The following is a 56,679-nucleotide window of genomic DNA, read 5'->3' as shown; positions in this document are numbered from 1 at the left end:
GGGCGAGCGAGGCGGCGTACCGGACGAGGCCGAGGCCGGGTGCGGGCCGGCCGGGCTTGGTCGGGGTGGGCCAGCAGGGGCCGGTGCAGAAGTAGTCCACGCCGGGCTCGGTGACGGCGGCGTCGACCTCGGCCTCGGCGTGCGTGGAGCGGCCGACGATCACGTCCTGGCCGATGATCGCGCGGGCGGCGGGCACCGGCAGGTCGCCCTGGCCCAGATGCAGCACGCCGGAGCCGATGGCATGGGCGACGTCGGCCCGGTCGTTGACCGCGAGGAGCCTGCCGTGCCGCTTGCAGGCGTCGGCGAGGACCGCGAGGTGTTCGAGCTCCTCGGCCGCCTCCATCCCCTTGTCGCGGAGCTGGACGATGTCCACCCCGCCGGAGAGGACGGCGTCGAGGAACTCGGGGAGGTCCCCCTGGCGCCTGCGGGCGTCCGTGCACAGATAGAGCCGGGCATCGGACAGCGGCGCGCGAGGCGTGGACATGGCGAGTTCCCCCGGGAGAGCGATGACGTTCGGTGAGCGGTGCGGAAGTGGTGCGGGCCGCACCGTGCGGCCCGCACCACCTGTACGGCTGTCGGTCAGACGGCGAGCGCCTGGGCGCGGCGCTTCACCTCCGTGCCGCGATTCTCACTCAGCGCCTGCGCGGGCGTGCCCGGCAGGCTCGGGTCGGGAGTGAAGAGCCATTCCAGCATCTCCTTGTCGGAGTAGCCGTCGTCCCTCAGGAGCGTCAGGGTCCCGGTAAGACCCTTGACCACCTTGTCACCGTCGATGAAGGCGGCAGGCACCTGGAGTGCCCGGTTCTCACCACGTCGTACGGCGATCAGCTGGCCCTCCTTGACCAGCTGCCGCACACGCGTCACCTCGATATCGAACATTTCGGCGATATCGGGAAGGTAGAGCCAGGCAGGGACGAGAGCATCGATCTTTGCGTCAATCTCGGTCACGGGACAAGCCTGCCATCCCGGACTGACAGCCGATACCCGGACTCAGCCCTTCAGGGCCTCGCGCGGCGCGGCAGTGGCGCCGGCGGCCGGCCGCGAGCCGGCCACGGGCGGCCGTCGGGGAGGGCGAGTGCCGGGCTCCGGTGTCCGTTTCGGTGCAGGCCCCGTCGGCCGACCGGACGGCACCGGCGGTGCGGGCTCCTACTGCCGGGCCGCCGACTTCAGCGGTACGGACGCGTCACCGGCCCGCTCCGGATCGAGCCGGGTGCCCGCCTCGATGAGCTTGCGCCCCTGGATCAGGTCGCGCGGCCGGCCTACGGCGAGCACCGCGACCAGGACGCCGTCGCGCAGCCAGCACACCGACCAGGCGGGGCCGGCCGGATCGCCGCGCCACAGCAGGGTGTCCGCGCCGTCGTGGTGACCCGCGTACTGGACGAACCGGCCGAACTGCTCGGACCAGAAGTACGGCACGGGGTCATAGGCGGGCGACTCCGCCCCGTCCCCGCCGGCCGCGCCGATGATCTGGGCGGCAGCGGTCCGGGGCCCCTGGAGGGCATTGTCCCAGTGGTGGACCAGCAGACGCACCCCGTAGCGCGCGGACGGGAACGAGGCACAGTCGCCGACGGCGTACACGTCGGGCAGCGAGGTGCGCAGCGCCGCGTCGGCGGTCACCGATCCGTCGGGCCCGAGCCCGACGCCGGAGCCGGCCAGCCAGCCGGTGGCGGGCCGTGCGCCGATCCCGACGACGACCGCGTCGGCCGGGAGCGTGCGCCCGTCCGCCAGGACCACGCCGCCGGGCTCGACGCGGGCCACCCGCGCCCCGGTGAGGAGTGCGGCGCCGCTCTCCGCGTACCAGGCGGCCATCGGAGCGGCGACCTCGGCGGGCAGGGCGCCCGCGAGGGGGCGTTCGGCGGCCTCGACGACGGTGACCTCGCAGCCCGCGGCGCGGGCCGCGGTGGCGAACTCGGCGCCGATCCAGCCCGCGCCGACGACCACCACGGTGTGCCGCGCCTCCAGGACGGGCCGCAGCCGCGCCGCGTCGTCCAGGGTGCGCAGCAGATGGACGCCCGGCACGCCCCCGGAACCCGGCAGCACGACGGGTTCGGCGCCGGTGGCGATGACGAGGACGTCGTAGGGGACGGGCCCCGCGGAGGTGTCCAGCTCGTGGTCTGCGGCGCGCAGGCCGGTGACCTCGTGGCCCAGCCGCAGCGCGATGCCCAGTGCCTCGAAGTCGATGTCGAAGGCGGATTCCTCGGCCTTGCCGAGCAGTACCGCCTTGGACAGCGGGGGACGGTCGTAGGGCTGATGGGGTTCGGCTCCGATCAGGGTGACGGCGCCGGTGAAGCCCTGCTCCCGCAGGGCCACCGCCGTCTGCACGCCCGCCATGCCCGCGCCGACGACGACCACCCGCCGCCCCGCCCGCTCCGACTGCCGCTCCGGCCGCTCTGCCCGCTGCTGCTCGTTCACCCGTCCACCTTAATCATCTGACGAACCGTCAGGAAAGAGGTCCGCCGCCGTGCTCGCACCCACCGCCCTCCCGGGACCCTCCGCGGGACGGGGTCTAGGGTGGCCCACGTAAAGCACTCGCGGGAGCCCGGACGCACCGGGCTGAGAGGGAGGCTGGACGGCCTTCGACCGTACGAACCTGATCCGGGTCATGCCGGCGAAGGGAGGGGCTGGATGCCCATGCGCACCCACCGCGCGAGCGGGTCCGACGTCCTCGTCATCGGGGGCGGCATCATCGGCCTGGTGACCGCCTGGCGGTCCGCGCAGCGCGGCCTGGCCACCGCGGTCGTCGATCCCGGTCCCGGCGGCGGGGCCGCCCGGGTCGCGGCCGGGATGCTGGCCGCCGTCACCGAACTGCACTACGGCGAAGAGCTGCTGCTGGGTCTCAACGTCGACTCCGCCGCGCGCTATCCGGCGTTCGCGGCCGAGCTGGAGGCCGCGAGCGGACAGGACATCGGCTACCGCGCCTGCGGCACCCTGGCCGTCGCGCTGGACACCGACGACCGCGCCCATCTGCGGGAACTGCACGAGCTCCAGCGCCGGTCGGGGCTGGAGACCGAATGGCTCACCGGCCGTGAGTGCCGGCGCCTGGAGCCGATGCTCGCGCCGGGCGTACGCGGCGGACTGCGGGTCGACGGCGACCACCAGGTCGACCCGCGCCGGCTGGCCGCCGCGCTGCTGACGGCGTGCGAGCGGGCCGGGGTCGTCTTCCACCGCCACCGGGCCGAACGGCTCTCGGTGGTGCGGGACCGGGCCACCGGGGCCGTACTCACCGACGGTTCGGAGCCGACGGCCGATCAGGTGGTGCTCGCCGCCGGCAGCCTCAGCGGCCGGCTCGCGGGGGTGCCGGACCACGTCCTGCCGCCCGTCCGCCCGGTCAAGGGCCAGGTGCTGCGGCTGACCGTACCCACCGCGTACGCCCCCTTCCTCAGCCGCACCGTGCGGGCCGTGGTCCGGGGCAGCCACGTCTACCTCGTGCCGCGCGAGAACGGCGAGCTGGTGATCGGCGCCACCAGCGAGGAAATGGGCTGGGACACCACCGTCACGGCGGGCGGGGTGTACGAGCTGCTGCGCGACGCCCACGAGCTGGTGCCCGGCATCACCGAGCTGCCGCTCACCGAGACCCTGGCCGGTCTGCGCCCCGCCTCCCCCGACAACGCCCCGCTGCTCGGCCGCACCGCGCTGCCCGGCCTCCACCTCGCCACCGGCCACCACCGCAACGGGGTGCTGCTCACTCCGGTCACCGGTGACGCCATGGCGCAGCTGCTGGCCGGCGGCGAGCTGCCCGAGGTGGCCCGCCCCTTCTCCCCCGGCCGTTTCGCGGCCGCCACCCCCGTACGACAGGAGCAGCCCGCATGACCGCACCCCTCGCCCTCTCCGTGTCCGTGAACGGCGAGGCCGTCGCCGTCGCCGCGGGCACCACCCTGGACGCCCTGGTGGCGACCCTGACCGAGGCGCCCTCGGGTGTCGCGGCCGCGCTGAACGAGACCGTCGTGCCGCGCGGCCGGTGGTCCGCCGCGGTGCTCGCCGACGGCGACCGGGTCGAGGTCCTGACCGCGGTCCAGGGAGGCTGACCGTGCCCGACGACCTCTTCGCCCTGGGGGGCGCCGTCCTCGGTTCCCGGCTGATCATGGGAACGGGCGGGGCGCCCAGCCTCGATGTGCTGGAACGCTCACTGATCGCCTCCGGCACCGAGCTGACCACCGTCGCGATGCGCCGCCTCGACCCGACCGTGCGGGGCTCCGTGCTCTGCGTACTGGAGCGGCTCGCCGTCCGCGTCCTGCCGAACACTGCGGGCTGCTTCACGGCGGGCGAGGCCGTGCTCACCGCCCGGCTGGCCCGCGAGGCGCTCGGCACCGACTGGGTCAAGCTGGAGGTGGTGGCCGACGAGCGGACCCTGCTGCCCGACCCGGTCGAACTGCTGGACGCCGCGGAGATCCTGGTGGACGACGGTTTCACCGTGCTGCCGTACACCAATGACGATCCGGTGCTGGCCCGGAAGCTGGAGGACGTGGGGTGCGCGGCGGTCATGCCGCTCGGCTCCCCCATCGGCTCGGGGCTGGGCATCCGCAATCCGCACAACTTCCAGCTGATCGTCGAGCAGGCCCGGGTCCCGGTGATCCTGGACGCGGGCGCCGGGACGGCTTCGGACGCGGCGCTCGCCATGGAGCTGGGGTGCGCGGCCGTGATGCTCGCCTCGGCGGTGACCCGGGCCCAGGAGCCCGAGCTGATGGCCGCCGCGATGCGTCACGCGGTGGAGGGCGGGCGGCTGGCGTACCGCGCGGGGCGGATACCGCGCCGGCACTTCGCCGAGGCGTCGTCGCCGGTGGCGGGGCTGGCGGCGCTGGACCCGGAACGCCCGGCGTTCTGACACCGGGTACCGCGGCTCCGGCGGCGGTGGATCGCGTGTCCCTGTCACGGCTCGGCTGCAGTACGACCCCAGGATCGCCCCGGCCCGTCGGTCGTGTCCGCGGCGGCTCGTAGACTCCCTGCGTGGATACGACCCTCCAGGACCCTCTCGTCGGGCAGCTGCTCGACGGCCGCTACCGCGTCGATGCCCGCATCGCCGTGGGCGGCATGGCCACGGTCTACCGGGCCATGGACACCCGCCTCGACCGGGTGCTCGCCCTCAAGGTGATGCACCCGGCGCTCGCGGCCGACGCCTCGTTCGTCGAGCGCTTCATCCGCGAGGCCAAGTCGGTGGCGGGGCTCGCGCACCCCAATGTGGTCGGGGTCTTCGACCAGGGGGCCCAGGGGCAGTACGTATACCTGGCCATGGAGTACGTCGCGGGCTGCACGCTGCGCGATGTGCTGCGCGAGCGCGGCGCACTGCAGCCGCGGGCCGCGCTGGACATCCTGGAGCCGGTGCTCGCCGCGCTCGGTGCCGCGCACCGGGCGGGCTTCGTACACCGTGACATGAAGCCGGAGAACGTACTCATAGGCGACGACGGCCGGGTCAAGGTCGCCGACTTCGGCCTGGTACGGGCCGTGGGCACGGTCACCAACACCACCGGGTCCGTCCTGGGCACCGTCTCCTATCTCGCCCCCGAGCAGATCGAGCGCGGCACCGCGGACACCCGCGCCGATGTCTACGCGTGCGGGGTGGTGCTGTACGAGATGCTCACCGGCGCCAAGCCGCACACCGGTGACTCCCCCGCCCAGGTCATCTACCAGCATCTGAACGAGGACGTCCCGGCTCCCTCGGCCCTCGTCCCGGGGCTCGCACCCGAGCTCGACGAGCTGGTGGCGAGCGCCACCGCGCGTGACCCCGAGGTCCGGCCGTTCGACGCGGTGGCCCTGCTCGCCGAGTCCCGACAGGCCCGCGCCGGCCTCACCGACGCCCAGCTGGACGCCGTACCGCCGCAGGCCCTGGCAGAGGTGCGCGACGCCGCCGAGGACCGCACGAGCGTGATTCCGCGGGTGCTGCCGCCCGGCCAGGGAACCGCCCACCACACCAGCCGGCTGGAGATGTCCCCGCCGCTGCCGCCGGACCGGCGGGCCGGGCTCCTCGGCGGGCCGCGGCGCGGCATCGTCGCCGCGGTCGTCGCCGTGCTGCTGGTCCTGGGGATCGGCGGCGGCGTCTGGTACATCAACTCCGGACAGTTCACCCACGTCCCCTCGGTGCTCGGCCAGAGCGAGCAGGCGGCCAAGGGACGGCTGTCGGACGCCGGCCTCGAACTGAAGGGCGTCGAGCGCGCCTACAGCGACACCGTCGACCGCGGCAAGGTGATCAACAGCGACCCGAAGTCGGCCGCCCGGATCCGGGGCAACGGCTCGGTGACACTCGTCGTCTCGCGCGGGCCCGAGATCGTGGAGGTGCCCGATGTCGAGGGCATCACGCTGGCCGAGGCCAGGCGGAAGCTGACGAAGGCGGGCCTGGTGCCCGGCATGACCACCAAGGAGTTCAGCGAGGACGCGGCGGCCGGTGAGGTGGTGCGGACGGATCCCGGGGCGGGCACCGAGCGCCACGCGGACAGCGCGGTCGCGATCGTGGTGTCCAAGGGCAGCCCGGTCGACGTCCCCGACGTCACCGGCCTCTCCGTCGAGGACGCCACCGACGCGCTGGACGAGGAGGGACTGAAGGCCAAGGTGCTGCCCGGCCGGGTGAACTCCCCCCAGGACGCGGGCGACATCGCCGAGCAGTCACCGGCCGAGGGCCAGGAGGCCGCCGAGGGCGACACCGTCACGCTGACGGTCTCCAAGGGCCCGCAGATGATCGATGTCCCGGACGTCACCGGAAAGAACGTCGACGACGCCCGCAGCGAGCTGGAGGACGCGGGCTTCGAGGTCAAGGTCGACCGCCCGTTCCTCTCCTTCAGCGACACGGTCGCGAGCCAGTCCGTCGACGGCGGCGACCGCGCCCCAGAGGGCAGCACCATCACCATCAAGACCAAGGGACTCTAGATCCGTATGCGCAACCCTGTCGGCGGCCATGTACCGGTGGCCGGCGGCCTCGCCAGGGCCGGCCTCCCGTACGCCCGCGAGATGGGCGCGGAGGCCGTCCAGGTCTTCGTCGCCAATCCGCGCGGCTGGGCGACCTCGCCCGGAAACCCGGCGCAGGACGAGCAGTTCCGCGCCGAGTGCGCCGCCGAGTCCGTGCCGGCGTACGTCCACGCCCCGTACCTGATCAATTTCGGCTCGCACACCGCGGCGACCGTCGAGAAGTCCGTGACCTCGCTGCGCCACTCCCTGCGCCGCGCCCGCGAGATCGGCGCCCTGGGCGTCGTGGTGCACACCGGCTCGGCGACCAACGGCCGGCCCCGCGAGGAGGCGCTGGCCCAGGTGCGCACCCATATGCGGCCTCTGCTGGACGAGCTGACGCACGACGACGACCCGTTCCTGCTGCTGGAGTCCACCGCCGGCCAGGGGTTCTCGCTCTGCTCGCGGACCTGGGACTTCGGCCCGTACTTCGACGCGCTCGACGCCCATCCGAAGCTCGGCATCTGCCTCGACACGTGCCACATCTTCGCGGCGGGACACGATCTGGCCGGTCCCGGCGGGATGGCGCAGACGCTGGACCTGCTGGTGGAGACGGTCGGCGAGGGCCGGCTGAAGCTGATCCACGCCAATGACTCCAAGGACGTGGCCGGAGCCCACAAGGACCGGCACGAGAACATCGGCGCGGGCCGCATCGGCGCGGAGCCGTTCCGGGAGCTGTTCTCCCATCCGGCCACCGAGGGCGTACCGCTGATCATCGAGACACCGGGCGGCAAGGAGGGCCACGCGGCGGACGTGGCCCGGCTGAAGGAGCTGCGCGGCCGGAGCTGATCGGGTCCTCCCTGGCGGAATACCCCAGGGGGGTATACGGTTCCTGTAGTCGACACGAACCGCTATCCGGCATTGGGGATCGACATGCAGGAGCACACGGAGCACGCACACCACGCGGGGCACACGGGGCACGTCCGGTGGGCGACGGCGGCCCAGGCCACCCTGCACTGCCTCACCGGATGCGCCATCGGTGAGGTGCTCGGCATGGTGATCGGCACGGCGTTGGGCTGGGGCAACCTGCCGACGATGGTCCTCGCGATCGCCCTGGCGTTCTTCTTCGGCTACACGCTGACCCTGCGGTCCATCCGGAAGGCCGGCGTCGACTTCCGTACGGCGTTCCGCGTCGCCCTCGCCGCCGACACGCTCTCCATCGCGGTGATGGAGCTGATCGACAACGGGCTGATCGCCCTGTGGCCCGGCGCGATGGACGCGACACTCGCGGACGCGCTGTTCTGGGGGACGCTCACCCTTTCGCTGGCCGTGGCCTTCATCGTCACCACACCGGTCAACAAGTGGCTGATCGGCCGCGGCAAGGGCCATGCCGTGGTGCACCAGTACCACCACTGAGGCGGCCCGGGGACCGGCAGGGGCCGGGGGTCAGAGCTCGGGGCCGTCCCCCGGCTCCTCCTGGTAGGAGTAGCGCTGTTCCTTCCACGGATCGCCGACGTTGTGATAGCCGCGCTCCTCCCAGAAGCCGCGGCGGTCGGCGGTCATGTACTCGACACCCCGGACCCACTTGGGGCCCTTCCAGGCGTACAGCTGCGGAACCACGAGCCGGAGCGGGAAGCCGTGTTCGGCGGTGAGCAGCTCACCGTCCTTGTGGGTGGCGAACAGGGCCCGCTCGGCGGTGAAGTCCTCGATCCTGAGGTTCGAGCTGAATCCGTACTCGGCCCAGACCATCACATGGGTGACATGGGGCGCGGGCGGCGCGAGCGCCACGACGTCGCGGACGAGCACCCCGCCCCACTCCGCGCCGAGCATGCTGAATTTCGTCACGCAGTGCAGATCGGCGACGACGGAGGAAAACGGCAGCGCCGAGAATTCCTGATGGTTCCAGCAGTGCTTGTCGCCGTCCGCCGTGGCACCGAAAACCCGGAATTCCCAGCGGTCGGGTTTGAACTTCGGCACCGGCCCGTAATGGGTGACCGGCCAGCCGCGCTGCAGTCGCTGTCCCGGCGGAAGCTCCGACTGCTCTGATGCGCGGTTTTCCCGGCTTTCCGGCTGACCCATGCCTCCATGGTGACAGACAGGCAGGGGTGGTCATGACCAGCACAGGGGCGTTTCGGGCAAACACTACTAAGCATGTACTTACTGGACGGCCACCGGGTGCGATGCGAAGATGCGGCCAACTTGCCCAGTTCACCGGTTGGAAGGAGCCTCTGCGATGCAGGGCGACCCCGAGGTCCTTGAGTTCCTGAACGAACAGCTGACCGCCGAATTGACTGCCATCAATCAGTATTTCCTGCATGCCAAGATGCAGGACAACTTCGGCTGGACGAAGCTCGCGAAGTACACCCGCTCCGAGTCGTTCGACGAGATGAAGCACGCCGAGATCCTGACCGACCGGATTCTCTTCCTCGAGGGACTGCCGAACTACCAGCGGCTCTTCCACGTACGCGTGGGCCAGACGGTCACCGAGATGTTCCAGGCGGACCGCCAGGTAGAGGTGGAGGCGATCGACCGCCTCAAGCGGGGCATCGAGCTGATGCGCGGCAAGGGCGACATCACGTCCGCGAACATCTTCGAGTCGATCCTGGCCGACGAGGAGCACCACATCGACTATCTCGACACCCAGCTGGAACTGGTCGAGAAGCTCGGTGAGCCGCTCTACATCGCGCAGCTGATCGAGCAGCCGGACAGTTGACCGGCACGGGGCACACCGGGCTCGTATCCGTGGCCCGCCACGCTCAGGCGGCTTCGGGGAACCCGGCCGCCGGTGGGAGAGCGGAGCCGGTACCGGGGGCGACACCTGGTTCCGGAGCGGTGCCGGGCGGCTGCTTCTGGCCGAGCAGTTCACGGCGCGGACAGGCGCCGCGGCCGAGCATCGCCTGGATGGTGCGGACGCAGCCACCGCAGTCGGTCCCCGCCTTGCAGGCGGAGGCTATCTGGCGGGGCGTACAGGCGCCGGCTTCCGCATGCTTCTTGACCTGCTGCTCCGTAACGCCGAAGCACGAGCAGACGTACACGCGGTTTCACCTCCCGGCGGGATGGGTCGTGGCGGCCGCCCCGATAATCGGTGAGGCTAACCTAACCTTACCCGCCGCTCAAGAGCGGTAGAAGCCCCGGAACGCCCAGTGGGGCACGGATCACATCGATCCGTGCCCCACAGTCGTACGCGCGCTACCAGCGGTGATGCCTACTGATCCCGGTACATCTCGGCGACCAGGAACGCGAGGTCCAGCGACTGGCTGCGGTTGAGCCGCGGGTCGCAGGCCGTCTCGTAACGCTGGTGCAGATCGTCCACGAAGATCTCGTGGCCGCCGCCGACGCACTCGGTGACGTCGTCACCGGTGAGCTCGACGTGGATGCCGCCCGGGTGGGTGCCGAGGCCCTTGTGCACCTCGAAGAAGCCCTTGACCTCGTCCAGGACGTCGTCGAAGCGGCGGGTCTTGTGGCCGGACGCGGCCTCGAAGGTGTTGCCGTGCATCGGGTCGGTGACCCAGGCGACGGTGGCACCGGAGGCGGTGACCTTCTCGACCAGCTCGGGGAGCTTGTCGCGGACCTTGTCGGCGCCCATCCGGACGATGAAGGTCAGCCGGCCGGGCTCGCGCTCGGGGTCGAGGCGGTCGATGTAGCCGAGCGCCTCGTCGACGGTGGTCGTCGGGCCGAGCTTGATGCCGATGGGGTTGCGGATCTTCGAGGCGAACTCGATGTGCGCGCCGTCCATCTGGCGGGTGCGCTCACCGATCCACACCATGTGACCCGAGGTGTCGTACAGCTCGCCGGTGCGCGAGTCGGTACGGGTCAGCGCCGACTCGTAGTCCAGCAGCAGGCCCTCGTGCGAGGCGTAGAACTCGACGGCCTTGAACTCGGCCGGGTCCGTGCCGCACGCCTTCATGAAGTTCAGCGCGCTGTCGATCTCGCGGGCCAGGGCCTCGTAGCGCTGGCCGGACGGGGACGACTTCACGAAGTCCTGGTTCCAGGCGTGCACCTGGCGCAGGTCGGCGTAACCGCCGGTGGTGAAGGCGCGGACGAGGTTCAGCGTGGAAGCGGACGCGTGGTACATCTGCTTCAGCCGGTCCGGGTCCGGGACGCGCTCGGCCTCGGTGAAGGCGAAGCCGTTGACGGAGTCGCCGCGGTAGGTCGGCAGGGTCACGCCGTCGCGGGTCTCGGTCGACTTGGAGCGGGGCTTGGAGTACTGGCCGGCGATCCGGCCCACCTTGACGACGGGCACGGAGGCCGCGTAGGTGAGGACGGCGCTCATCTGGAGCAGCGTCTTCAGCTTGGCGCGGATGTGCTCGGCCGACACGGCGTCGAAGGCCTCGGCGCAGTCACCGCCCTGAAGCAGGAACGCCTCGCCCTTGGCGACGGCTCCCATGCGGGCGCGCAGCTGGTCGCACTCGCCCGCGAAGACGAGCGGCGGATACGACGCGAGGTCCGCGAGTACATCGCGCAGCGCCTCGGAGTCGGGGTACTCGGGCTGCTGCGCCGCGGGAAGGTCTCGCCAGGTGTTGCCACCGGCGACGGAGGTATTGGCGTTCACGGTCACGGGTCCCACATTACGGGGTCGTGTCGACTGCTTTTCCTGGTGCTCAGTCACTGAGACGGACGGCGCGGCGCGGTCAGTGACGAGGGGCACAGCCGGGCTGCTAGCCTCACGCTTTTCGGACTCGGACAAGTGGACAGCTGGGGGTGGGGATTTGAAGCGGAACCATCGCAGGGATCTCAAGAAGAGAAGAGTGCTCTACGGGGTGGGGGCAGCGGTCGTGGCGACCGCGACGATCGGCACGGTCGCCATGGCGTCGCAGGACACCGTGACGGGCGACGGCAAGCCGGTCCCGGCGGCCGCCGCGCTGCAGACGCAGTTCAAGGACGCGGCGCGCGAGTTCGACGTACCGCAGAGCGTGCTGATGGCGGTCTCGTACCGCCAGACGCTGTGGGAGAGCCACGACGGCGAGCCGAGCACCAGCGGCGCGTACAACGTCATGGGGCTCACCCGGGTGACGCCGAAGGACGTCGTCCAGCCGGCCGGCAAGGAGCGCCTCGCGCACCTCGACATGAGCGGCAGCCCCGAGATCTCGCGCAAGTTCGACGCCGCCGAGGCGCTGCGGAACCTGCCCGGGGAAGCCGTCGCCACCGACGACCCGCGGCTCCACACCCTGGACAAGGCCGCCGGTCTCATCGACGCCGGCACCGACGCGGTCCGCGACAGCACCGAGCAGAGCATTCGTGCGGGCGCGGCGCTGCTGGCCGAGTACCAGCGGCAGGCGACCGGATCGCTGCCGGACAGCCCGGGTGAGTGGTACCCCGCGGTGGCCCGTTTCAGCCAGTCGACGGACACGAAGGGCGCCGATCTCTTCGCCGAGCGGGTCTTCGACTCGATCAGGACGGGTGAGCGGCAGCTCACCACGGAGGGCCAGCAGGTCACGCTGCCCGCCGACCCCTCCGTCGAACCGGTCAAGCCGTCGAAGGTTCCGCTCGCGCCCGCCGCCACGGGCACGGCCACGACGAAGGCCGCGGCCGCCACGCCGGAGTGCCCGTCCGGCCTGAACTGCAACTTCGTCCCGGCCGAGGACCCGAAGACCGGCACGCGGAACTACAGCCTGGCCGACCGGCCCGCGGGCGGGTTCGGCATCCGCCAGATCGTGATCCACGACACCGAGGGCAGCTACCAGGGCTCGGTCGACACGTTCCAGAACTCCGCGAACGGTGTCAGCACGCACTACCTGGTCCGCGCCTCGGACGGCCTGGTCACCCAGATGGTCGAGAACAAGAACCTGGCGTGGCACGCGGGCAACTGGTCGCTCAACATGCACTCCATCGGCGTGGAGCACGAGGGCTACGCCATCAAGGCGGGTACCTGGTACACCGAGCCGCAGTACGAGTCCTCCGCGGCCCTGGTGAAGTACCTCGCGGCCAAGTACGACATCCCGCTGGACCGTGAGCACGTCATCGGCCACGACGAGGTGCCCGGAGCGCTGGACGCCAATGTCGCCCCGATGCACTGGGACGCGGGCCCGTTCTGGGACTGGAACCACTACATGTCGCTGATGGGCGCCCCGACCGGTGCCAGTGGCGCGGGCGGCCCGGTCAAGGCCGGCCAGGTGGTCCGGGTGGTGCCCCCGTTCACCACGGCCAACCAGCCGGAGCTGACGTACAACGGCAGCGCCGTCGCCAAGCGGCCGGCGAACTTCGGCTACCTCTACACCTCGCCCTCGACGACGTCGGCCAGGATCACCGACCCGTACATCCCGAACGTGAAGGCCACGGACGGCCCGAACTGGGGCAACAAGGTCGTCGCGGGCGGCGAGTACGTCGTGGCCGAGGCCCGGAACGACTGGACGGCGATCTGGTACGGCGGGCAGAAGGCGTGGTTCTCCAACCCGGGCGGGCAGTTCACCGCCCGCGTCGCCGGCACCGCCCCGACCGTGCTGAAGGCGAAGGCCGGATCCACGCCACGGCTCTACGGCCGTTCGTTCCCCGAGGCCTCGGCCTACGACGGGACCGGCGCCACCGCGCCGACGGACAGCCCCGACTACCTGTCGAAGTACAAGCTGCCCAGCGGGCAGGCGTACGTGAAGGCCGGGGACGAGGTCCAGGGCGACGACTACTTCGGCTCCTCGCAGACCCGCGTCGTGGGCACCGAGCTGTACACCCCGGTCCGCTACAACCACCGCATCGCCTGGGTGAAGTCGAGCGACGTCCAGCAGGCGAGCGCCACCGTCCCGGATGCCGGGACGGACCGCTACAACATGATCGGCCGGGACAGCAAGGGCGACGTCTGGCAGTACCAGGGCACCGGCAGCGCCACGTCCCCGTACTACAAGCGCTACCTCATGGGCTACGGCTGGCAGAACTACACCGCCATCACCGCGATGACCGCGATGCGTGCCGACGGCACGGGTGACATCACGGCCCGCGACAAGGACGGCGTGCTCTGGTACTACCGGGGCAGCGGCAACCCGGACAAGCCGTACCTGGCACGCCTCAAGGTCGGCAGCGGCTGGAACCAGTACGACGGCATCTGGGGCATGCGCGACCTGGACGGGGACGGCAAGGCGGACATGATCGCCCGCAACGGCTCCGGGGTGATCTATTTCTACAAGGGAACGGGTGACCCGGCGAAGCCCTTCGCGCCCAAGGCGCAGATCGGCACCGGCTGGCAGATCTACGACGCCCTCGTCTCCACCGGCGATCTGAACGGTGACGGCAAGGCCGACTTCGTGGCGCGGGACAAGTCCGGGGTGCTCTGGATCTACACGGGTACCGGCAGCGCCGCCGCACCGTATGCCAAGCGGGTGCAGATCGGTTCCGGCTGGGGCGCCTACAAGCTGATGCTGGGTCCGAGCGACCTCGACCGGGACGGCATCGGGGACCTGGTCGGTGTGAACGGATCAGGAGTGCTCTGGTACTACAAGGGCACCGGCAACGCGGCCGAGCCCTTCGCCGCCAAGGCGCAGGTCGGCACCGGCTGGCAGATCTACGACTCGCTGTTCTGAGACCCGCGGTTGCGGGCCGGGCCGAGTCGACCGGACAGGAGGCCCGTTCCATCCATCGGGTGGGGCGGGCCTCCTCGTGCCCGGTCGTGGGTTATGGTTCGGGCATGTTCGCGCACTCGACCCGTAACTGGTGGTGGACCGCTCATCCGGCGGCCCACTGACTGCGCGTACCAGAAAGACGCAGAGGCCGCCCGAGGGGCGGCCTTTTCCGTTTCCACGGGCCGTTCCTCCCAGCTGATTCCACTGGAAGGAACACTCCGCATGACACCGCATCCGGCACCGCACACGCTCGTCGAGAGACTTCTGGACGAGGACTGCCCGCCCTTCGCCCTGCTCCGCAGGCGTACCCCCGGCCATGACCACGACACCGTCGAGGTGCTGATCGGCGAGGTGCGGGAGGTGGACCGGCTCGCGGACCTCCCGGTCGGTGAGCGGCCCTCGCTCGCCATGGTGCCGTTCCGCCAGATCGCCGAGCGCGGTTTCGACGTACGGGACGACGGGACGCCGCTGGCCGTACTGGTCGCGGACGAGACGTACACGCTGCCGCTCGACGCGGCGCTGGAGCTGCTCCCCGCGCACGAGGTACGGGTCCAGGACGGCGCGTTCGATGTCGCCGACGAGGAGTACGCGGGGACCGTCCGACGGGTCGTCGAGGACGAGATCGGCCGGGGCGAGGGCGCGAACTTCGTCATCCGGCGGACCTTCCGGGGCGAGATCCCGGGGTTCGGGAGGGCGGACGCGCTGGCGCTGTTCCGGCGGCTGCTGGCGGGTGAGCGGGGCGCGTACTGGACGTTCGTCGTGCACACGGGGGACAGGGCGCTGGTCGGCGCCAGCCCCGAGGTGCACGTGCGGATGTCCGGCGGGACCGTCGTGATGAATCCGATCAGCGGTACCTACCGCTACCCCGCCGAAGGGCCGTCCGCCGAGGGTCTGCTGGCCTTCCTCGGCGACCGCAAGGAGACCGAGGAGCTCTCCATGGTGGTCGACGAGGAACTCAAGATGATGTGCACGGTGGGCGACATGGGCGGGGTGGTGATCGGCCCCCGGCTCAAGGAGATGGCCCATCTCGCGCACACGGAGTACGAGTTGCGCGGGCGCTCCTCGCTGGATGTGCGCGAGGTGCTGAAGGAGACCATGTTCGCGGCGACGGTCACCGGCTCCCCCGTGCAGAACGCCTGCCGGGTCATCGAGCGGTACGAGCCCGGCGGGCGCGGCTACTACGCGGGGGCGCTGGCCCTGCTGCGGCAGGGACCCGACGGGGCGCAGACACTGGACTCACCGATCCTGATCCGGACCGCCGACATCTCGGCGGGCGGGCAGCTCCGGGTGCCGGTCGGGGCGACGCTGGTGCGCCACTCCGATCCGGAGAGCGAGGTCGCGGAGACCCATGCCAAGGCGGCCGGGGTGCTGACCGCGCTCGGCGTGCTGCCTGGCCGGCCGAGGACCGGGGGCGCGCTGCCGCGACTGGCCGGGGACCCGCGGGTGCGGGCGGCTCTGGACGCCAGGCGGGACGGGCTCGCGCCGTTCTGGCTGCGGATGCAGGAGCGCACCGACGAGCTGTCCGGCCATGCGCTGGTGATCGACGGCGAGGACACGTTCACCGCGATGCTGGGGCATCTGCTGCGCGCCTCGGGTCTCGACGTGTCGGTGCGCCACTACGACGAGCCGGGGCTGCGCGAGGCCGTACGGGCGCACGAGGGGCCGGTGGTGCTGGGCCCCGGGCCGGGGAATCCGGGCGATCCCGACGACCCGAAGATGCGGCTGCTGCGGGAGCTGGCGGCGGAGCTGGTCCGGGACCACCGGCACGGGCTCCTTGGGGTGTGCCTGGGCCATGAGCTGATCGCGGCGGAACTGGGTCTTGAGATCGTCCGCAAGGCGGTGCCGTACCAGGGTGCGCAGACCGGGATCGAGCTGTTCGGGCGGCCGGAGACGGTCGGCTTCTACAACAGTTTCACCGCGCGCTGCGACGACGCCGTGGTCAGCGAGCTGGCGGCGCACGGCATCGAGGCGAGCGTGGACGGGGCGACCGGGGAGCTGCACGCGCTGCGCGGGGACGGTTTCGCCTCGGTGCAGTTCCACCCGGAGTCGGTGCTGACGCTGCGCGGGGCGGCGATCGTGGGCGAACTGCTGGCGGGGCTGCCGGTGCGCGGCTGAGCCGGCCGCCCGGGTCCGCCGGAATCAGGACCCGGGCGGTGCCGGGACCAGGACGTTGTCGCTGCGGCGGCGGGCCAGGTAGTCGTCGACGTTCCGGACGGTGGCCTCGATGATCTGGCCCACCGCGTCCTCGGTGTAGTACGCCTGGTGCGAGGTGACGATGACGTTCGGGAAGGTGACGAGACGGGCCAGGGTGTCGTCGTCGATGCCCTCCAGGGACTTGTCGAGGAAGAAGAGCCCGGCCTCGGCCTCGTACACGTCGAGGCCGACGCCGAGGAACCGGCCGGCCCGCAGCTCCCCGACCAGGGCGGTGGTGTCGACGAGTCCGCCGCGGCTGGAGTTGATCAGGATCGCGTCGTCCTTCATCCGGGCCAGGGCGCCCTTGCCGATGACGTGGTGGGTCGAGGGCAGCAGCGGGACGTGCAGGCTGATCAGGTCGGACTCGGCGAGGAGCTGCTCCTTGTCGACGTAGCGCATGCCCAGTTCGACGCAGGCCGGGTTCTCCGCGACGTCCCAGCCGAGCAGATTCATGCCGAAGCCGTGGGCGATCCGGGTGAAGGCCTCGCCGATCTTTCCGGTGCCGACGACGCCGGCGGTGCGGCCGTGCATGTCCCGGCCGAGGAGCCCGTCGAGGCGGAAGTCGAAGTCGCGGGTGCGGCTCGCGGCCCGGATGACACGGCGGTTGACCGCCATGGCGAGGGTCCAGGCGAATTCGGCGACGGAATAGGGCGAGTAGTACGAGACCCGGGCGACGCGCATGGCGAGGCGCTCGGCGACGTCCAGGTCGATGTTGTTGAAGCCGGTGGAGCGCTGGGCGATCATCTGCGTGCCGCCGGCCGCCAGGGTCTGCAGGACGCCGCTGCCCAGGTCGGCGTTGACGCTGGTGGAGATGATCTCGTAGCCGGCCGCGATGGGCGCGGTGTCCCGGTTCAGGAAGACGTCCAGGCAGCGGACCTCGTGCTTCCCGGCGAAGGCTTTCTCGATCAGCGGCTTCTCGTCGGACTGCACGCCGAAGGCCAGGATCTCCACTGCGTCTCCCGTGACTGGTGCGGGCGGGGTGCCGGGTCCGTACGCACGGGGGTGCGGGCGGACCCGGCCGGTCCGGTCGTCGCGAATATAACGACCTGGTGTGCGATCGGGAGCCCGCTCCCTATCGTGCACCAGGTCGTAAGGCCGGGACGCCCGGCACGCCGCCCGGATCTCAGCCGAAGAAGACCCCCACCTCCGCGTAGAGCGCCGGGTCGACCGTCTTGAGCCGGGCGGTCGCCTCCGCGATCGGCACCCGCACGATGTCCGTGCCGTTCAGGGCGACCATCTTCCCGAAGTCGCCGTCGTGCACGGCTTCGATGGCGTGCAGGCCGAACCGGGTGGCCAGCCAGCGGTCGAAGGCGCTGGGCGTGCCGCCGCGCTGGACGTGGCCCAGGACGGTGGTCCTGGCCTCGTTGCCGGTGCGGCGCTCGATCTCCTTGGCCAGCCATTCGCCGACCCCGGAGAGACGGACATGGCCGAAGGAGTCCTGCGACCCGTCCTTGAGGACCATCTCGCCCTGCGCGGGCATGGCCCCCTCGGCGACCACCACGATCGGGGCGTAGCTCGCCCGGAACCGGGAGGTCACCCAGGCGCAGACCTGGTCGACGTCGAAGCGCTGCTCCGGGATGAGGATGACGTTGGCGCCGCCCGCCAGTCCCGAGTGGAGCGCGATCCACCCGGCGTGGCGGCCCATCACCTCGACGACGAGGACCCGCATATGGGACTCGGCCGTGGTGTGGAGCCGGTCGATGGCCTCGGTCGCGATGCCGACGGCCGTGTCGAAACCGAAGGTGTAGTCGGTGGCGGACAGGTCGTTGTCGATGGTCTTGGGAACGCCGACGCAGTGGATGCCGTGTTCGTCGGACAGGGTCGCCGCCACCCCGAGGGTGTCCTCGCCGCCGATCGTGACGAGTGCGTCGACCTCGTACCTGTCGAGGTTGTCCCGGATCCGGCGGACGCCGTGGTCCGCCTTGAGCGGGTTGGTGCGTGAGGAACCGAGGATGGTGCCGCCGCGTGGCAGGATGCCGCGCACCGCCGGGATGGAGAGCGGGACCGTCACACCCTCGAGCGGTCCGCGCCAGCCGTCCCGGAATCCGATGAAGTCGTAGTCGTACTCCTGCACGCCCTTGCGGACTATGGCGCGGATGACCGCGTTGAGCCCGGGGCAGTCGCCGCCCCCGGTCAGTACTCCGACCCGCATGAAAGCATCCCTTCGCCGAAGTGAGCCCATGTGACACCCAGCCTAAGGGTGATCCAGGTCACTCCGGGAAGGGTCGGACGGTCAAATTCCGTGCAATATGCGGGAATTGATCTCAGATGTCGTCGAGTCCCCGCTCGATGGCGTACCGCACCAGCTCCACCCGGTTGTGCAGCTGGAGCTTGCCCAGGGTGTTCTGGACGTGGTTCTGGACCGTGCGGTGGGAGATGACCAGCCGTTCGGCGATCTGCTTGTACGAGAGTCCCTTGGCGACCAGCCGCAGCACCTCGGTCTCCCGTTCGGTGAGCTCCGGGGCCTTCGGCTCGTCGGACGCCACGGGTGCGGGTTCGGAGGCCAGCCTGCGGTACTCGCCGAGCACCAGCCCGGCGAGGCCGGGGGTGAAGACGGGATCGCCGGCCGCGGTGCTCCGGACCGCCTCGGTCAGCTCCTGGGTGCTCGCCGACTTGAGCAGATAGCCGGTGGCGCCGGACTTGACCGCCTCCAGCACGTCGGCGTGCTCGCCGCTCGCGGAGAGCACCAGGACCCGCAGCCCGGGGTGCGAGCCGACGAGCTCCTTGCAGACCTGGACGCCCGGCATCCCGGGCAGATTGAGGTCGAGGACGAGGACGTCGGGGCGGACGGCCCCGGCCCGGCGGACCGCCTGCGGGCCGTCGCCCGCGGTCGCCACCACGTCGAACCCGGACTCCGCGAGGTCGCGGGCGACGGCGTCGCGCCACATCGGGTGGTCGTCGACCACCATCACCCTGATGGGCAGCCGTTCTGCCGCCGCGCCCTGGTCGTGCTCCGCACTCATCGGACCGAACCCGCCTTCCCCCGTGAAATCTTCGGAACCTTCAATTCGACCTCGGTGCCCTGACCGGGCACCGAGATCAGCTCTGCCGTGCCGCCCAGTTCGGCCAGCCGGCCGCGTATCGACAGGGCGACGCCGAGGCGCCCCTCGCCCTCGGCCTGGGCGAGCCGTCCCTCCGGGATGCCCGGCCCGTCGTCCCGGACCGTGACGATCACCTCGTGCGGCCAGTCCTCGACCAGGATCCAGGCCTGGGCGTTCTCTCCCGCGTGCACCCGGACATTGTCCAGGGCGGCGCCGACCGCGGCCGCCAGCTCCGTCGCCGCCGCGGGCGCGAGCAGCACCGGGGCGCCGGGCTCCGCGAAGCTGACCCGGGAGCCGGCGTGCGGGGCGAGCAGGGCGCGCAGATCGGTCACGCCCGGCGCGCCGGGCTCGTCGTCGTCGGTCTCGACGGTCCGCACCACGGCGCCCTCGGCGGCGTCCTCGGAAACCCGGGTGGGCGGCACCAGGCCGCTGGAGACCAGGGTGCGCAGGGCGACCTCCTGCTCCCCGGCCATCCGGCCCAGCTCGGCGGCCTCGCCGCCGATCGCCGTACCGCGGCGCTGCACCATCGCCAGGACCTGGAGCACGCTGTCGTGGATGTCGCGGGCCAGCCGTTCCCGTTCCCGGGTGGCGGCCTCGATCTCCAGGGCACGGGCGAGGGTGCGCTCACTGGCGCGGGCCACCTCGACGACGTAACCGATCGCGATGGAGGCGACCCAGACCAGCAGGACGTTGTGCAGGGTGTCGCGGCTGGGTTCGGCGCGCTCGACGATGTTGGCGGCGGCGACGAAGCTGGAGGCGAAGGCCGCCCAGCGCCAGCCGCCCTTGATCGCGAAGGCCAGGACGGACCCCGCGGTCCAGATCGACGGCAGGGTCGGACCGTCGACGTGCTGGGCCTGGAAGTCGGCGAGCGGGGTGAGGAGGATGCCGGCGAGGGCGAGGGTGAGGTCGGCGCCGAGGAAGCGCTTGGTGCAGGCCACCGCGCCGGCGACCTTCGGCAGGGTGGCGAGCGTCCAGACGGCCATGACCGTCAGGAAGGCGATGGCCACCCACGGCCGGTCGTACTTGTCGCGCCCGAAGACGGCGAGCAGGATCGCGTAGAGCATCGTCAGAATGCGGTACGCGGTCAGCGCACGCCACAGCGGCTGCTCGACCGACATCCGCACGACCCGCACGCGCTTGGCCATCTTCTTCTCCCCCACCCCGGACGGACCGGCGCGCGCTCAGGCGCCGCCGCGGTCCTCGTCCGTACCCTGCTGCTCGTCCCGGCCGCCGGACGCGGCCTGCTTGGCGGCCTCCGAGCGCCGCTTCGCCTCCTCCGCGATCTGCTGCTTGGCGGCGGTCGCGTAGATGTCGACGTACTCCTGCCCGGAGAGCCTCATGATCTCGTACATCACCTCGTCGGTGACCGAGCGCAGGATGAAGCGGTCGCCCTCCATGCCGTGGTACCGGCTGAAGTCGAGCGGCTTGCCGATCCTGATCCCCGGGCGCATCAGCTTGGGCATCACCTGGCCGGGCGGCTGGATCTTCTCCGTGTCGATCATCGCGACGGGGATCACCGGCGCCCCGGTCGCGAGCGCCACCCGGGCGAGCCCGCCGGGCTTGCCCCGGTAGAGGCGGCCGTCGGGCGAGCGGGTGCCCTCCGGGTAGATGCCGAAGAGGCCGCCGCTCTCGATCACCTCGATGCCGGCCTTGATCGCCGCCTCGCCGGCGCCCCGGGCGCCGGAGCGGTCCACCGGGAGCTGGCCGACGCCCTTGAAGAAGGCGGCGGTCAGCTTGCCCTTGACGCCGGGCGCGGTGAAGTACTCGGCCTTGGCGATGAAGGTGACCTTGCGGTCCAGGACGGCGGGCAGGAAGAAGGAGTCGGAGAACGACAGATGGTTGCTCGCGAGGATCGCGGGTCCCTGCGCGGGAATGTTCTCCAGGCCCTCCACCCACGGCCTGAACGCGACCTTCAACGACCCGCCGATGGAGAACTTCATAGCGCCGTAGATCAACTCGGGTGCCTCCAGTGTGCTGTCCGGCAGACCTCAGGGCCTGCCCGGCGGCTCGCGGCCGGGGTCGCGACGTCCGGCACGGCGCCTCCCCCTGTCCGGCTGCGATCCCCCGGACAGACCCTAACCCGTGCCGCCGTCCGTGCTCCCGCCCGGCACGGACCGGGGTACCCGGCCGTTGCCGGTGACGGCCCTGGTCGGTGTCGGCCCGGTCGCGTACGGTGAAGTAATCCTTCCGCACTCCCCCTTTCGCTCCCCTCCGAGCCTCACGAACAGGAGACCCCGGTGCCGGTCCTTCCTGGAGCCGAGCCGTTCCGCCACGAGGGCGGAGAGGTCGGCGTCCTCCTCTGTCACGGATTCACCGGTTCCCCGCAGTCGCTGCGCCCCTGGGCCGACTACCTGGCCGAGCGCGGGCTCACGGTGTCGCTGCCGCTCCTCCCCGGGCACGGCACCCGCTGGCAGGACATGCAGGTGACCGGCTGGCAGGACTGGTACGCGGAGGTGGACCGGGAGCTGCGGTCGCTGCTGGAGCGGTGTTCCCAGGTCTTCGTCTTCGGTCTCTCCATGGGCGGAGCCCTCGCGCTGCGGCTCGCGGCGAAGCACGGTAACGCGGTCCGGGGGCTGGCGCTCGTCAACCCGGCCAACAAGGTGCACGGCCTCGCGGCGCACGCGCTGCCGGTCGCCCGCCATCTGGTGCCGACGACGAAGGGCCTGGCCGGCGACATCGCGCTGGAGGGTTCCGAAGAGGTCGGCTACGACCGGGTGCCGCTGCACGCGGCGCACTCGGTACGGAAGTTCTTCCGGCTGGTCGACGCCGAACTGCCCCAGGTGACCCAGCCGGTCCTGCTGCTGCACAGCCCGCAGGACCATGTCGTGCCGCCCGCCGACTCGGCCCGGATCCTGAGCCGGGTCTCCTCCACGGACGTCGAGGAGATCCTCCTGGAACAGAGCTACCACGTGGCGACGTTGGACCACGATGCGGAGCGGATCTTCGACGAGAGCTATTCGTTCATCGGCCGCCTCGCTCCGAGCGTCGGGAAGAAGGGGAGCACGTCCGGTGGCTGAGCACAACGCGGATCGCGCGGGCGGCGAGGAGGAGCGCGAGCCGCTCCCCGCCGAGGGAGCGGCCGTCCCCGATGACGGCGGCGCGCCCCCGTCGGAGGCCCCGGGCATCGCCCAGGGCGGCGACGGGGAGCGGCCGGTCGACGAGGAGGCCGTCTGGGAGGCGATCGTCGCGGGGTACGGCGACGAGCCGCCGGACCCGCCGGGCGCCAGGCCGTTCCGGTCCATCGAGGATGTCGCGCTGCTGGAGGACGGTCCGCTGACCGCCCTGGATCCGGACAAGGGCATCGGCAAGCGGCCGCCCAAGCCGCCGGAGAAGCCGCTCGGCAGCTCGGTGGTGTTCGCGCCCGGCGTCGGCAACGGCCCGCGCGACTACGAGCCGGCGGAGCCGGCCGCGGGTGACACGGACGACGGGGACGACGGCGGCGAGGGGCACTTCGTGCCGCCGGAGCCGCCACCGCTGCCGGAGGCCGACGTCACGGCGAAGTTCGCGTGGCTGGCGGTGATCGGCGGACCGGTCCTGCTGCTGCTCGCGGTGCTGCTCCAGTGGGAGATGACCTGGTGGCTGACGACGGTCTGCGTCGGCGGCTTCCTGGGCGGCTTCGTGACGCTGGTGGCGCGGATGGAGCACGACGACGAGGACGGCGACGACCCCGGCCGCGGCGCGGTGGTCTGAGCCGCCCTACGGCGTACCGGCCGCGGGCACCCGCAGCGCGGCCAGCACCGGCAGGTGGTCCGTCGCGGCCGGCAGGTCGCCCTCGGCCACGCCGGGCAGCCCGGCCGGGACACCGCAGCCGAGCACCTCGATGCCCCGGGTCGCGAAGACCGCGTCGATCCGCTTGCGCGGCTCGTGCGGCGGGAAGGTGTGCTCGCCGCCCCGCGGCCGTACGGTCCAGCAGTCCTGGAGCCGCCCGGCCAGCCGCCGGAACGCCTGCCCGCTCGGGACCTCGTTGAGGTCGCCGCCCACCACGGCGTGCTCGACCCCCATCGCGTCCAGCCGGTCGAGCAGCGCCTCCGCCTGGGCGAGGCGCTCCTCGCGCTGGAGGCTCAGATGGCAGCTCAGCACGCCGATCCGGGTGCCCGCGATCCGGACGACCGCGGTGGCGAAGCCCCTGCGGTGCAGTCCGGGGGTGAGCGGCAGCAGGACGTCCTCGGTGCGCTCCACCGTGGCGCGCAGCGAGCAGAGCAGCAGTGGTCCGGCCGCGGTGGCTCCGCCGCCGAGGATCACCAGATCGGTGGCGGCGGCGAGCCGGGCGGCGCGCTTGCGCCAGCGGAAGAAGCGCGGCGCCTCCTGGACGAGGACCAGATCGGGGGCGCAGCCGCGGATCACCCGGGCCAGCGCCGCACGGTCGTCGCGCATCGACCGGATGTTGTAGCTGAGCACTCTGATGACGGCCGAGCCGTCCTGCTCGGTACGGGATTCTGGCAGCGACATCATGGCCATGGCGCTCACGATACGACGGACGCCCGCCGCTCCCCGAGAGGGGCGCGACGGGCGTCCGTCATGTCCGTGGTACCTGGGTGGATCAGCCCTGCCGGGCCAGGTCCGCCGCGCCCACCAGCCCGGCCTTGCCGCCCAGTTGGGCCGCGAGAACCTGGGCGTGCGGACGCCACTCGCCGCCGATCAGCCAGCGCCGGAACGACTTGCGGATCGGGTCGAGGACCAGATCGCCCTCGTCCGAGACGCCGCCGCCGACGATGAAGGCGGACGGGTCGAAGAGCGAGGCGAGGTCGGCCAGTCCCGCGCCGGCCCAGCGGGCCAGCTCGCGGAACGAGTCGACGGCCACCGGGCAGCCCTGCCGGGCGGCCTCACTGATGTGCTTGCCCTCGATGCCCTCGACCGTGCCGTCGCCGAGCGACAGCAGGATCGTGGCGTTCTCGGGGGTGGCGTTGGCCCGCTGCTTCGCGTACCGGACGAGCGCCCGCCCGGAGGCGTACTGCTCCCAGCAGCCCTGGCTGCCGCAGCCGCAGAGCAGACCGTCCGGGACGACCCGGATGTGGCCGAACTCGGCGGCCACGCCGAAGCGTCCGCGGCGCAGCTTGTTGCCGATGATGATGCCGCCGCCGAGGCCGGTGCCGAGCGTGATGCAGATGACGTCCTCGTGGCCCTGGCCCGCGCCGAAGCGGTACTCGCCCCAGGCCGCCGCGTTGGCGTCGTTCTCGACGACCACGGGGAGGCCGACGCGCTGCTCGACCTTGTCCTTGAGCGGCTCGTGCCGCCAGTTGACGTTCGGTGCGAACAGCACCGTGGCACGCTTGTCGTCGACGTATCCTGCCGCGCCGATGCCGACCGCCTCGATCGCGTGCCCCTCGCTGGCACCGGACACCGCCGCCGCGATCGCGTCCACGATGCCTTCGGCCGTCGGCGGGGTCGGCACCTTGAAGGTTGAGAGGATGTGGCCCTCTTCGTCGACCACTCCAGCTGCGATCTTCGTGCCGCCGATATCGACGCCGATGGTGAGTCCCATGAATCCCTCAGTTTCGGTCGAGCCCCGCTGGGGCAACCGTACCCGAGGCCGGGCCCCGCCCTGTCGGCGCCGGTCAGTCCAGGTCGATCTGCTCGCCCGTGCCGGGCCCCTCGTCTCGGGGGTCGGTGGCGTCGTCCGCCTTCTTCTCGGTGCCCGCGGGGTCCCCCGCGCCCTGGGTCCAGCGGCGTTCCTGGCCCTCGACGGCCGAACGGTAGGCGGCGAGCAGTTCGCCGCCGGCCGCGGCGATGTGATCGAAAACGTCGGGGTTGCGCTCGATGACGGGTTCGACCGCGGACTTCGCCTGCTTGATGACCTGCTGGACCGCGCCCTGGGCCGCCATGCCGAAGAGCGGCGACTGGAGGGACGAGACCTTGTCGGCCACGGCGTCCATCAGCTTGCGCAGCTCCTCGGCCGCGGAGCCGGGCGGCGGACCGTACTCGGCACGGCGGCGGGCCTTCTCGGCGGCGAGATCCTCGGCGCAGGCCTGCGCCCACGCGTCGTCGTCGGCGGGACGATCGGTGGCTTCGCTCATGGCGGACTCCTGCGACGTGGGTGGCCGGCGGCCCGGCACACGGGACCCGTACCTACGACGGTACCCGAACGGGGGTAAGGCGTTCAGCTCGTCCTGGGCCACAGGTCCGCGTCGGGCGTGAACCGGACACGCAGCACGCCGTCGGTGAGCGAGGCGCCGGAGACGGTGCAGCGGCGCAGCGCGGACTCCAGGGGCACGATGCGGTGGAACGGGCCGACGGTGAGCAGGAGTTCGTTGCCGCGGCGGACCAGCTGGAGGTCCTTCTTGACCGCTCCGGGCAGCCGCAGGCACCAGATCAGTATTCCGTCCGGGCCGTCGCCACCCTCGGGACCGTCCGGCGCGCCGGACTCCTCGATCCACCAGGGGTTCTCGGCCCGGCCGGTCCCCCGGTCGGCCACGGCCACGGCCGGCGCGGCGTCCCCGCCGGTCAGGGCGGTCAGGTCGGCGGAGCCCTGCGGGTCACGGCCCAGGTGCGGCACCTCCACCGGCGGGGCCTCGGCGGCCCACTCCTCGCGCCAGTGGTCGAGGCACTTCTCCTGCTGTGCGGCGAGCGCCGCGAACCAGGGGTCCGGGGAGTGCCGGGGCAGCACCCGGTTGGCCACCAGGGCGTCGACACGCACTCCCTGGAGGGCGAGTCCGGTCCGGACGGTACGCAGCGCGTCCTCGGCGGACGGGCCCGGTTCGGCGACCAGCCGGAGCGTGGTGGCGCGGTCCTCGATGAGCGCCTGGACGGCGGCCAGTTCGGCGTCGCGCCGGGCAGCGGCCTCGTACAGCCAGTGTGCGGGCATGGGCACGCCGGCCAGCTGGGCGAGCATCGGGCGCAGGGCGCGGGCGGCCTGGCGCTCCTGGGGCACCAGCCGGCGCAGATAGCGGCGCAGCTGTTCGGGCAGGGCCAGCAGGGCGAGGGCTTCGCGCAGCGGCGGCAGGTCGACGACGAGGAGGTCGTAGCCGTGGCCGGACCAGTCGCCCTGTGCGGCGCGGTGCAGGCTGTGGAGCAGGGCGAGCTGGTCGCTGCCGGGGAGTTCGGTGAGCTCCTCGCCGTCCAGCTGGTTGCCGCCGAGCATGCCGAGTACGCCGGACAGCTGGTCCTGGAGGGCGAGGAGTTCGCTGCGGAAGTGCTCCGCGGAGTCGGTCCGGACGGACCACAGGGTGTCGGTGACCCGTGCGGGTTCGGTGGCGGAGGGGAAGCCGGGTATGGCGTCCGCCGAGATCAGCAGGGTGCGGGCGCCGCGCCGGGAGCCGGCCAGCGCGGTCGCCGCCGCGACGGTGGTACGGCCGGCGCCGCCGGGGCCGGTGACCAGGACCGTACGCACCGGGTCAGGCCTTCGGGACGGATTCGACGCGCTTCTTCAGACCGGCCAGGGCGCGGTCGATGATGACCTTCTCCGCCTTGCGCTTGATCATGCCGAGCATCGGGATCTTGACGTCGACGGTCAGCCGGTAGGTGACCTCGGTGCGGTCGCCGTCGCCGAGCGGGGCCAGTGCGTAGGAGCCGTCGATGGCGCGCAGCATCTGGGACTTGACCAGGGTCCAGCTGACCTCGTAGTCGCCGATCCAGGTGTACGCGAGGGTGTGGTCGTCCTTGATCGCTCCGGCGTCGAGGACGAGGCGGACCTTCTCGGCGCGGCCTCGGTCGTCGGTGGCGAGCACCTCGGCCTCCTTGACCTCGCCGGTCCATTCCGGATAGCGGTCGAAGTCGGCGATCACGCCCATGACGTCGGCCGGTGCCGCCTCGATGGTGATGCTCGAGCTGGTGTGTTCAGCCATCGCTGTGGCCCTCCAGTGCGGTGTACCGGTCGATCGGCAGAGACCTGCCGCCAGAAGGCTATCGCGTGTGCGCCGCGCCTCGGCCCAGGGCCTGCCGGGATGCCCGGTGCGGCCGGGCCCGGTCACCACTCCAGCGCCCACGGCCTCCCGGTCGAGGCGAAGTGGCCGACGTTCACGCACTCGGTGGTGCCGATCCGCATCCGGCGGACCAGGGGCTGGTGGACATGGCCGAACACGGAGTACCGGGGGCGGGTACGGCGGATGGCGTCGAGCAGGGCCCGGCTGCCGCGTTCGAAACGGCGCGCCACGGTGTCGTACGTCAGCTCCGGAACGTCGGGCGGGATGTGGGTGCAGAGCACGTCGACCTCACCGACCGCTTCGATCTTGGCGGCGTACTCCTCGTCGCTGATCTCGTACGGGGTGCGCATCGGGCTCCGGAGCCCACCGCCGACGAACCCGAAGACGCGGCCGCCGATCTCGGCGCGGTCGCCGTCCAGGACAGTGGTTCCGGGGCCGGCGTACTCGGGCCACAGGCCGGGGATGTCGACGTTGCCGTAGGTGGCGTACGTCGGGGTGGGCAGCGCGGCGAACATCTCGGCGTACTGCTTGCGCACCGCCGTGACGATCGCGGTGTCGCGGTCCACGCCCGCCCACAGGCCCCGGCCGAAGTCCCGGGCCTCCTCGAAACGGCGCTCGGTGCGCAGGGCGACGATCCGGTCGGCGTTCTCCACGCCGAAGAGTTCCGGGAAGATGCCGCGCGAGTGATCGGCGTAGTCGAGGAAGAGCACCAGGTCGCCCAGGCAGACGAGGGCGTCGGCGCCGTCCCCCGCGCGGGCCAGCGCCTCGGTGTTCCCGTGCACGTCACTGACCACGTGGATGCGGGTGCGCCGCTCGGCGGCGGCCCCCCGGCTGTTCGGTCCGGCCCTCATGACGATCACCCTAGGTCCCTCGCGCCCGCCTGGGTAGAGGGCACCGGACCTGCGGTTACTTCCAGGGCCCGGCCGGGGTGCACTACTGTGCGCGAAAGGCCAGCCGATATGTGTGACGCGTAAGACATCTGGCCGGAACCCCCTATCCGGAACCGAGTACTGGTGGGTAACGTCCGGGCAGTCCAGTCGTGCTCACCCCACTGAGCACCCGCCATCTTGGACCGCAGCCGGTGCGTCACACAGAGCCGTGGCACCGGAGCCCGATGAGGAGCAGCAGTCTTGCGCGAGTTCAGCCTTCCGGCCCTGTACGAGGTCCCCTCGGACGGCAACCTGACGGATCTCATCCGCCGCAATGCCGCTCAGCATCCCGATGTAGCGGTGATGGCCCGCAAAGTGGCGGGCGTCTGGACCGACGTCACCGCCACGCGGTTCCTGACCGAGGTCAGAGCCGCCGCCAAGGGACTGATCGCCGCCGGGATCGAACCCGGCGACCGGGTCGCCCTGATGTCGCGTACCCGTTACGAGTGGGTGCAGCTGGACTTCGCGATCTGGAGCGCGGGCGCCGTCACCGTGCCGGTGTACGAGACCAGTTCGGCCGAGCAGGTCCAGTGGATCCTGGGCGACTCGGGCGCCGTCGCGGTCCTGGTGGAGAGCGAAGCGCACGCCGACGCCGTGGCCTCCGTGCGCGACCGGCTGCCGGAACTGCGCCATGTGTGGCAGATCGACAAGGGCGCGGTCGACGCGCTCACCGCGTCGGGCGCGGAGGTCTCCGAGGAGACCGTGGATCTGCGCAGCGGGAGCGCCAAGGCCGACGACCCGGCCACCATCGTCTACACCTCGGGCACCACCGGACGCCCCAAGGGCTGTGTGCTCACGCACCGCAGCTTCTTCGCGGAGTGCGGCAACGTGGTGGAGCGGCTCAAGCCCCTCTTCCGTACCGGTGAGTGCTCCGTCCTCCTCTTCCTGCCGGCCGCGCACGTCTTCGGACGGCTGGTCGAGGTCGCCTCCGTGATGGCCCCGATCAAGCTCGGCTGCGTACCGGACATCAAGCACCTCACCGATGAACTGGCCGCGTTCCGGCCGACCCTGATCCTCGGGGTGCCGCGGGTCTTCGAGAAGGTCTACAACTCGGCGCGGGCCAAGGCCCAGGCCGACGGCAAGGGCAAGATCTTCGACAGGGCCGCGAACACCGCGATCGCCTACAGCCGCGCGCTGGGCACGCCGCAGGGTCCGTCCGTGGGCCTGAAGTTCAAGCACAAGGTGTTCGACCGGCTCGTCTACAGCAAGCTGCGGGCCGTGCTCGGCGGACGCGGCGAGTACGCGATCTCCGGCGGTGCGCCGCTCGGCGAGCGGCTCGGGCACTTCTACCGCGGGATCGGCTTCACCGTCCTGGAGGGCTACGGCCTGACCGAGACGTGCGCGGCGACCGCCTTCAATCCGTGGGACCGCCAGAAGATCGGCACGGTCGGCCAGCCGCTGCCCGGCTCGGTCGTGCGGATCGCGGACGACGGCGAGGTGCTGCTGCACGGCGAGCACCTGTTCTCCGGGTACTGGAACAACGAGACGGCGACGGCCGAGGCGCTGGCCGACGGCTGGTTCCACACCGGCGACATCGGCACCCTCGACGAGGACGGCTATCTCGCGATCACCGGCCGCAAGAAGGAGATCATCGTCACGGCGGGCGGCAAGAACGTCGCTCCCGCCGTCATCGAGGACCGCATCCGCGGGCACGCCCTGGTCGCGGAGTGCATGGTGGTCGGCGACGGACGCCCGTTCGTGGGCGCGCTGGTGACGCTGGACGAGGAGTTCCTGGGCCACTGGGCCGAGGAGCACGGCAAGCCGGCCGGTTCCACCGCCCTGTCGCTGCGCGAGGACCCGGAGCTGCTGGCCGAGGTGCAGCGGGCGGTCGACGACGGCAACGCCGCGGTGTCCAAGGCCGAGTCCGTACGCAAGTTCCGGATCCTGGCCGCCCAGTTCACCGAGGAGGCGGGCCACATCACGCCGTCGCTGAAGCTGAAGCGGAACGTGGTGGCGAAGGACTTCGCGGACGAGGTCGAGTCGATCTACCGCGGCTGATCCGCGTGACGCGTACGGACGGGCCCGCACCGCTTTCCGGTGCGGCCCGTCCGGCGTTCAGAGCAGCGCCCTGAGCTTCTCCGCCAACAGGTCCCAGCGCCACTTCTCCTCGACCCAGGCCCCGCCCCGCTCCCCCATGCGCCGGCGCAGCTCCGCGTCGCCGAGCAGCGCGACGATCCGCTCCGCCGACTCCTCGGCCGAGCCGCCGCGCACCACCCAGCCGGTCTCGCCGTCGAGCACCGCGTCCGGGGCGCCGCCCGAGTCGCCCGCCACCACCGGCAGCCCGGTCGCGGACGCCTCCAGGTAGACGATGCCGAGCCCCTCCACGTCGAGGCCGCCGCGCCGGGTGCGGCACGGCATCGCGAAGACGTCACCGGCCCCGTAGTGCGCGGGCAGTTCCGCCCAGGGCACAGGGCCGGTGAACCGCACGGAGTCCTGCACCCCGGTCTCGGCGGCCAGCTTCTCCAGCTCCCCGGCGTAGGGTCCGCCGCCGACGATCAGCAGGACGGCGTCGGGCACCTCGGCCAGGATCGCGGGCATCGCGAGGATCAGGGTGTCCTGGCCCTTGCGGGGCACCAGCCGGGACACGCAGACGACGACCGGCCGGTCGGTGAGCCCGAGCCGGGCGCGGACCAGACCGCCGCCGGAGTCCGGGTGGAAGGTCTTCTCGTCCACGCCGGGCGGCAGCTGGACCATGCGGTCCGCGGCCGCCGGGGTGAGCGCCGCGGCGATCCGGGACCGGGTGTACTCGCCGAGATAGGTGATCGTGTCCGTGCCCTCGCCGATCCGCCGCAGCAGCTGCCGGGAGGCGGGCAGCTGGGCCCAGCCGGCCTCGTGCCCGTGCGTGGTGGCGACCAGCCGCCGGGCACCGGCCCGGCGCAGCGCCGGTGCCATCAGCCCGAGCGGGGCGGCTGCGCCGAACCAGACGGACGAGCAGCCGTGGGTGCGCAGCAGCTGGACGGCGCGCCGGGTCACCCGCGGGGTCGGCAGCAGCATCGTCGTGCGGTCGCGGACCACGGTGAAGGGCTGCTCGGCGTCGAACGCGGCGGTGGCGGCGGCGCCCTCGGGGCCGCGCTTCCAGGTGGAGGCGTAGACGACGATCCGGTCCGGGTCCAGCCGGAGCGCCATGTTGTGCAGGAACGCCTGGATGCCACCGGGGCGGGGCGGGAAGTCGTTGGTCACGATCAGGGTCTTGTCCATCGCCGCCGACAGTACCGGGCGGACCAGGCCCTACGGCTCCCGCACGGACCGGCCGGGCATCATGTCCTGTCGTACCACCGACGGAACGGACGAGGACGGAACATGACGGGTTCGAGCAGCGCACGACCGGCCTTCGCGGTGTGGGCCCTCACCAGGGCCCTGCTGCTGCTCTGTGTCATCAAGGTGATCACGCTGCCGGGGGCGGACGTGACGAACGACGTCTCGGTGATCTACCACGGCTGGTACGACGTGCTGCGCTCGGGCAGCTACCCGCAGTCCGACGTCACCTGGCAGTACCCGCCGGTCGCGGCGCTCGCGATCCTGTCCCCCGCCCTGCTGCCGTTCCTGGACTACGCCTCGGCCTTCTTCGTCCTGGCGTTCCTCTGCGACGCGCTGGTGCTGGGTCTGCTGCTGTACGCGGGCCGCGGCGCCGCCCGGCGGACGGCCGGGGCCTGGGTGTGGGTGGCGGGGGTGCCGCTGCTCGGTGCGACCGCGTACGCCCGGTACGACGTGATGGTGACGGCCGTCGCGGTGGCGGCGCTGCTGGCCGGTGTCCGGCATCCGCGGGTGATGGGGGCGCTGGCGGCGGTCGGGGCGACGCTGAAGGTGTGGCCGGTGCTGCTGCTCGCCGGTACGGCGCGCGGGCGCCGGACGCGTCTGGCGTGGACGACCGCGGCGGGGGTGGCGCTCGGGCTGCTGGGGCTGTGCGCGGTGGTGGCGCCCGGCGCGCTGGCCTTTCTCGGTTTCCAGCGCGACCGGGGCACCGAGGTCGAGTCGCTGGGGGCGCTGGTCTTCCATGTGGCGCGGCAGTTCGGCTGGCCGGGCCGGGTGGAGCTGCATTACGGCTCGCTGGAGTTCCTGGGCCCGCACGTGCCGCTGGTGAGCACGCTCGCGCTGGGACTGAGCGTGGTGGCGTTCGGCTGGCTGGTGGTGTGGCGGCTGAAGGCGCGCACGTTCGGCGTGAGTACGCCGGCGGACGCGGCGTTCACCGCGGTGCTGCTGTTCACCACCACGAGCCGGGTGATCAGCCCCCAGTACATGCTGTGGCTGGTCGGTACGGCCGCGGTGTGCCTGGTCTTCCGGGAGAGCCGGATGACGCTGCCGGCCTGTCTGGTGCTGGCCGCGACGGGCGTCACGCAGCTGGAGTTCCCGCTCGGGTTCATCCACGTGGTGACGAGCGACGCGACGGGTGTGACGCTGATGTTCCTGCGCAACGGGCTGCTGGTCGCCGCGACGCTGATCGCGGGCGGGCGGCTGTGGCGGGACACGGTGACGCGGCCGGCCCACGGAATCAGCCGAGCCGGTCGCGCACGTACTCCCGCCAGCGCGCCGTGAAGTCCTGCGGAGTCGTGCCGAGCACCTCGTGCAGGGCCTGCTCCACCGCCCCGTCCCGCCCTGAGTGCCCTCCGACGGCCCGGTAGACGGCGAACAGCTTCTCCTCGCCCCAGCGGTCGGCGATGAGCTCGCAGGCCAGCCAGCCGCCCTCGTACGCCCTCGCCAGCCGGTCCGGGTCCTCGGTGAAGCCGAAGTCCTCGTCGGTGGGCAGGGCGGCGGGCAGCTCGCCGCGCCGGACGGCGTCCGCCAGCTCGGGCGCGACCTCGGCGGCGGTGCGGTCCCCTTCCCGGTAGGCCGCCCAGTCCGCGAAGCCCTCGGAGAGCCAGGTCGGGGTGGCGGCGGAGGTGCGGGCGCGGGTGGCGACATGGGTGGTCTCGTGGGTGAGGACGACGCGCTGCCCGAAGGCGCCGAGCATCGCGTACGCCTTCGGGTTCACGATCACCCGGTCCGCGGGCGCCGTGCCCGAGCCGCCGGTCTCGCCGGTGGTGACGGCCGCTATGCCCCGGTAGTTCGCGGCGGGCGACCCGAGCAGCTCCGCCATGTCCTGCACGGTGTCCGGGACCAGCACCACCACCCGTCCCGCCCAGCGCTCCGGCCAGGCGTCGGAGACGGCGGGCACCGCCCGGTCCGCGGTGGCCGCGATCCGGGTCAGCTCGTCGCGGGAGCGGCCGACGCCCAGCACCAGGCTGTGCGTGCCGCGCACCACCTCGACGTCGCCCTGCTGCCAGAGCTGCCGGCCGCCGCCCTCGGCCGGGCGGTCGGCGGTGAGGTACCAGCGGCCGTCCGCCGGGTCCCGTTCGAGGTCGAGGACCCGGTCCACGGAGACCGGCGCGCTGTCGTAGCCCTTGATCCGGTAGCCGAGCCGGACATCAGCGGTGGCCCGGTCCGCGCCGTGCGCCGAGACATCGGTGAGCCGGTACGTCCAGGAGCCGATCGGCATGTCCGCGAGGTGGCCGATCTCCTTGCGCTGCGCGGCCCGCAGGTCGGGGGCGTCCTCGGCGACGACCGCGGCATAGGCGTCCGGGTCGTGGTGCAGCACCGCGGCGGCCCGGCGGTCCAGGGTGGCGCGGATGTCGGCGGCGGCGGTGTCCGGGGCGTGACCGGCCGGGGCCGAGCAGGCGGTGGCGCACAGCAGCGCGGCGAGCACGGCGCCCGCCGCGCGCCGTGCTCCACCGCGCGCCCGCCCTGCGGTACGCCCCTGATCAGCCACAGGAACGAGAGTAACGACCTCACCCGCGACGCCGCTGCCCGTCGTGGTCGAGGCCGTGCGGGTCAGACCCGGGTGACCGAGGAGACGGGCATCATGCCGACGGGGTCGTAGCGGACCGGGGCGCCTGGGTACGGGGCGTGGATGACCTGGCCGTTGCCCACGTACATCCCGATATGGCTGGCGTCCGCGCGGTAGGCGACCAGATCACCGGGCCGGGCCTCGGAGAGCGGCACCATGTGGCCGGCGTACCGCTGGGCCTGCGAGGTGCGGGGCAGGCTGACCCCGGCCTGGGCGTACGCCCACTGCATCAGCCCGGAGCAGTCGAATCCGGAGGGCCCGCTCGCGCCCCAGACGTACGGGCGGCCCAGCGCCCGCTGGACGGCCATGACGGCGGCCGCCGCCCTCGCCGAGCCCGCCGGAAGTCCGGCCGTCGGCCCCGTCGTCCTCGTCGCGGTGTCCCGGCCGCCGCGCGAGGCCCGCTCGAAGGCCGCCCGGTCGGCGCCGGGCAGCGATCCGAGCAGCCGCCTGGCCTCGGTGAGCTTGCGCACGACGGTCCGCTTGTGACGGCTGACGGCGGCGCGGCCGCGCTCCAGGCCGGCGAGCGAGCCGGCGGCCTCCGCCCGGATCTGGGCCAGCGCCCGCTGGGCCCTGCGGAGTTCGGACAGGGTGCCCGCCCGACTGTCGTTCGCCCGGCCCAGCACGGCGGCCCGGTCGAGGTAGTTGTCCGGGTCGGAGGAGAGCAGCAGGGCGACCGAGGGGTCGATGCCGCCGGACCGGTACTGCGCACGGGCCGCGGAACCGAGCGCCGTACGCATCCCGTTGACGCGCTCCTGGCCCCGGGCCGCCCGGTCCTGCGCCCGGCTCACCTCACCGCGCAGCCGTCCGACGTCCTCGCCGGCCTTGTCGTACTCCTCGGTGGCGTGCTCGGCCTCGGCGTAGAGGCGGTCCACCCGGGCCCCGGCGGACTGCGGGGTGTCCTGCGGCTCGGCGTGCGCGGTCGCCGCGCCGAGCGTCGCGGCGGCGGTCGCCGCCGCGGCCGACAGGACAGTGACCCGGGCGCTCCGGCTGACGCCGGGCTGTGTGGAACGGCGATGGGACACCACAGGACGCCGCACTCCCTTCCGCTGTACGCAGACGTGCGCGGCCCCTGCCGCCCGGGGCGGGCGGACCGACACGTGGAGCCGCGCGGCAGCCAGACAGTAGTCGCGCGATCACGGAGCGGACAAAGGCCGCGCCGGGCGGACGGGAGGCACAAATGACGGCGCCCCGCCGGTGACCTGTGGTCTCCGGTGGGGCGGGCTGTCAGTACGGGGCGCGGGAATTCGCCCGTTCGGGCGTGATCAGATGCGCACGGCGGTCTGGTAGGCGCCGACGGTGTTCATCGACTCGAAGCGGACCACGGCGCCCGGCTTCGGGGCGTGCAGCACGGTGTTGTTGCCCGCGTAGAGGGCCACGTGCGAGGTGTTGCTGAAGAAGACGAGGTCGCCCGGCTTCAGCTGGCTGCGCCCGATCTGGGTGCCCTGGTTGATCTGGGTGTACGTGGTGCGGGTGATCTGGGCACCGGCCTGGGCGTACGCCCACTGGGTCAGGCCCGAGCAGTCGTAGGAGCTGGGGCCCGTGCCGCCGGAGACGTACGGCTTGCCGACCTGCGTGGAGGCGGCCTGGAGGGCGGCCCCGCCGAGACCGGAGGCCGGGGCCTCGTTGCCGAGGTCCACGCGGTCACCCGCGTCACGGCTGGCCCGCACGTCGTCCTGGCGCATCTTCTCGCGCTCGGCGGCGGTCAGGGTGTTGAGCACCTTCTGCGCCTCGGCGAGCTTGCCCTGCTGCTTCTTCTTCTTCTCACCGAGCGTCTTGCGGACGTCCGCGAGGTCGCTCAGCTTGTCCTGGGCCTCCTTGCGCTCCTGCGCGAGGGACCGCTGCTTCTCCTGGATCTTCTGCATCGACTCGGCCTGCTTGGCCGTCAGCTGGTCCAGGGCGGAGGCCTGGTCGAGGAAGCTGTCCGGGTCCGAGGCGAGGAAGAGCTGCACGGAGGGGTCGATGCCGCCGGAGCGGTACTGCGCGGCGGCGAGCGAACCGAGGCCGGAGCGGAGGGTGTTGAGCTCCTCCTGGCCACGTGCCACCTTGTCCTGCAGCGCGCCGACCTGCTTCTCGAGCTTCTGCTGCTTCTCCTTGGCCCCGCTGTACTGCTCGGTGGCCGTCTCCGCCTCGTGGTAGAGCTTGTCGACCTTCGCCTTGACCTCGCTCTTGGTCGGCTTGGGGTCGGCGTGAGCGGCCTGGGAGGTCAGGGCCACGGCCGCGGCGGCGGTCGCGGTGAGCACGGTCACACGGGCGCGGCTCGGGTTCTTGGGACGACGGTGGGACGCCACGAAGGCGAGCTCCTTCTTCCGTGAGCCGCCTACCGGGCTGTGGGGGACACACATCCCCGGCTCCGTATGGATCACGGACTCGGCGGTTCCTTCACTGCCACCCCGGGTGGGTGATCAACCGTGCGAAGGTTCGAGGCCCGACCATAGTGACCATCCTGTGATCAGTTCAAATCCTCGCAGGCAAAATCTCGTCACAGCCGGTACTTCTTTACCCACACCACACTGCGTGTAGCGACGAATTGACGGCCCGTTCCGTAATTTCCGGCAAGCCGCAACAAGTCCCACTAAACGCGCGAAAGCCGCTTCAGGAGCAAGAGGGACGCAACGGGCCTGGCCCCCGCCTTCGCCACTCCGTCGGCCACCTCGCGGTCGGTGGAGACCACCACGACGGGCCGTCCGGGCGGTTCGGCACGGGCGAGTTGCCGGATGAGCTCGTCCGCGGTGACCCCGGCTTTGCTGAACAGCACCCGCACTCCCCGGGGCGGCGCGAGCAGCACCGGAGCGGCCAGCTCGGCCCCGTCGAAGACGCAGGTCATCTCGGCGCCCGTCTGGGCGGCGAGCACCGACAGACCGCCCAGCAGCCGCAGCCGCTGCTTCTCCAGCGGCATTTGTGGATAGCCGGTCTTGGTGACGTTGTAGCCGTCCACGATCAGATGCGCCTGCGGCAGCGCGAGCAGTTGGTCCAACAGCGCCGGATCGGTGTCCGAAAGGGCTCTGGCGGCGATGTCCTTGGGGGACATCCGGCCCGGCTCGACGGCGTCGACGGTGTCCGCGGGACGCATCGAGGAGGGCGGCAGCGCCAGTTCGCGCCGCAGTCCGCCGGCCGCTTCGAGCACCGTGTCGAGCAGCAGCCGCAGCCGCATGTCCTCGACCGACCGCCCCTCACGCGCGGCCCGGCGCCCCGCCTCGACGGACGCCTCCGCCTCGCTGAGCCGCGCCCGCAGCCTCCGGGTCTCACTCTCCGCCGCGGACACCTGGACGGCCGCCTCGGCCCGTACGGCGTCGCTCTCGGCCCGGCCCCGGCGCAGCGCGGCCTCGCCGCGCTTCACCTCGTTGGCCGCGCTGCGCAGTTTGCGCTGGAGCGACTCGGCCTCCTTGCGGGCCGCGTCGAGATCGCCGCGGAGCCGTTCGGTCTCGCTCCTCGTCTGGGCGCGGGCCCGGGCGAGTTCCTCGCGCAGCCGTTCCAGTTCGCGCCGGGTCTCGTCGTCCACCCGCTCGGCGTCGGCCCGCTCGGCCTCCTCGCCCGCGGCGGCCAGCAGCTTCACCCAGCCGGCCGGACGCAGCACATAGGCCGCGGCGGCCACATCGACGGGGTCGGCGGCGGCGGGCGGTGAGCCCGCCTCCAGGGCGGCAGTCAGCTCCGGCTGGGTCTCCCTCAGCCGTTCACCGATGCGCCGGCGGAACGACGCGTCGCCCTCCAGGGCGGCCGCCATCGCGTTCCCGGCGAACTTGGCACGCCGGTTCGGCGTGAAACGGGCGTACTGTCTGAGCTGAGCCGGGAGTTCGGTGACCGTGAGGTCGCCGAACGCGTCCGAGACCAGCGCGACGACCCGACGCCGTACGCCTTCGGGCAGCGGACGGTCGAGCACCTCCACGGCATCGTCGGCCGCATCGGCCGACGCGGCGCCGCCAGCGGGCTGCTCCACCATCCGTCACCTCAAACTGTATGTCCGCACGGCCCCGTCAGGAGTCGGCACCCGGCCTGTCCACTAGCTCGATCTGGTCCACCGCGTTGCACCAACGACAGCGCACCGACTCGATGGTCTCACTGACCACCTCGCGTTCCTCGACGCTCGATTCCCCGGCCAGGTCGAGATGGACGTATTCGACGACCTTGGAGGAGCGCGTCACGTCGAATCGCGTGAGGTTTCCGCAGAGCGTGCAGCGCCAGCGGGTCGCCTCGGTCGGCTGGGGAACCGTCGTCATCGTTGCGTCCTCTTTCGTCGGGCCTCGTGCTGCCGCTCAAGGATCTTCGCGGTGCGCCGTCGAACTGCGGATGTCCTGCCGTAACCCTACGGCCTCGCCGCATACCACCGGCACGGCGAGGCGCTCTGTCCGGTTCCCTCCGCTTGAGTCATGCTCTGTTCATGATCGATCGGCGGGCTGCGGCCGGCAGACTCCTGCGGGCGGCCACCTCGGACGGACCGCCGGTGACCTACGCCCTCATCGCCCTGTGCTGCGTGGTCTTCGCGATCAGCCCGCTCTCCGGGCTCAACCCGGTGTACGGCGGCGCGGACGCCCTGCTGTCCGCCCAGGCCGGGTACTTCGAGCGCTGGGGCGTGATCCCGAGCGAACTGTGGGACGGCTCCGCACACGCTCTGCTCACCCCGCTGACCGCGCTCTTCGTGCACGGCAGCTGGCTGCATCTGCTCGGCAACATACTGTTCCTGTACGTGTTCGGAGCGATGGCCGAGGAGCGCATGGGCCACACCGAGTTCGCGTTCTTCTACCTCGGCTGCGGCTACCTCGCGCTGCTCGCCTACGCGGCCGCGCACGCCACGTCCGACCAGACACTCGTCGGCGCGTCGGGGGCGATCTCGGCGGTGCTGGGCGCCTTCCTCTACCTCTTCCCCAGGGCCCGGGTCACCAGCGTGTTCCCGTTCCTGCTCTTCCTGCCGCTGCGCTTCCCCGCCTGGATCGTGCTGATCTTCTGGTTCGTGCTGCAGTGGCTGGCCGCCGAGGGTGCGGGCAGCGGCCCCGGCGTGGCCTATCTCGCCCATGTGGTGGGCTTCGCCATCGGCTTCCTCTATGCCTGGGGGCGCTACGGGCGTGACGCTAGAGTGAGATCTCCAGCCGCCACCGAGGGAGAAAGCCAGCCGTGATCACCGCGATCGTGCTCATCAAAACCAGCGTGGACCGGATCCCCGAGATCGCCGAGGCCGTCGCGGCGCTGGACAGCGTCAGCGAGGTCTTCTCGGTCACCGGTACGTACGACCTGATCGCCATGGTCCGGGTGGCCAAGCACGACGATCTGGCCGACGTCATCCCCGGCCGGATCAGCAAGATCCCCGGCGTCGAGGGGACCGACACCCACGTGGCGTTCCGTACGTACTCGCAGCACGACCTGGAGGCGGCCTTCGCCATCGGTCTGGACGCGTAGGTACATGCGTTCGGCCGGGTACGGACGGCTGTCCGTACCCGGCCGAACGTGTTTCACGCCCCTCAGACCTGGGCGGCACCCCGGTCCGGGACGCAACGGCCGTCCTCGGTGCGGTACTTCCACTGGGCGCCCTCGCTCACCAGCTCCTTGACCGCCCGCACGAAGCGCTCGATGTGCTCGTCCGGCGTACCGGCACCGAAGCTGACCCGGATCGCGTTGAGCGACCTCTCGCCCGGCCCGGCCTCCGGCGCACCGCACTCACCGATGTCCTGCGGGTCGCTGCCGAGCAGGGTGCGCACGAGCGGGTGGGCGCAGAAGAGTCCGTCGCGCACCCCGATGCCGTACTCGGCGGAGAGCGCCGCGGCGAAGTGCGAGCTGTTCCAGCCCTCCACGACGAAGGAGATGACGCCGACCCGCGGGGCGTCGTCACCGAACAGCGAGAGCACCTTGACCTCGGGGACCTCGGCGAGGCCGGCGCGGACCGCGGCGACGAGCTGCTGCTCCCGGGCGACCAGGCCCTCGAATCCGGCCTCGGTGAGCGCCTTGCAGGCGGAGGCGATGGAGTAGACGCCGATGACGTTGGGGGAACCGGCCTCGTGGCGGGCGGCGGTGGTGTGCCACTCGACGTCCACCCCGCCGCCGGCGCGCCGGGCGACCTTGCGGGAGGCGCCGCCGCCGGCCAGGTAGGGCTCGGCGTCGCGCAGCCAGTCGGAGCGGCCGGCCAGGACGCCCGAGCCGAACGGCGCGTACAGCTTGTGGCCGGAGAAGGCGACCCAGTCCACGTCCAGCTCGGTGATGTCGACGGGGTGGTGCGGGGCCAGCTGCGCGGCGTCCAGCACGATCCGCGCGCCGTGGGCGTGCGCGGCGGCGGCGAGCTCCTTGACCGGCCACAGCTCACCGGTGACGTTGGAGGCGCCGGTGACGCAGACCAGCGCGGGGCCGTAGGGGCAGCGGTCCGCGAGTGCCCGCTCCAGCGTGGCGACGGCCTGGGCGGGGGTGCGCGGGGCGTTCAGGTAGGTCACCCGGGTGTCGCGCCAGGGCAGCAGCGACGCGTGGTGCTCGGTCTCGAAGACGAAGACCTGGCAGTCGGCGGGGACCGCGGCGGCCAGCAGGTTGAGGGAGTCGGTGGTCGAGCGGGTGAAGATCACCTGGTCGTCGGCGCGGCAGCCGAGGAACTCCGCGACGGTGACGCGGCTGGACTCGAAGAGGTCCGTGGAGAGCTGCGAGAGGTAGCCGGCGCCGCGGTGGACGCTGCCGTAGTACGGCGCGTACGCGGCGATGTCGTCCCACACCCGCTGCAGGGCCGGGGCACTGGCGGCGTAGTCCAGCGCGGCGTAGCTGACCTCACCACCGGTCACCAGCGGGACCGTCACATCCTTGCCCAGAACCGGCAGAGGGGTACAAATGGACTGGTCGGCGGCAGCGGTGAAGACAGACATGACGGACTCCCGTAACAGGCAGGCGAATTCCGCGTGCCCGCGGACACGCGGCAGCACGGAAGGAAGGAAGAGGATGTGCGGAGGAGGGCCGAAAAGCCCTATCGCATTCGCTTGCTCACAGAGGCTCCCTGAGGACCAGGACCCCACGGGTGGACATCTCACGACGTCGAGGGGTCCGCGCTTGCCGCAGACCTCGCTGCCTGCGGCCTGGTCTTCACCCGGGGCACCCCGCCACGGACGGAGGGTTGCCGGACAGCGGGCCGGGGCCGTAGTCGCTGTCACTCATGACCTGCCCAGCATCCTGCCATACGTACCGGAACGCGCAAGGCGCAGTCCATGATCTGGACTGCGCCCCGCTTCACCTTCCGTACGCTCAGGCGTTGCTGGCCCTGACCCATCTCTCCAGCACGCGCCCGGCGGACCCGGAGTCGATGGACTCGGCGGCCTTCGCGATACCGGCGGCGAGCTGTTCGGTGAGCGTGCCTTCCCCCTGGTCCAGCGCCACCAGGGCCGCCGCCGCGTTGAGCAGGACGGCGTCCCGGACGGGGCCGGTCTCGCCGGCCAGCAGCCGGCGGGCCACATCGGCGTTGTACGAGGCGTCGGCGCCGCGCAGCGCTTCCACCGGCACCAGGTCCAGGCCGACGTCGCGCGGGTCGAAGGCCTGCTCGCGCACGACGCCGTCCCGGGCCACCCAGACCCGGGAGGTCGCGGTGGTGGTCAGCTCGTCCAGGCCGTCGTCGCCGCGGAAGACCAGCGCGGAGTTGCCGCGTTCGGCGAGCACGCCCGCGACGATGGGCGCCATCCGCAGGTCGGCGACGCCGATGGCCTGGGAGCGGACCTGGGCCGGATTGGTGAGCGGACCGAGGATGTTGAAGGTGGTCGGGGCGCCCAGCTCCGACCGTGCCTTCGCCGCGTAGCGCAGGGCGGGGTGGAACTTCACCGCGAAGCAGAAGGTGATGCCCGCCTCCTCGGCCACCTCCACCACGCGCTGCGGCGGCAGATCCAGGTTGACGCCGAGCTTGCCCAGGACGTCGGAGGATCCGCTGGCCGAGGAGGAGGCGCGGTTGCCGTGCTTGACGACCTTGGCCCCGGCCCCCGCCACGACGATGGCGGACATGGTGGAGATGTTGACCGTCTTGGCCATGTCTCCGCCGGTGCCGACGATGTCGACCGTACGGCCGGGCACGTGGATGGTGGTGGCGTGCTCGTACATGGCACGGACCAGACCGGTGACCTCCGTGACCGTCTCGCCCTTGGCGCGCAGGGCCACCGCGAAGCCGGCGATCTGCACGTCGGTCGCCTCACCGCTCATGATGCGGTCCATCGCCCACGCGGTGTCGTCGGCGCTCAGGTCCTCGCCGCGCAGCAGCGGGGTCAGCACGCCGGGCCAGGAACGAGCCGCCACGCTGTCGCCGCCGACCGGGGTCACAACGTTCATGGTCCGCTCCTGGGGTCCACAGCCGATAAAGGGATGTGACCACCCTATCGAGCGCCGGGGACAGCGAAGAGCCCCGTCCATCGTATGGATGGGCGGGGCTCCTGCTGTGGCGATCAGTTCAGGTGATCAGTGGTGGCCGTGGCCCTCGGTGATCTCCTTGTACTCCTCGGCGGACGGCTTGGCGATCTGGTTGTTCTCGCCGTAGTAGCCCTTGCTGAGCTTGGCCCGCACCTTCTCCACCGGCGAGACCTTGCGCTTGACGCCGTTCTCGTCGACCAGCGGGCCGAGTTCGACCGGCGCGTACTGCTCGTGCGCGGTGAGGGTGTGCAGCTGACCCTGCGACAGCGGCTCGTGGACCTCGACGAACTCACCGTGCGGCAGGCGCTTGATGAGCCCGGACTCTCGCCCGTGCAGCACCTTCTCCCTGTCCCGGCGCTGAAGGCCGAGGCACATCCGCTTGGTGGCGATGAACGCGAGGACCGGAGCGACGAAGAAGGCGATCCGCACGAACCAGGTGATCGAGTTGATCGACAGATGGAAGTGCGTGGCCCAGAGGTCGTTGCCACCACCCACGAGCAGCACGAAGTACCACGTGATCCACGCCACGCCGAAGGCGGTGCGGGTCGGCGCGTTGCGCGGGCGGTCCAGGATGTGGTGCTCGCGCTTGTCCCCGGTGACCCAGGACTCGACGAACGGGTACACGGCGATCGCGACCAGCACCAGCGGGAACACCATGAGCGGTACGAGCACACCCAGGACCAGTGTGTGGCCCCAGAGGTTGATCTCCCAGCCCGGCATCACACGGATCAGACCCTCGGAGAACCCCATGTACCAGTCGGGCTGCGCGCCGGTGGACACCTGGTCCGGGCGGTAGGGCCCGATGGCCCAGATCGGGTTGATCGAGGCGATGCCCGAGATGGCGGCGATGACGCCGAAGACCAGGAAGAAGAACCCTCCGGCCTTCGCCATGTACACCGGCAGCAGCGGCATGCCCACGACGTTCTTGTTCGTCCGGCCGGGGCCCGCGAACTGCGTGTGCTTGTGGTAGAAGACCAGGATCAGGTGCGCCACCAGCAGCCCCATCATGATGCCGGGCAGCAGCAGGATGTGGACCGAGTAGAACCGGGCGATGATGTCGCCGCCCGGGAACTCCCCGCCGAACATGAACATCGACAGGTACGTGCCGACGATCGGCATGGACAGGACCGCGCCCTGCATGAACCGGACACCCGTACCCGAGAGCAGGTCGTCCGGGAGCGAGTAGCCGGTGAAGCCGGTGAACATACCGAGCACGAACAGCAGGAAGCCGAACAGCCAGTTGATCTCACGCGGCTTGCGGAACGCGCCCGTGAAGAAGACGCGCATCATGTGCACGAACATGCCGGCCAGGAAGATCAGCGCGGCCCAGTGGTGGATCTGCCGTACCAGCAGACCGCCGCGGACGTCGAAGCTGATGTTCAGCGTCGAGGCGTACGCCTCGGACATCTGGATGCCCTGCATGGGCTCGTACGGGCCGTGGTAGACGACCTCGTTCATGCTCGGGTGGAAGAACAGCGTCAGATACACACCCGTGAGGATGATGATGATGAAGCTGTAGAGGCAGATCTCACCGAGCATGAAGGACCAGTGGTCCGGGAAGATCTTGCGCATGTTGGCCTTGGCCAGGGAGTAGATCCCCAGCCGGCCGTCCGCCCAGTCGGCCATCTTCTCACCGGCGGGCGCCTTGCGCTTCGTATCGGTCGCAGTACTCATCCGCGCTCCCAGAATGCAGGACCGACGGGCTCTTCGAAGTCACCGAGCGCCTCGAGGTTGCCCTCGCTGTTCACGCCGATCCGCAGCTGCGGAAGGGCGTGACCGGCCGGACCGAAGATGACGCGGGCGCCGTCGGAGAGGTCGAAGGTTGACTGGTGGCACGGGCAGAGCACGTGGTGGGTCTGCTGCTCGTACAGGCTGATCGGGCAGCCGACGTGGGTGCAGATCTTCGAGAAGGCCACGATGCCCTCGTGGGCCCACTCCCGCTCGCGCTTGTCCTTGATGTTGGACGGCTCGATGCGGATGATCATCAGCGCGGCCTTGGCGATCTGCTTCTGGAAGTCCTCCGCGTGCTCCGACAGGCCCTCGGGCATGGCGAAGGTCAGCGAACCGACGGTCACGTCCTCGGGACGAAGCGGCAACATGGTGTTCATGTTGACGAGCTGCTTGCCCTTCGCCCACAGGGTGGAGCGGAGCTTCTTCTCCGGCAGCGGACCGAGGTCGCGCAGCAGCACCACACCGGCGAGCGGCACCAGGGCCAGCGCGCCGAACATGGTGTTGCGTACCAGCTTGCGCCGGCCGAACGCGGACTCCTCGGCACCGGCCGCGAAGTCGGCGAGAACCTTCGCCTTGACCTCGGGCTCGGCCGAGATCGCGTGCCGCTCGTCGGCGACCTCCACGTCGGACATCAGGGTGCGCGCCCAGTGGACGGCTCCCGCGCCGATCGCGAAGAGCGCCACGCCCAGGGTCAGCCCCAGGGAGAAGTTGAGCGCGCTCACATGACCGAACGGGAAGATGTAGACGATCTTGTCGACCGGGAAGATGACGAAGGAGGCGATGAAGCCGACCGTCGCCAGCATGGACAGCGTGAACATGAACGCGACCGCGCGCTCGGACCGGTCCGCGGCCCGTTCGTCGATGTCCTGGATGCGCGGCTGGTGGGCCGGCAGCCCCGGGTCGGCGAACGGATCGTCCGTACCCTCTACCGCGCCGTGCGCGGGGACCTGCTCTGCGGGCAGGTTCTCTTCTGGAATCTCTTGGCTACTCATGACTTCTTGGCCTTAGCGGTGTGGGCCGCGACCCAGACGGCAACTGCGATCAGTGCGCCGAGCCCGACGATCCAGCCGAACAGACCCTCGCTGACCGGACCGAGGCCGCCGAGCCTGAGGCCACCGGGGCTCTCGGACTCCGCGCTGTTCACGGTCTGGATGTACGCGATGATGTCCTTCTTCTGCTGCTGGGGCATCGTCGTGTCCGGGAAGGACGGCATGCTCTGAGGACCGGTCTGCATGGCCTCGTACATGTGCTTCGGGTCCACGCCCTCAAGGGTCGGGGCGTACTTGCCCTTGGTCAGGGCACCGCCCTGACCGGTGAAGTTGTGGCACTGAGCGCAGTTGGTACGGAACAGGTCGCCGCCCTTGGCCACGTCCGCGCCCTCGGGGCTGACCTGGCTCTTGGTCGGAGTGATCGGGCCCGCGCCGAGCGACGCGACGTACGCCGCGAGCTGGTCGATCTCGTCCTGGGTGTAGATGACCTTCTTCTTCGGTACCTGGGCACCCGGCTGCTGCGCCGGCATACGGCCGGTACCGACCTGGAAGTCCACGGCGGCGGAGCCCACGCCGACAAGCTGGGGCCCGTCGGTGGTTCCCTCACCGCCGGTTCCGTGGCAGCTGGCGCAACCGACGGAGTACAGCTTCTTGCCCTCGTCAATGGCGAGGGACTGGGCGGTGTCGTCGGCCTGCGCCTTACTCGCGGGCGCAAACGCGGCGTACAGCCCCCCAGTAGCCGCCAGCGCGAGGAGTAGTACGACGACCGCCGCCAACGGATGGCGTCGTCGTGCGGAGAGCTTTTTCACGGATTACCCCGGTGTCAGGATCTTCTGCGTCGATGCTGGATGTGGTTCGGGCTCTGGCCCGGTTACTTGATCAAGTAGATCGTGGCAAAAAGGCCGATCCACACAACATCGACGAAGTGCCAGTAATAGGACACGACGATGGCAGCGGTCGCCTGTTCATGGGTGAACCTCTTGGCTGCGTACGTCCTGCCCAGAACGAGCAGGAAGGCGATGAGGCCGCCTGTCACATGCAGCCCATGGAAGCCAGTGGTCAGGTAGAACACCGAGCCGTACGGATCGGAGGACAGCGAGATGCCGTCCTCCTTCACCAGCTCGGTGTACTCGAAGATCTGGCCTCCGATGAAGATCGCACCCATCACGAAAGTGATCACGAACCAGGCGCGGAGCTTCTTCACATCGCCCCGCTCCGCGGCGAAGACGCCGAGCTGGCAGGTGAGTGAGGAGAGCACCAGGATGGTGGTGTTCGTCGCCGAGAACGGAACGTTCAGGGACGACGCCATTTCCTTCCAGTGTTCTGGTCCGGTCACCGATCGCAGGGTGAAGTACATCGCGAAGAGGGCCGCGAAGAACATCAGCTCGGAACTCAACCAGATGATGGTTCCGACGCTGGTGAGGTTCGGCCGATTGACCGACGGGTGCGCGTGCCCAGTTTCTACTGTCGTTGCTGTCGCCACGACCGACATTATGTCGGTCGCTTATCCCGCCCTCACTCCGGGGGGTGCCGTTCGGTGTGTCAGAGGGGTGTGTCCTCCTCGAACGGCCCATGAATCCGCATGTCCCGGGCGGTGCTGACAGGCTGTCGGGCGGAGTACGATCCGCGCATCGGTCCCCCATGCCCCGAAGAGACAGACGTCACGGAGGAACAATGCAGCCGACCGCCACGGTCCTGGTCTACAGCGACAACGCACACACCCGTGAGCAGGTGAGGCTGGCAGCAGGGCGCAGGCCCGCGGCAGACGTGCCGCCGGTGGAGTTCCTGGAGTGCGCCACCCTGCCCGCCGTCCTGGACGCACTGGACCACGGAGGCGTCGACGTCTGCGTGTTGGACGGTGAGACCGCCCCGGCCGGCGGCATGGGCGTCTGCCGCCAGCTCAAGGACGAGATCTACCGCTGCCCACCGGTGCTGCTGCTGATCGGGCGCCCGCAGGACGCCTGGCTGGCCACCTGGAGCCGCGCGGACGCCGCGGTGACCCTTCCGGTCGAGCCGGTCGGGTTCGCGGACGCCCTGGCCGCCCTGCTGCGCTCCAGGCTCTCCGTGAGGGCCTGAGGGCCGCCGGTCCCGCCGAGGGGCGGCGCGCTGCCCGGTCAGACCTCGGGGCGCAGTCGCGCCGCCTGAACCGTGTCCACACGGTCGGGCGTGTCGTTCTGCAGTGCGCTGCCCTTCTGCCACTTGGCCCAGGACAGGTTCCAGTCGCCGTACCCGTTGTCGAACGGCGTCATGGTCTCGCCCTCGCTGCCGACGACGCTGACGATGTCGCCCTCGCGCACGGTGTTGTAGAACCACTCCGCCTCGCTGGTGCTCATGCCGGTGCAGCCGTGGCTGACGTTCGCGACGCCCTGTGACCCGGTGGACCAGGGGGCCGCGTGGACGTACTCGCCGCTCCAGGTGACCCGGGTCGCGTAGTAGACCGGCAGGTCGTACGAGTCGTCCGAGCCCTCGGAGATGCCGATGGTCTCCCCGCGCATACGTACGTAGTACTCCTTGCCCAGCACGACCTTGACGCCGTTGCGGGTGGAGAAGCCGGGCTTGCCCGTGGTCACCGGAATGGTGTTGATCACTTCTCCGTTGCGCTTGACCGTCATGGAGTGCTCCGAGGCGTCGGTGACGGCCTCGATCCGGTCGCCGGTAGTGATCTTCAACGCTTTCGCGGGAGCCCCGTACAGCGCGCTGGTCACCTTGATGCCGGCCAGATTGCTGCTGACCTCGATGGTGGCCTTCGCCGGCCAGTACTCCCGCGGCCGGTAGTGCAGCGTCTTGTCGTCGACCCAGTACCAGGAGCCGGTCACAGAGGGCGTGGAGCGCACCTTCAGCGCACGCTCGACGGTGGCGCGGGCCGCCTTGCCGGCGACCGGGGCGCTGAGTTCCGCCGTAACGGGCTGTCCGACGCCGTAGGTGCCCGTCTGAGGGCCGAAGGTGACCTTCAGGAACTTCTTGGCGGAGGCGGTCTCGAAGGAGAGCGAGCGGCCCCCTGGGGCGCCGTCGTGGTCCTCCATGCTGACCCTGACGGTGTACCGGGTGCCTGCGGCGAGCGGGGCGGTGGAGTGCCAGCGCTGTCCGTCGGCGTCGAGTTCGCCCGCCAGATGGCGTCCCGCGGTGTCCACGGCCGTCACATCGGTGATCCGGCCGTCGTCGCCGTCGACGCTGACTTCGAGGGGCTTGTCCGGGTCGATCTTCTCGCCGCCGTCGGGCGCGTTGGAGGAGATCTCGTCCACGGCGTCGTACGGCTTCGCCGACAGCGGATGGCTGTCGGACTCCCCACAGGCGGTCATCCCTGCGACCAGGGTCACGACCAGCAGAGTGCAGCTCACTACGGGAGGGATGCGCGGCGTGTGGTTCATGAACCCACGCTAAGAAGATTCATTCGTTTCAGCGCGCGGGGTGACTGCAAACGGGGGGCCCGCACTTCTCGTGGAAGTGCGGGCCCCCCGTCAGGTGGAGCGGTGTCACGGGTGGAGCGGTCTCACTGGGTGCGGTTCTCACCGTGGTAGTACTCGAAGACCCAGCCGAACAGACCGATCAGGAGGACCGGGAGCGAGAAGTAGAGCAGCCACCAGCCGAAGACGACTCCCATGAAGGCGAGCGCGCCGCCGAGCGCCAGCGAGAGCGGCTGCCAGCTGTGCGGGGAGAAGAACCCCACGTCGCCGGCCTCGTCCGCCACGTCGGCGTCCCGGTTGTCCTGCGCGAGCGCGTCGACCCGCCTGGCCGTGAAGGCCAGGTAGAAGCCGATCATGACGCTCAGCCCGAAGGCCAGGGTGAGCGCGGTGGTGCCGACCGGCTCCTTGGACCACACGCCGTACGTGACGGCCATGGCGAGCAGGAAGACCGAAAGCCAGAGGAACAGCTTGCCCTGAATCTTCACTTGCCCGCCTCCTTGCCGCCGGCGAGGGCCTTGTCACCCTCGGACTGGTGCTCCAGCTGTTCGAGCGCCGTGATTTCCGGGTGGTGCAGATCGAACGCCGGGGACTCGGAACGGATCCGCGGCAGCGTGATGAAGTTGTGCCGCGGCGGCGGGCAGGACGTCGCCCACTCCAGCGAACGGCCATAACCCCACGGGTCGTCGACCTCGATCTTCTTGCCGTACTTGGCCGTCTTCCAGACGTTGTAGAAGAACGGCAGGATCGACAGGCCGAGCAGGAACGAACAGATCGTCGAGAACGTGTTCAGCGCGGTGAAGCCGTCCGCCGCGAGGTAGTCCGCGTAGCGGCGCGGCATGCCCTCGGCGCCCAGCCAGTGCTGCACCAGGAACGTGCCGTGGAAGCCCACGAACAGCGTCCAGAAGGTGATCTTGCCGAGCCGCTCGTCCAGCATCTTCCCGGTGAACTTCGGCCACCAGAAGTGGAACCCGGAGAACATCGCGAAGACCACGGTGCCGAAGACCACGTAGTGGAAGTGCGCCACGACGAAGTACGAGTCCGAGACGTGGAAGTCCATCGGCGGCGACGCGAGGATGACGCCGGTCAGACCACCGAAGGCGAAGGTGATCAGGAAGCCGACGGCCCAGAGCATCGGTGTCTCGAAGGACAGCGAGCCCTTCCACATCGTGCCGATCCAGTTGAAGAACTTCACCCCGGTGGGTACCGCGATGAGGAACGTCATGAAGGAGAAGAACGGCAACAGCACACCGCCGGTGACGTACATGTGGTGGGCCCACACGGTCACGGACAGACCCGCGATGGCGATCGTCGCGCCGATCAGGCCGATGTATCCGAACATCGGCTTCCGGCTGAACACCGGGATCACTTCGGAGACGATCCCGAAGAAGGGCAGCGCGATGATGTACACCTCTGGATGGCCGAAGAACCAGAAGAGGTGTTGCCAGAGCAGTGCGCCGCCGTTGGCCGCGTCGAATACATGCGCACCGAATTTTCGGTCCGCCTCCAGCGCGAAGAGCGCCGCGGCGAGGACCGGGAAGGCCAGCAGGACCAGAACACCGGTCAGCAGGACGTTCCAGACGAAGATCGGCATGCGGAACATCGTCATGCCGGGTGCGCGCATGCAGATGATCGTGGTGATGAAGTTGACCGAACCGAGGATCGTGCCGAATCCGGAGAAGGCCAGACCCATGATCCACATATCGGCGCCGATGCCCGGCGAGCGGACCGCGTCCGAAAGCGGGGCATAGGCGAACCAGCCGAAGTCCGCCGCACCCTGCGGGGTGAGGAAGCCGGCCACCGCGATGATCGAACCGAAGAGGTAGAGCCAGTACGCGAACATGTTCAGCCGCGGGAACGCCACGTCGGGCGCGCCGATCTGCAGCGGCATGATCCAGTTCGCGAACCCGGCGAACAGCGGCGTCGCGAACATCAGCAGCATGATCGTGCCGTGCATCGTGAACGCCTGGTTGAACTGCTCGTTCGACATGATCTGCGTGCCCGGACGGGCCAGCTCGGCGCGCATGAAGAGCGCGAGCAGACCGCCGATGCAGAAGAAGGCGAACGATGTGACCAGGTACATCGTGCCGATCGTCTTGTGGTCAGTGGTGGTCATCCACTTGATGACGACGTTTCCCGGCTGCTTGCGCCGGACCGGCAGCTCGTCCTCGTACGAGTCGTCTGCTGCCGCGGCACCCTGAGGTTCGTTGAGGATGCTCACAGTTTGTTCGTCTCCGCATTCCTGGCCGGGTCAGTCTGCTCGATGCCGGCCGGCACGTAGCCCGTGTTGCCCTTCTTCGCCAGCTCCTCGAGGTGCGCCTGATAGCGCTCCGGGGAGACGACCTTGACGTTGAAGAGCATCCGGGAGTGGTCGACGCCACAGAGCTCGGCGCACTTGCCCATGAAGGTGCCCTCCTGGTTGGGAGTCACCTCGAAGGAGTTGGTGTGGCCCGGAATGACGTCCTGCTTCATGAGGAACGGCACCACCCAGAAGGAGTGGATGACGTCACGCGAAGTCAGGATGAAGCGGACCTTCTCGCCCTTGGGCAGCCACATGGTCGGCCCGGGGTTGCCGTTCTGCGGATTCCGGGTTCCCGGGACACCGACGTCGTAGACGCCGCCGGCATCCTTGGGGAAGTCCTTGCGGAACCGGTCCGGGATGGCGTCGAGCTCCTTGGGGATCTTGTTGCCCGTGGCGGTCGAGCCGTCCACGTTCTCGATGTAGTTGAAGCCCCAGCTCCACTGGTAGCCGACCACGTTGATCGTGTGGGCGGGCTTCGGAGAGAGCTCTAGAAGCTTCGATTCATCGCGCGCGGTGAAGTAGAACAACACCGAGACGATGATCAGAGGGACCACGGTGTACAACGCCTCGATCGGCATGTTGTACCGGGTCTGCGGAGGAACCTCCACCTTGGTGCGGCTGCGCCGGTGGAAGATGACGCTCCACAGGATCAGGCCCCACACCAGCACACCCGTGGCGAGCGCTGCCGCCCACGAGCCCTGCCAGAGGGAAAGGATCCGTGGGGCCTCTTCCGTTACCGGCGTAGGCATTCCGAGGCGGGGGAAATCCTTGTATGTGCAACCGGTTGCGGTCGCCAGGATCAGTCCCGCAGTCAGCACCTGCGGCAGCTTCCGCCGCATCGGGCGCCGCGACGAGCGGTCGGAGCCGTTGGGACTCACGTAGCGCCTTCCCGAGAGTCTCGCCCGCACGGTCGGCGCGCCCGTCTCGTTTGTCGGTCGCCGCCCCTGACGCGGGCAGGGGTTTGGATGTTTATGCGGACCAAACCCTACTGGACGCTATTTGGGGTCGCGCGGGGAGGGTGCCCAACGCGCCGCCCGACTCCCCGAAGGGGTGGAATCCGCCCCTCCGACCGCCATCTGACGCCTCCTCTCCTGACCGTGCGGGCGGCCGGTCCCGAGCTGGGGTCCGGACCGGGCTAGCGTGGCCGGGTGCCCTACTTCGACGCCGCGTCCGCCGCCCCCCTCCACCCCGTCGCCCGCCAGGCGCTGCTTGCCGCACTGGACGAGGGATGGGCCGATCCGGCCAGGCTCTACCGCGAGGGGCGCCGCGCCCGGCTGCTGCTGGACGCGGCCAGGGAGGCGGCGGCGGAGGCCGTCGGCTGCCGCCCCGACGAGCTCGCGTTCACCTCGTCGGGCACCCGGGCGGTGCACTCCGGAATTTCCGGGGCTCTCGCCGGGCGTCGGCGTGTCGGCCGCCATCTGGTGGTGTCGGCGATCGAACACTCGTCCGTGCTCCATTCGGCGGCCGACCACGAGAGCCGGGGCGGATCGGTCACGGAGGTGGGGGTGGACCGCTCGGGGGCGGTGAGCCCGGCGGCGTACGGGGCGGCGCTGCGCGAGGACACCGCGCTGGCCTGCCTCCAGTCCGCCAACCACGAGGTCGGCACGGAGCAGCCGGTGGCCGAGGTCGCCGGGCTCTGCCGGGACGCGGGGGTGCCGCTGCTGGTGGACGCCGCGCAGTCGCTGGGCCAGGGGCCGGTGCCGGGCGGCTGGTCGCTGCTGGCGGCGAGCGCCCACAAGTGGGGCGGCCCGCCCGGGGTCGGGCTGCTGGCGGTGCGCAAGGGGGTCAGGTTCGCGGTCCAAGGACCGGCCGACGAGCGGGAGTCGGGGCGCGCCGCCGGCTTCGAGAACATTCCGGCGATCGTGGCCGCGGCGGCGTCCCTGCGGGCGGTGCGGGCGGAGGCGGCCGCCGAGTCGGTGCGGCTGCGGGCGCTGGTGGAGCGGATCCGGAGCCGGGTGCCGGCGCTGGTGCCCGATGTGGAGGTCGTCGGCGATCCGGTGCGGCGGCTGCCGCATCTGGTCACCTTCTCCTGTCTCTATGTCGACGGGGAGACTCTGCTGCACGAGCTGGACCGGGCGGGTTTCTCCGTCTCGTCCGGCTCGTCCTGCACGAGCAGCACCCTGACCCCGAGCCATGTGCTGAAGGCCATGGGGGTGCTGTCGGAGGGCAACGTCCGCGTGTCGCTGCCTGCGGGCACCGCCGGGGAGGACGTGGACCGCTTCCTCGATGTGCTTCCCGGGGTGGTGGCGGGGGTGCGGGAGAAGCTGGGGGCGCCCGCCGCGGCGGCCTCCTCCGGCACCCCGGCGGCCTCCCTGGTCGTCGACGCGCTGGGGAGGCGCTGCCCGATCCCGGTGATCGAGCTCGCAAAGGTGATCGCAGGGGTACCGGTGGGCGGGACGGTGACCGTGCTGTCCGACGACGAGGCGGCCCGGCTGGACATTCCGGCGTGGTGCGCGATGCGCGAGCAGGAGTACGTGGGTGAGGAGCCGGCGGACCGGGGCTCGGCCTATGTGGTCCGCCGGCTTTCCTGACCGGCCCCTACGCGAGGTGCGTACGGACCTCGGCCGCGGCCTCGTGGCCGTAGGCCTTGGTGAAGCGGTCCATGAAGTGGGTGCGGTGCAGGGTGTACTCCTGGGTGCCGACCGTCTCGATGACCAGGGTGGCGAGCATGCAGCCGACCTGGGCGGCCCGCTCCAGGCCGACGCCCCAGGCGAGACCGGAGAGGAATCCGGCGCGGAAGGCGTCGCCGACGCCGGTCGGGTCGGTCTTGCTCATCTCCTCCGCGCAGCCGACCTCGATCGGCTCCTCGCCGACGCGCTCGATCCGCACGCCCTGGGCGCCGAGGGTGGTGACGCGGTGGCCGACCTTGGACAGGATCTCCTCGTCGGTCCAGCCGGTCTTGGACTCGATGAGCCCCTTCTCGTACTCGTTGGAGAAGAGGTACGTGGCGCCGTCGAGGAGGATGCGGATCTCGTCGCCGTTCATCCGGGCGATCTGCTGCGAGAAGTCCGCGGCGAACGGGATTCCGCGGGTGCGGCACTCCTCCGTGTGGCGGAGCATGCCCTCCGGGTCGTCGGCACCGATGGAGACCAGGTCGAGACCGCCCACGCGGTCGGCGACGGCCTTCAGCTCGATCAGCCGGGCCTCGCTCATGGCTCCGGTGTAGAAGGAGCCGATCTGGTTGTGGTCGGCGTCCGTCGTGCAGACGAAGCGGGCGGTGTGCAGGACCTCGGAGATCCGCACCGAGCCGGTGTCGACGCCGTGGCGGTCGAGCCAGGCCCGGTACTCGTCGAAGTCGGAGCCCGCGGCGCCGACCAGGATCGGGGCGGTGCCGAGCAGGCCCATGCCGAAGCAGATGTTGGCGGCGACACCTCCCCGGCGCACGTCCAGGTTGTCGACCAGGAAGGAGAGCGAAACCGTGTGCAGCTGATCGGCGACCAGCTGGTCGGCGAATCGGCCGGGGAAGGTCATGAGGTGGTCGGTGGCGATGGAGCCGGTGACTGCGATACGCACGGGGGACTGCTCCTGCGGAGGTCGGGGGGAACGGTGTCCACGTTCCCTGGGCAGCGTGACAGGTGAGAGCCCGGAAAACGGGGCCCCCTCACGCTACCGGTTCCCTCGCTGACCCGAAGGGGAGAAATTACCCGATAGTAGGTCTTTCTTCCTGAGGTCTGTGGTGCCTACGGTGCGGACATGTCGAACCACATCGCCCCGCACGAGTCCGAGACCGGCCTGGCCGAGCTGCGCGGAGACTGCGCCCGGATGGCTCCGCACTGGGTGGTACCCGCGAAGACCGCCGCCACCCCTGTGACGGCTTCCCTGATTCACGGGGTGACCGTGCCGCCCGCCTCGGCCAGGCTGATCGACGCGATGTCGGAGTACGGCGACTGACGATCGCGCGCCGGCCGCTCCCGGACCGCGCTCCCGCCGCAACTGCCGCCCCACGGGGGAACCATGCGCTCCCCCGCCCCGTCCCATCGGTGTCCGCACCCGAGGGGCGGGCCATATGCCGGCCAGGCGTATGACGGCAAGGCAGGCGAAGGAGCGATCCGGTGAGCACCGAGCGACCCGACAACGATGTGACCGGCCCCCGGCGGCGTTCGCCGCTCGCCGTGGCCTCGGTGGCGGCAGCCGTACTGCTGGCCGGTGGCGGCGGCGCGTACTGGGCCGCGGCGGACGGCGGCAGTGGCGAGGGCAGCGCGGGCAGCGGCGCCGGCACTCCCCCGCCGCTCTCCCTGGACGAGCGGACGGGTGGGCCGGACACGCATTCCACCGGCTCATCGGCCCCGCCGCGGGGCATCGCGCCGGGCGAGCCCGATCCGCACGGCGAACGGCTGGTCTACCGCGCGGCCGGGGCCCTGCCGGACGGTCCTGCGAAGGCCGCCGTCCAGCGCACGAGCGGAACCGTCTCCGCGGCCGAGGTGACCCGGCTGGCGAAGGCGCTCGGCCTGAAGGGCGCCCCGCAGGCCGAGGGCGCCTCGTGGAAGGTTGGCTCCGACGGGGACGGCTCCGGGCCGGTCCTGCGGGTGGACAAGCAGGCGCCCGGCACCTGGACCTTCGCCCGGTACGGCTCCGGGGGGACGGACAACTGCGGGAACAAGGCGACCTGTTCGGGCAAGCACGTGGCTCCGGGCGGATCGGGATCGCCGGTGAGCGAGAAGGCCGCCAAGGCCGCCGCGGTGCCCGTGCTGAAGGCGGCCGGTCAGGACGGCGCCGCCCTCGACGCCCGTCAGCTGATGGGCTCCGCACGGGTGGTGAACGCGGATCCGGTGGTGGACGGACTGCCGACCTACGGCTGGGCGACCGGGATCCAGGTCGGTGCCGACGGTGAGGTGATCGGCGGTGGCGGGCAGTTGAAGGGGCTGGAGAAGGGCGCCGACTATCCCGTGATCGGCGCGGCCGAGGCGCTGAGGCAGCTGAACGCCGCACAGCCCTCGAACAGCCGCAAGAACATCGGCGGGTGCGCGACCGTCGCGCCGCTGAAGGACGACAAGAAGCCGACCGGGGTCACCTGCGGCGCACGGACCGGGGCGGAACCGGCGACGACGACGGTGACGGTCGACAAGGCCGTCTTCGGCCTGTCGGCGCGGTACGTGGAGGGGAAGCAGCTGCTCGTACCGTCCTGGATCTTCACGGTCCGGCCGGCCTCGGGCGGGACGGGCGACACCGTCACCCAGGTGGCGGTGGACCCGGAGTACCTGGCGAAGGACGCCCCGTCGGAGAAGACCCCGGACACGGGCGCGACGACGCATGCCGGTGGCGCGATCCAGTCGTACAGCGCCGACGGGCGGACGCTGTCGGTGACGTTCTGGGGCGGCGCGTGCAGTACGTACGAGGTGAGCGCGAGCGAGGACGGCGACGCCGTGCGGGTGACCGTGACGGAGTCGGAGCCGGACCCGAAGAAGGTCTGCGTCATGATCGCCAAGGAGCTGACCCGTACGGTCACGCTGGACCAGCCGCTGGGCGACCGGAAGGTCCTCGACGCCGCGTCGGGCGGCGCGGTGGCGCAGAGGTGACGTGACGCCGCTCCGCAGCGGCCACACAGCGGTACGGCGGCGGCCCCGGGTCATCGACACCTCCGACAACTACGCCTTCTGGGTCGACGACAGCTTGGGCGGCCAGAGCGAGCGGCTGCTCGGGAAGTGGCGGCGCAGCC

General features: G+C 71.0%; 54 protein-coding genes and 2 riboswitches (1 of these 56 only partly in view). Of the genes, 20 read left to right on the top strand and 34 right to left on the bottom strand.

The window, feature by feature from the left end; translation table 11 throughout:
- The 3 genes from thiE to AB0I52_RS18080 all read right to left on the bottom strand — a co-directional run.
- Positions 1 to 484 carry the 5' portion of a thiamine phosphate synthase gene (thiE, locus tag AB0I52_RS18090; RefSeq protein WP_363073650.1) on the bottom strand. The gene continues 170 nt to the left of window position 1, outside the view, so the window shows 484 of its 654 coding nt (coding positions 1–484); its start codon is at positions 482 to 484; its stop codon lies beyond the left edge, outside the window.
- Positions 485 to 579: 95 nt separating this feature from the next.
- Complete coding sequence (locus AB0I52_RS18085) at positions 580 to 945, bottom strand: Rv2175c family DNA-binding protein (RefSeq protein WP_363073648.1); 366 nt, start codon at positions 943 to 945, stop codon at positions 580 to 582.
- 198 nt (positions 946 to 1,143) lie between these two features.
- Positions 1,144 to 2,409 carry an FAD-dependent oxidoreductase gene (locus AB0I52_RS18080; protein ID WP_363073646.1) on the bottom strand — a complete coding sequence of 422 codons (1,266 nt, stop codon included), beginning with the start codon at positions 2,407 to 2,409 and terminating at the stop codon, positions 1,144 to 1,146.
- A gap of 109 nt (positions 2,410 to 2,518) precedes the next feature.
- Positions 2,519 to 2,631, top strand: a riboswitch (TPP riboswitch).
- Between AB0I52_RS18080 and thiO the strand changes: the two genes are divergently transcribed.
- The 6 genes from thiO to AB0I52_RS18050 all read left to right on the top strand — a co-directional run bounded on the left by thiO (position 2,629) and on the right by AB0I52_RS18050 (position 8,283).
- A complete protein-coding gene (gene thiO, locus AB0I52_RS18075) occupies positions 2,629 to 3,807 on the top strand; it encodes a glycine oxidase ThiO (RefSeq protein WP_363073731.1) in 1,179 nt (392 codons plus the stop codon). Its footprint overlaps the riboswitch before it by 3 nt.
- On the top strand, positions 3,804 to 4,022 hold the full coding sequence (gene thiS, locus AB0I52_RS18070; RefSeq protein ID WP_363073644.1) for a sulfur carrier protein ThiS: 219 nt from the start codon (positions 3,804 to 3,806) through the stop codon (positions 4,020 to 4,022). Before thiO ends, thiS begins: the two co-directional genes overlap by 4 nt.
- A 2-nt stretch (positions 4,023 to 4,024) precedes the next feature.
- Positions 4,025 to 4,819, top strand: coding sequence for a thiazole synthase (locus AB0I52_RS18065; RefSeq protein ID WP_363073642.1), 795 nt, complete (start codon positions 4,025 to 4,027; stop codon positions 4,817 to 4,819).
- Positions 4,820 to 4,941: 122 nt separating this feature from the next.
- Positions 4,942 to 6,852 carry a Stk1 family PASTA domain-containing Ser/Thr kinase gene (pknB, locus tag AB0I52_RS18060; protein ID WP_363073640.1) on the top strand — a complete coding sequence of 637 codons (1,911 nt, stop codon included), beginning with the start codon at positions 4,942 to 4,944 and terminating at the stop codon, positions 6,850 to 6,852.
- Positions 6,853 to 6,858: 6 nt separating this feature from the next.
- Positions 6,859 to 7,716, top strand: coding sequence for a deoxyribonuclease IV (locus tag AB0I52_RS18055; protein WP_363073638.1), 858 nt, complete (start codon positions 6,859 to 6,861; stop codon positions 7,714 to 7,716).
- Between the two features lie 84 nt (positions 7,717 to 7,800).
- On the top strand, positions 7,801 to 8,283 hold the full coding sequence (locus AB0I52_RS18050; protein ID WP_363073636.1) for a DUF4396 domain-containing protein: 483 nt from the start codon (positions 7,801 to 7,803) through the stop codon (positions 8,281 to 8,283).
- Positions 8,284 to 8,313: 30 nt separating this feature from the next.
- Here the strand turns inward: AB0I52_RS18050 and AB0I52_RS18045 are convergent, their stop codons facing one another.
- Entirely contained in the window at positions 8,314 to 8,946 is a 633-nt protein-coding gene (locus tag AB0I52_RS18045) for a sulfite oxidase-like oxidoreductase (protein ID WP_362953546.1), read from the bottom strand.
- A 154-nt stretch (positions 8,947 to 9,100) separates the two neighbouring features.
- On the opposite strand from AB0I52_RS18045, the gene bfr reads away from it, so the two are divergent.
- Entirely contained in the window at positions 9,101 to 9,580 is a 480-nt protein-coding gene (gene bfr, locus AB0I52_RS18040; protein ID WP_311312884.1) for a bacterioferritin, read from the top strand.
- Between the two features lie 43 nt (positions 9,581 to 9,623).
- On the opposite strand, the gene AB0I52_RS18035 is transcribed toward bfr, so the two are convergent.
- Both AB0I52_RS18035 and AB0I52_RS18030 read right to left on the bottom strand, forming a co-directional pair.
- Positions 9,624 to 9,902, bottom strand: coding sequence for a (2Fe-2S)-binding protein (locus AB0I52_RS18035; RefSeq protein ID WP_363073633.1), 279 nt, complete (start codon positions 9,900 to 9,902; stop codon positions 9,624 to 9,626).
- A gap of 170 nt (positions 9,903 to 10,072) precedes the next feature.
- Positions 10,073 to 11,419, bottom strand: a complete 1,347-nt coding sequence (locus AB0I52_RS18030; RefSeq protein ID WP_363073729.1) for a class II 3-deoxy-7-phosphoheptulonate synthase — start codon at positions 11,417 to 11,419, stop codon at positions 10,073 to 10,075.
- 157 nt (positions 11,420 to 11,576) lie between these two features.
- On the opposite strand from AB0I52_RS18030, the gene AB0I52_RS18025 reads away from it, so the two are divergent.
- The 3 genes from AB0I52_RS18025 (at position 11,577) to AB0I52_RS18015 (ending at position 16,529) form a co-directional block, all read left to right on the top strand.
- A complete protein-coding gene (locus tag AB0I52_RS18025; protein WP_363073631.1) occupies positions 11,577 to 14,375 on the top strand; it encodes an N-acetylmuramoyl-L-alanine amidase in 2,799 nt (932 codons plus the stop codon).
- A gap of 104 nt (positions 14,376 to 14,479) precedes the next feature.
- Positions 14,480 to 14,536, top strand: coding sequence for a trp operon leader peptide (locus AB0I52_RS18020; protein WP_073735655.1), 57 nt, complete (start codon positions 14,480 to 14,482; stop codon positions 14,534 to 14,536).
- A 100-nt stretch (positions 14,537 to 14,636) separates the two neighbouring features.
- Positions 14,637 to 16,529: an anthranilate synthase family protein gene (locus AB0I52_RS18015; protein ID WP_363073629.1), complete on the top strand. Its 1,893-nt coding sequence runs from the start codon at positions 14,637 to 14,639 to the stop codon at positions 16,527 to 16,529.
- A gap of 24 nt (positions 16,530 to 16,553) precedes the next feature.
- Here the strand turns inward: AB0I52_RS18015 and AB0I52_RS18010 are convergent, their stop codons facing one another.
- The 5 genes from AB0I52_RS18010 to AB0I52_RS17990 all read right to left on the bottom strand — a co-directional run bounded on the left by AB0I52_RS18010 (position 16,554) and on the right by AB0I52_RS17990 (position 21,603).
- On the bottom strand, positions 16,554 to 17,558 hold the full coding sequence (locus AB0I52_RS18010) for a 2-hydroxyacid dehydrogenase (RefSeq protein WP_363073627.1): 1,005 nt from the start codon (positions 17,556 to 17,558) through the stop codon (positions 16,554 to 16,556).
- 172 nt (positions 17,559 to 17,730) lie between these two features.
- Complete coding sequence (locus AB0I52_RS18005) at positions 17,731 to 18,759, bottom strand: 6-phosphofructokinase (protein ID WP_363073625.1); 1,029 nt, start codon at positions 18,757 to 18,759, stop codon at positions 17,731 to 17,733.
- Between the two features lie 112 nt (positions 18,760 to 18,871).
- Positions 18,872 to 19,570: a response regulator transcription factor gene (locus tag AB0I52_RS18000; RefSeq protein ID WP_363073623.1), complete on the bottom strand. Its 699-nt coding sequence runs from the start codon at positions 19,568 to 19,570 to the stop codon at positions 18,872 to 18,874.
- Positions 19,567 to 20,793 (bottom strand): DUF5931 domain-containing protein, encoded by a 1,227-nt coding sequence (locus tag AB0I52_RS17995; protein ID WP_363073621.1) that lies wholly within the window; start codon positions 20,791 to 20,793, stop codon positions 19,567 to 19,569. The genes AB0I52_RS18000 and AB0I52_RS17995 overlap by 4 nt, the downstream gene beginning before the upstream one ends.
- A gap of 36 nt (positions 20,794 to 20,829) precedes the next feature.
- Positions 20,830 to 21,603 (bottom strand): lysophospholipid acyltransferase family protein, encoded by a 774-nt coding sequence (locus AB0I52_RS17990; protein WP_363073619.1) that lies wholly within the window; start codon positions 21,601 to 21,603, stop codon positions 20,830 to 20,832.
- Positions 21,604 to 21,885: 282 nt separating this feature from the next.
- Between AB0I52_RS17990 and AB0I52_RS17985 the strand changes: the two genes are divergently transcribed.
- A complete protein-coding gene (locus AB0I52_RS17985; RefSeq protein ID WP_363073617.1) occupies positions 21,886 to 22,665 on the top strand; it encodes an alpha/beta fold hydrolase in 780 nt (259 codons plus the stop codon).
- Positions 22,658 to 23,338: a hypothetical protein gene (locus tag AB0I52_RS17980; RefSeq protein ID WP_363073615.1), complete on the top strand. Its 681-nt coding sequence runs from the start codon at positions 22,658 to 22,660 to the stop codon at positions 23,336 to 23,338. Before AB0I52_RS17985 ends, AB0I52_RS17980 begins: the two co-directional genes overlap by 8 nt.
- Before the next feature lie 6 nt (positions 23,339 to 23,344).
- On the opposite strand, the gene AB0I52_RS17975 is transcribed toward AB0I52_RS17980, so the two are convergent.
- The 6 genes from AB0I52_RS17975 to AB0I52_RS17950 all read right to left on the bottom strand — a co-directional run bounded on the left by AB0I52_RS17975 (position 23,345) and on the right by AB0I52_RS17950 (position 28,358).
- The gene (locus AB0I52_RS17975; protein WP_363073613.1) at positions 23,345 to 24,106 is read right to left on the bottom strand and encodes an endonuclease/exonuclease/phosphatase family protein; all 762 of its coding nucleotides are present in this window, start codon (positions 24,104 to 24,106) and stop codon (positions 23,345 to 23,347) included.
- An 82-nt stretch (positions 24,107 to 24,188) separates the two neighbouring features.
- Positions 24,189 to 25,130: an ROK family glucokinase gene (locus AB0I52_RS17970; RefSeq protein WP_363073611.1), complete on the bottom strand. Its 942-nt coding sequence runs from the start codon at positions 25,128 to 25,130 to the stop codon at positions 24,189 to 24,191.
- Between the two features lie 73 nt (positions 25,131 to 25,203).
- On the bottom strand, positions 25,204 to 25,662 hold the full coding sequence (locus tag AB0I52_RS17965; protein ID WP_363073609.1) for a DUF5304 domain-containing protein: 459 nt from the start codon (positions 25,660 to 25,662) through the stop codon (positions 25,204 to 25,206).
- A gap of 83 nt (positions 25,663 to 25,745) precedes the next feature.
- Positions 25,746 to 26,975 (bottom strand): ArsA-related P-loop ATPase, encoded by a 1,230-nt coding sequence (locus AB0I52_RS17960; RefSeq protein ID WP_363073607.1) that lies wholly within the window; start codon positions 26,973 to 26,975, stop codon positions 25,746 to 25,748.
- Positions 26,976 to 26,979: 4 nt separating this feature from the next.
- Positions 26,980 to 27,429: an SRPBCC family protein gene (locus AB0I52_RS17955; protein WP_363021337.1), complete on the bottom strand. Its 450-nt coding sequence runs from the start codon at positions 27,427 to 27,429 to the stop codon at positions 26,980 to 26,982.
- 122 nt (positions 27,430 to 27,551) lie between these two features.
- Positions 27,552 to 28,358 carry a metallophosphoesterase gene (locus AB0I52_RS17950; protein ID WP_363073605.1) on the bottom strand — a complete coding sequence of 269 codons (807 nt, stop codon included), beginning with the start codon at positions 28,356 to 28,358 and terminating at the stop codon, positions 27,552 to 27,554.
- 279 nt (positions 28,359 to 28,637) lie between these two features.
- On the opposite strand from AB0I52_RS17950, the gene AB0I52_RS17945 reads away from it, so the two are divergent.
- Positions 28,638 to 30,434 carry an AMP-dependent synthetase/ligase gene (locus tag AB0I52_RS17945; protein ID WP_363073603.1) on the top strand — a complete coding sequence of 599 codons (1,797 nt, stop codon included), beginning with the start codon at positions 28,638 to 28,640 and terminating at the stop codon, positions 30,432 to 30,434.
- Positions 30,435 to 30,491: 57 nt separating this feature from the next.
- Here the strand turns inward: AB0I52_RS17945 and AB0I52_RS17940 are convergent, their stop codons facing one another.
- Positions 30,492 to 31,634, bottom strand: coding sequence for a glycosyltransferase family 4 protein (locus AB0I52_RS17940; protein ID WP_363073601.1), 1,143 nt, complete (start codon positions 31,632 to 31,634; stop codon positions 30,492 to 30,494).
- Positions 31,635 to 31,736: 102 nt separating this feature from the next.
- On the opposite strand from AB0I52_RS17940, the gene AB0I52_RS17935 reads away from it, so the two are divergent.
- A complete protein-coding gene (locus tag AB0I52_RS17935; protein WP_363073599.1) occupies positions 31,737 to 32,969 on the top strand; it encodes a glycosyltransferase family 87 protein in 1,233 nt (410 codons plus the stop codon).
- Here the strand turns inward: AB0I52_RS17935 and AB0I52_RS17930 are convergent.
- The 5 genes from AB0I52_RS17930 to AB0I52_RS17910 all read right to left on the bottom strand — a co-directional run bounded on the left by AB0I52_RS17930 (position 32,926) and on the right by AB0I52_RS17910 (position 38,471).
- Complete coding sequence (locus tag AB0I52_RS17930) at positions 32,926 to 34,179, bottom strand: hypothetical protein (RefSeq protein ID WP_363073597.1); 1,254 nt, start codon at positions 34,177 to 34,179, stop codon at positions 32,926 to 32,928. The two genes, AB0I52_RS17935 and AB0I52_RS17930, sit on opposite strands and share 44 nt — an antisense overlap.
- A gap of 62 nt (positions 34,180 to 34,241) precedes the next feature.
- Positions 34,242 to 35,282, bottom strand: a complete 1,041-nt coding sequence (locus AB0I52_RS17925; RefSeq protein ID WP_363073595.1) for a C40 family peptidase — start codon at positions 35,280 to 35,282, stop codon at positions 34,242 to 34,244.
- A 237-nt stretch (positions 35,283 to 35,519) separates the two neighbouring features.
- Complete coding sequence (locus AB0I52_RS17920; RefSeq protein WP_363073593.1) at positions 35,520 to 36,545, bottom strand: NlpC/P60 family protein; 1,026 nt, start codon at positions 36,543 to 36,545, stop codon at positions 35,520 to 35,522.
- A gap of 284 nt (positions 36,546 to 36,829) precedes the next feature.
- On the bottom strand, positions 36,830 to 38,194 hold the full coding sequence (locus AB0I52_RS17915; protein ID WP_363073591.1) for an NYN domain-containing protein: 1,365 nt from the start codon (positions 38,192 to 38,194) through the stop codon (positions 36,830 to 36,832).
- A gap of 34 nt (positions 38,195 to 38,228) precedes the next feature.
- Positions 38,229 to 38,471: a hypothetical protein gene (locus AB0I52_RS17910; protein ID WP_024494175.1), complete on the bottom strand. Its 243-nt coding sequence runs from the start codon at positions 38,469 to 38,471 to the stop codon at positions 38,229 to 38,231.
- Between the two features lie 161 nt (positions 38,472 to 38,632).
- Between AB0I52_RS17910 and AB0I52_RS17905 the strand changes: the two genes are divergently transcribed.
- Both AB0I52_RS17905 and AB0I52_RS17900 read left to right on the top strand, forming a co-directional pair.
- Entirely contained in the window at positions 38,633 to 39,367 is a 735-nt protein-coding gene (locus AB0I52_RS17905; protein WP_363073589.1) for a rhomboid family intramembrane serine protease, read from the top strand.
- Entirely contained in the window at positions 39,364 to 39,645 is a 282-nt protein-coding gene (locus tag AB0I52_RS17900) for an Lrp/AsnC ligand binding domain-containing protein (RefSeq protein WP_123470113.1), read from the top strand. Before AB0I52_RS17905 ends, AB0I52_RS17900 begins: the two co-directional genes overlap by 4 nt.
- Before the next feature lie 62 nt (positions 39,646 to 39,707).
- On the opposite strand, the gene AB0I52_RS17895 is transcribed toward AB0I52_RS17900, so the two are convergent.
- From AB0I52_RS17895 to AB0I52_RS17870, 6 genes are all read right to left on the bottom strand, one after another.
- The gene (locus AB0I52_RS17895) at positions 39,708 to 41,084 is read right to left on the bottom strand and encodes an aminotransferase class V-fold PLP-dependent enzyme (RefSeq protein ID WP_363073587.1); all 1,377 of its coding nucleotides are present in this window, start codon (positions 41,082 to 41,084) and stop codon (positions 39,708 to 39,710) included.
- Positions 41,085 to 41,256: 172 nt separating this feature from the next.
- Positions 41,257 to 41,374, bottom strand: a riboswitch (SAM riboswitch).
- Between the two features lie 83 nt (positions 41,375 to 41,457).
- Positions 41,458 to 42,522: an anthranilate phosphoribosyltransferase gene (gene trpD, locus AB0I52_RS17890; RefSeq protein WP_362953499.1), complete on the bottom strand. Its 1,065-nt coding sequence runs from the start codon at positions 42,520 to 42,522 to the stop codon at positions 41,458 to 41,460.
- A gap of 126 nt (positions 42,523 to 42,648) precedes the next feature.
- Complete coding sequence (locus tag AB0I52_RS17885) at positions 42,649 to 44,274, bottom strand: ubiquinol-cytochrome c reductase cytochrome b subunit (RefSeq protein WP_363073585.1); 1,626 nt, start codon at positions 44,272 to 44,274, stop codon at positions 42,649 to 42,651.
- Positions 44,271 to 45,323 (bottom strand): Rieske 2Fe-2S domain-containing protein, encoded by a 1,053-nt coding sequence (locus AB0I52_RS17880; RefSeq protein WP_363073583.1) that lies wholly within the window; start codon positions 45,321 to 45,323, stop codon positions 44,271 to 44,273. Before AB0I52_RS17880 ends, AB0I52_RS17885 begins: the two co-directional genes overlap by 4 nt.
- Positions 45,320 to 46,129: a c-type cytochrome gene (locus tag AB0I52_RS17875; RefSeq protein ID WP_363073581.1), complete on the bottom strand. Its 810-nt coding sequence runs from the start codon at positions 46,127 to 46,129 to the stop codon at positions 45,320 to 45,322. Before AB0I52_RS17875 ends, AB0I52_RS17880 begins: the two co-directional genes overlap by 4 nt.
- 62 nt (positions 46,130 to 46,191) lie before the next feature.
- Entirely contained in the window at positions 46,192 to 46,812 is a 621-nt protein-coding gene (locus AB0I52_RS17870; RefSeq protein WP_136206200.1) for a heme-copper oxidase subunit III, read from the bottom strand.
- Between the two features lie 182 nt (positions 46,813 to 46,994).
- On the opposite strand from AB0I52_RS17870, the gene AB0I52_RS17865 reads away from it, so the two are divergent.
- Positions 46,995 to 47,396 carry a hypothetical protein gene (locus tag AB0I52_RS17865; RefSeq protein ID WP_363073579.1) on the top strand — a complete coding sequence of 134 codons (402 nt, stop codon included), beginning with the start codon at positions 46,995 to 46,997 and terminating at the stop codon, positions 47,394 to 47,396.
- Between the two features lie 38 nt (positions 47,397 to 47,434).
- Here the strand turns inward: AB0I52_RS17865 and AB0I52_RS17860 are convergent, their stop codons facing one another.
- From AB0I52_RS17860 to coxB, 4 genes are all read right to left on the bottom strand, one after another.
- Positions 47,435 to 48,688: an Ig-like domain-containing protein gene (locus tag AB0I52_RS17860; protein WP_363073577.1), complete on the bottom strand. Its 1,254-nt coding sequence runs from the start codon at positions 48,686 to 48,688 to the stop codon at positions 47,435 to 47,437.
- Positions 48,689 to 48,810: 122 nt separating this feature from the next.
- A complete protein-coding gene (locus AB0I52_RS17855; protein ID WP_363073575.1) occupies positions 48,811 to 49,209 on the bottom strand; it encodes a cytochrome c oxidase subunit 4 in 399 nt (132 codons plus the stop codon).
- Positions 49,206 to 50,942 (bottom strand): cytochrome c oxidase subunit I, encoded by a 1,737-nt coding sequence (gene ctaD / locus AB0I52_RS17850; protein WP_363073573.1) that lies wholly within the window; start codon positions 50,940 to 50,942, stop codon positions 49,206 to 49,208. Before ctaD ends, AB0I52_RS17855 begins: the two co-directional genes overlap by 4 nt.
- Positions 50,939 to 51,901 (bottom strand): cytochrome c oxidase subunit II, encoded by a 963-nt coding sequence (gene coxB, locus AB0I52_RS17845; protein WP_363073571.1) that lies wholly within the window; start codon positions 51,899 to 51,901, stop codon positions 50,939 to 50,941. Before coxB ends, ctaD begins: the two co-directional genes overlap by 4 nt.
- Before the next feature lie 270 nt (positions 51,902 to 52,171).
- On the opposite strand from coxB, the gene AB0I52_RS17840 reads away from it, so the two are divergent.
- On the top strand, positions 52,172 to 53,554 hold the full coding sequence (locus AB0I52_RS17840; RefSeq protein WP_363073569.1) for an aminotransferase class V-fold PLP-dependent enzyme: 1,383 nt from the start codon (positions 52,172 to 52,174) through the stop codon (positions 53,552 to 53,554).
- Positions 53,555 to 53,561: 7 nt separating this feature from the next.
- Here AB0I52_RS17840 and AB0I52_RS17835 read toward each other — a convergent pair whose 3' ends face one another.
- Entirely contained in the window at positions 53,562 to 54,536 is a 975-nt protein-coding gene (locus tag AB0I52_RS17835; RefSeq protein WP_363073567.1) for a carbohydrate kinase family protein, read from the bottom strand.
- A 180-nt stretch (positions 54,537 to 54,716) separates the two neighbouring features.
- On the opposite strand from AB0I52_RS17835, the gene AB0I52_RS17830 reads away from it, so the two are divergent.
- The gene (locus AB0I52_RS17830) at positions 54,717 to 54,914 is read left to right on the top strand and encodes a hypothetical protein (RefSeq protein ID WP_363073565.1); all 198 of its coding nucleotides are present in this window, start codon (positions 54,717 to 54,719) and stop codon (positions 54,912 to 54,914) included.
- Positions 54,915 to 55,075: 161 nt separating this feature from the next.
- Positions 55,076 to 56,539 carry a hypothetical protein gene (locus AB0I52_RS17825; RefSeq protein WP_363073563.1) on the top strand — a complete coding sequence of 488 codons (1,464 nt, stop codon included), beginning with the start codon at positions 55,076 to 55,078 and terminating at the stop codon, positions 56,537 to 56,539.
- The last annotated feature ends 140 nt before the right edge of the window (positions 56,540 to 56,679 follow it).

The organism is Streptomyces sp. NPDC050423, from assembly GCF_040655445.1.
Lineage (GTDB): Bacteria > Actinomycetota > Actinomycetes > Streptomycetales > Streptomycetaceae > Streptomyces.
This window is presented reverse-complemented; position numbering and strand designations above follow the sequence as displayed.

Coding starts and splice junctions, on each gene's coding strand:
- thiO (WP_363073731.1), top strand. CDS start 2,629: ATGCGCACCCACCGCGCGAGCGGGTCCGACGTCCTCGTCATCGGGGGC.
- thiS (WP_363073644.1), top strand. CDS start 3,804: ATGACCGCACCCCTCGCCCTCTCCGTGTCCGTGAACGGCGAGGCCGTC.
- AB0I52_RS18055 (WP_363073638.1), top strand. CDS start 6,859: ATGCGCAACCCTGTCGGCGGCCATGTACCGGTGGCCGGCGGCCTCGCC.
- AB0I52_RS18050 (WP_363073636.1), top strand. CDS start 7,801: ATGCAGGAGCACACGGAGCACGCACACCACGCGGGGCACACGGGGCAC.
- AB0I52_RS18045 (WP_362953546.1), bottom strand. CDS start 8,946: ATGGGTCAGCCGGAAAGCCGGGAAAACCGCGCATCAGAGCAGTCGGAG.
- bfr (WP_311312884.1), top strand. CDS start 9,101: ATGCAGGGCGACCCCGAGGTCCTTGAGTTCCTGAACGAACAGCTGACC.
- AB0I52_RS18015 (WP_363073629.1), top strand. CDS start 14,637: ATGACACCGCATCCGGCACCGCACACGCTCGTCGAGAGACTTCTGGAC.
- AB0I52_RS18005 (WP_363073625.1), bottom strand. CDS start 18,759: ATGCGGGTCGGAGTACTGACCGGGGGCGGCGACTGCCCCGGGCTCAAC.
- AB0I52_RS18000 (WP_363073623.1), bottom strand. CDS start 19,570: ATGAGTGCGGAGCACGACCAGGGCGCGGCGGCAGAACGGCTGCCCATC.
- AB0I52_RS17995 (WP_363073621.1), bottom strand. CDS start 20,793: ATGGCCAAGCGCGTGCGGGTCGTGCGGATGTCGGTCGAGCAGCCGCTG.
- AB0I52_RS17975 (WP_363073613.1), bottom strand. CDS start 24,106: ATGGCCATGATGTCGCTGCCAGAATCCCGTACCGAGCAGGACGGCTCG.
- AB0I52_RS17970 (WP_363073611.1), bottom strand. CDS start 25,130: ATGGGACTCACCATCGGCGTCGATATCGGCGGCACGAAGATCGCAGCT.
- AB0I52_RS17965 (WP_363073609.1), bottom strand. CDS start 25,662: ATGAGCGAAGCCACCGATCGTCCCGCCGACGACGACGCGTGGGCGCAG.
- AB0I52_RS17955 (WP_363021337.1), bottom strand. CDS start 27,429: ATGGCTGAACACACCAGCTCGAGCATCACCATCGAGGCGGCACCGGCC.
- AB0I52_RS17950 (WP_363073605.1), bottom strand. CDS start 28,358: ATGAGGGCCGGACCGAACAGCCGGGGGGCCGCCGCCGAGCGGCGCACC.
- AB0I52_RS17940 (WP_363073601.1), bottom strand. CDS start 31,634: ATGGACAAGACCCTGATCGTGACCAACGACTTCCCGCCCCGCCCCGGT.
- AB0I52_RS17935 (WP_363073599.1), top strand. CDS start 31,737: ATGACGGGTTCGAGCAGCGCACGACCGGCCTTCGCGGTGTGGGCCCTC.
- AB0I52_RS17915 (WP_363073591.1), bottom strand. CDS start 38,194: ATGGTGGAGCAGCCCGCTGGCGGCGCCGCGTCGGCCGATGCGGCCGAC.
- AB0I52_RS17910 (WP_024494175.1), bottom strand. CDS start 38,471: ATGACGACGGTTCCCCAGCCGACCGAGGCGACCCGCTGGCGCTGCACG.
- AB0I52_RS17905 (WP_363073589.1), top strand. CDS start 38,633: ATGATCGATCGGCGGGCTGCGGCCGGCAGACTCCTGCGGGCGGCCACC.
- AB0I52_RS17895 (WP_363073587.1), bottom strand. CDS start 41,084: ATGTCTGTCTTCACCGCTGCCGCCGACCAGTCCATTTGTACCCCTCTG.
- trpD (WP_362953499.1), bottom strand. CDS start 42,522: ATGAACGTTGTGACCCCGGTCGGCGGCGACAGCGTGGCGGCTCGTTCC.
- AB0I52_RS17885 (WP_363073585.1), bottom strand. CDS start 44,274: ATGAGTACTGCGACCGATACGAAGCGCAAGGCGCCCGCCGGTGAGAAG.
- AB0I52_RS17880 (WP_363073583.1), bottom strand. CDS start 45,323: ATGAGTAGCCAAGAGATTCCAGAAGAGAACCTGCCCGCAGAGCAGGTC.
- AB0I52_RS17870 (WP_136206200.1), bottom strand. CDS start 46,812: ATGTCGGTCGTGGCGACAGCAACGACAGTAGAAACTGGGCACGCGCAC.
- AB0I52_RS17865 (WP_363073579.1), top strand. CDS start 46,995: ATGCAGCCGACCGCCACGGTCCTGGTCTACAGCGACAACGCACACACC.
- AB0I52_RS17860 (WP_363073577.1), bottom strand. CDS start 48,688: ATGAACCACACGCCGCGCATCCCTCCCGTAGTGAGCTGCACTCTGCTG.
- AB0I52_RS17830 (WP_363073565.1), top strand. CDS start 54,717: ATGTCGAACCACATCGCCCCGCACGAGTCCGAGACCGGCCTGGCCGAG.